This is a genomic window from Pontibacter arcticus, from assembly GCF_003284895.1.
Taxonomy (GTDB): domain Bacteria; phylum Bacteroidota; class Bacteroidia; order Cytophagales; family Hymenobacteraceae; genus Pontibacter; species Pontibacter arcticus.
In genome coordinates, this window is the sequence record NZ_QMDV01000003.1 from 405773 (window position 1) to 463443 (window position 57671).

The 57671-nt window shown below is 46.0% G+C and carries 52 protein-coding genes (2 of these 52 running past the window's edge); 27 read left to right on the forward strand and 25 right to left on the reverse strand.

Annotated features, from left to right (window positions below):
* The 7 genes from DP923_RS11305 to DP923_RS11335 form a co-directional block, all read right to left on the reverse strand.
* Positions 1 to 104, reverse strand: partial view of a glycosyltransferase gene (locus DP923_RS11305; protein WP_112305959.1) — the start only. Its footprint begins 1177 nt before the window's first position; the window shows 104 of its 1281 coding nt (coding positions 1-104); its start codon is at positions 102 to 104; its stop codon lies off the left edge, out of view.
* Positions 97 to 1287 carry a glycosyltransferase family 2 protein gene (locus tag DP923_RS11310; protein ID WP_112305960.1) on the reverse strand — a complete coding sequence of 397 codons (1191 nt, stop codon included), beginning with the start codon at positions 1285 to 1287 and terminating at the stop codon, positions 97 to 99. Before DP923_RS11310 ends, DP923_RS11305 begins: the two co-directional genes overlap by 8 nt.
* A gap of 50 nt (positions 1288 to 1337) precedes the next feature.
* On the reverse strand, positions 1338 to 2624 hold the full coding sequence (locus DP923_RS11315) for an ABC transporter ATP-binding protein (RefSeq protein WP_112305961.1): 1287 nt from the start codon (positions 2622 to 2624) through the stop codon (positions 1338 to 1340).
* Between the two features lie 5 nt (positions 2625 to 2629).
* Positions 2630 to 3487 carry an ABC transporter permease gene (locus tag DP923_RS11320; protein ID WP_112305962.1) on the reverse strand — a complete coding sequence of 286 codons (858 nt, stop codon included), beginning with the start codon at positions 3485 to 3487 and terminating at the stop codon, positions 2630 to 2632.
* A gap of 325 nt (positions 3488 to 3812) precedes the next feature.
* Complete coding sequence (gene dnaK, locus DP923_RS11325) at positions 3813 to 5747, reverse strand: molecular chaperone DnaK (protein WP_112305963.1); 1935 nt, start codon at positions 5745 to 5747, stop codon at positions 3813 to 3815.
* 265 nt (positions 5748 to 6012) lie between these two features.
* On the reverse strand, positions 6013 to 7524 hold the full coding sequence (locus tag DP923_RS11330; protein ID WP_125047707.1) for a DUF6056 family protein: 1512 nt from the start codon (positions 7522 to 7524) through the stop codon (positions 6013 to 6015).
* Between the two features lie 130 nt (positions 7525 to 7654).
* The gene (locus DP923_RS11335) at positions 7655 to 9307 is read right to left on the reverse strand and encodes a M1 family metallopeptidase (RefSeq protein ID WP_112305965.1); all 1653 of its coding nucleotides are present in this window, start codon (positions 9305 to 9307) and stop codon (positions 7655 to 7657) included.
* Positions 9308 to 9599: 292 nt separating this feature from the next.
* Here DP923_RS11335 and DP923_RS11340 point away from each other — a divergent pair, with 292 nt between their 5' ends.
* Positions 9600 to 10079: a hypothetical protein gene (locus DP923_RS11340; RefSeq protein WP_112305966.1), complete on the forward strand. Its 480-nt coding sequence runs from the start codon at positions 9600 to 9602 to the stop codon at positions 10077 to 10079.
* Between the two features lie 86 nt (positions 10080 to 10165).
* A complete protein-coding gene (locus tag DP923_RS11345; RefSeq protein WP_112305967.1) occupies positions 10166 to 10990 on the forward strand; it encodes a carboxypeptidase-like regulatory domain-containing protein in 825 nt (274 codons plus the stop codon).
* A gap of 40 nt (positions 10991 to 11030) precedes the next feature.
* Here the strand turns inward: DP923_RS11345 and DP923_RS11350 are convergent, their stop codons facing one another.
* Positions 11031 to 11855: an NYN domain-containing protein gene (locus DP923_RS11350; protein ID WP_112305968.1), complete on the reverse strand. Its 825-nt coding sequence runs from the start codon at positions 11853 to 11855 to the stop codon at positions 11031 to 11033.
* Between the two features lie 196 nt (positions 11856 to 12051).
* Between DP923_RS11350 and DP923_RS11355 the strand changes: the two genes are divergently transcribed.
* The 12 genes from DP923_RS11355 to DP923_RS11410 all read left to right on the forward strand — a co-directional run bounded on the left by DP923_RS11355 (position 12052) and on the right by DP923_RS11410 (position 26078).
* A complete protein-coding gene (locus DP923_RS11355; RefSeq protein ID WP_207801969.1) occupies positions 12052 to 13056 on the forward strand; it encodes a DUF1028 domain-containing protein in 1005 nt (334 codons plus the stop codon).
* 263 nt (positions 13057 to 13319) lie between these two features.
* Positions 13320 to 14351: a quinone-dependent dihydroorotate dehydrogenase gene (locus DP923_RS11360; protein ID WP_112305970.1), complete on the forward strand. Its 1032-nt coding sequence runs from the start codon at positions 13320 to 13322 to the stop codon at positions 14349 to 14351.
* A gap of 443 nt (positions 14352 to 14794) precedes the next feature.
* On the forward strand, positions 14795 to 17443 hold the full coding sequence (locus DP923_RS11365) for an FtsK/SpoIIIE family DNA translocase (RefSeq protein ID WP_112305971.1): 2649 nt from the start codon (positions 14795 to 14797) through the stop codon (positions 17441 to 17443).
* A gap of 20 nt (positions 17444 to 17463) precedes the next feature.
* Positions 17464 to 18108: a LolA family protein gene (locus DP923_RS11370; protein WP_112305972.1), complete on the forward strand. Its 645-nt coding sequence runs from the start codon at positions 17464 to 17466 to the stop codon at positions 18106 to 18108.
* A gap of 562 nt (positions 18109 to 18670) precedes the next feature.
* Entirely contained in the window at positions 18671 to 19495 is an 825-nt protein-coding gene (gene pyrF, locus DP923_RS11375) for an orotidine-5'-phosphate decarboxylase (protein ID WP_112305973.1), read from the forward strand.
* A gap of 68 nt (positions 19496 to 19563) precedes the next feature.
* Complete coding sequence (locus tag DP923_RS11380; RefSeq protein ID WP_125047709.1) at positions 19564 to 20088, forward strand: hypothetical protein; 525 nt, start codon at positions 19564 to 19566, stop codon at positions 20086 to 20088.
* A 94-nt stretch (positions 20089 to 20182) separates the two neighbouring features.
* Complete coding sequence (locus DP923_RS11385) at positions 20183 to 20653, forward strand: YehS family protein (protein WP_112305975.1); 471 nt, start codon at positions 20183 to 20185, stop codon at positions 20651 to 20653.
* 52 nt (positions 20654 to 20705) lie between these two features.
* Positions 20706 to 21992 carry a DUF2851 family protein gene (locus DP923_RS11390; protein ID WP_112305976.1) on the forward strand — a complete coding sequence of 429 codons (1287 nt, stop codon included), beginning with the start codon at positions 20706 to 20708 and terminating at the stop codon, positions 21990 to 21992.
* Positions 21989 to 23296 carry a hypothetical protein gene (locus DP923_RS11395; RefSeq protein ID WP_125047711.1) on the forward strand — a complete coding sequence of 436 codons (1308 nt, stop codon included), beginning with the start codon at positions 21989 to 21991 and terminating at the stop codon, positions 23294 to 23296. Before DP923_RS11390 ends, DP923_RS11395 begins: the two co-directional genes overlap by 4 nt.
* Positions 23297 to 23341: 45 nt before the next feature.
* Positions 23342 to 23977, forward strand: a complete 636-nt coding sequence (locus tag DP923_RS11400) for a NeuD/PglB/VioB family sugar acetyltransferase (protein WP_112305978.1) — start codon at positions 23342 to 23344, stop codon at positions 23975 to 23977.
* Between the two features lie 166 nt (positions 23978 to 24143).
* Complete coding sequence (trhO, locus tag DP923_RS11405) at positions 24144 to 25112, forward strand: oxygen-dependent tRNA uridine(34) hydroxylase TrhO (RefSeq protein ID WP_112305979.1); 969 nt, start codon at positions 24144 to 24146, stop codon at positions 25110 to 25112.
* A gap of 111 nt (positions 25113 to 25223) precedes the next feature.
* Positions 25224 to 26078: a nucleoside phosphorylase gene (locus tag DP923_RS11410; RefSeq protein WP_112305980.1), complete on the forward strand. Its 855-nt coding sequence runs from the start codon at positions 25224 to 25226 to the stop codon at positions 26076 to 26078.
* Positions 26079 to 26099: 21 nt separating this feature from the next.
* On the opposite strand, the gene DP923_RS11415 is transcribed toward DP923_RS11410, so the two are convergent.
* The 3 genes from DP923_RS11415 to DP923_RS11425 form a co-directional block, all read right to left on the reverse strand.
* Positions 26100 to 26399, reverse strand: coding sequence for a hypothetical protein (locus tag DP923_RS11415; protein ID WP_112306252.1), 300 nt, complete (start codon positions 26397 to 26399; stop codon positions 26100 to 26102).
* A gap of 249 nt (positions 26400 to 26648) precedes the next feature.
* Complete coding sequence (locus DP923_RS11420; protein ID WP_112305981.1) at positions 26649 to 26948, reverse strand: hypothetical protein; 300 nt, start codon at positions 26946 to 26948, stop codon at positions 26649 to 26651.
* A gap of 84 nt (positions 26949 to 27032) precedes the next feature.
* Positions 27033 to 28043 (reverse strand): acyl-CoA reductase, encoded by a 1011-nt coding sequence (locus DP923_RS11425; RefSeq protein WP_112305982.1) that lies wholly within the window; start codon positions 28041 to 28043, stop codon positions 27033 to 27035.
* A gap of 113 nt (positions 28044 to 28156) precedes the next feature.
* On the opposite strand from DP923_RS11425, the gene DP923_RS11430 reads away from it, so the two are divergent.
* The 3 genes from DP923_RS11430 (at position 28157) to DP923_RS11440 (ending at position 31905) form a co-directional block, all read left to right on the forward strand.
* Positions 28157 to 28507: a 4Fe-4S dicluster domain-containing protein gene (locus DP923_RS11430; protein WP_112306253.1), complete on the forward strand. Its 351-nt coding sequence runs from the start codon at positions 28157 to 28159 to the stop codon at positions 28505 to 28507.
* Positions 28508 to 28583: 76 nt separating this feature from the next.
* Positions 28584 to 29156: a pentapeptide repeat-containing protein gene (locus DP923_RS11435; protein WP_112305983.1), complete on the forward strand. Its 573-nt coding sequence runs from the start codon at positions 28584 to 28586 to the stop codon at positions 29154 to 29156.
* Positions 29157 to 29274: 118 nt separating this feature from the next.
* A complete protein-coding gene (locus DP923_RS11440; RefSeq protein WP_112305984.1) occupies positions 29275 to 31905 on the forward strand; it encodes a valine--tRNA ligase in 2631 nt (876 codons plus the stop codon).
* 116 nt (positions 31906 to 32021) lie between these two features.
* On the opposite strand, the gene DP923_RS11445 is transcribed toward DP923_RS11440, so the two are convergent.
* The 5 genes from DP923_RS11445 to DP923_RS11465 form a co-directional block, all read right to left on the reverse strand.
* The gene (locus DP923_RS11445) at positions 32022 to 32609 is read right to left on the reverse strand and encodes a hypothetical protein (protein WP_112305985.1); all 588 of its coding nucleotides are present in this window, start codon (positions 32607 to 32609) and stop codon (positions 32022 to 32024) included.
* Positions 32610 to 32652: 43 nt separating this feature from the next.
* Positions 32653 to 33357 (reverse strand): SIMPL domain-containing protein, encoded by a 705-nt coding sequence (locus tag DP923_RS11450; RefSeq protein WP_112305986.1) that lies wholly within the window; start codon positions 33355 to 33357, stop codon positions 32653 to 32655.
* A 9-nt stretch (positions 33358 to 33366) separates the two neighbouring features.
* Positions 33367 to 33870 (reverse strand): hypothetical protein, encoded by a 504-nt coding sequence (locus DP923_RS11455; RefSeq protein WP_112305987.1) that lies wholly within the window; start codon positions 33868 to 33870, stop codon positions 33367 to 33369.
* A gap of 164 nt (positions 33871 to 34034) precedes the next feature.
* A complete protein-coding gene (locus DP923_RS11460; RefSeq protein WP_112305988.1) occupies positions 34035 to 35396 on the reverse strand; it encodes a dihydrolipoamide acetyltransferase family protein in 1362 nt (453 codons plus the stop codon).
* Positions 35397 to 35563: 167 nt separating this feature from the next.
* Entirely contained in the window at positions 35564 to 36823 is a 1260-nt protein-coding gene (locus tag DP923_RS11465; protein ID WP_112305989.1) for a competence/damage-inducible protein A, read from the reverse strand.
* A gap of 59 nt (positions 36824 to 36882) precedes the next feature.
* Between DP923_RS11465 and DP923_RS11470 the strand changes: the two genes are divergently transcribed.
* Positions 36883 to 37617 (forward strand): DUF4197 domain-containing protein, encoded by a 735-nt coding sequence (locus DP923_RS11470; RefSeq protein ID WP_112305990.1) that lies wholly within the window; start codon positions 36883 to 36885, stop codon positions 37615 to 37617.
* Between the two features lie 140 nt (positions 37618 to 37757).
* Positions 37758 to 39038 carry an erythromycin esterase family protein gene (locus DP923_RS11475; RefSeq protein WP_112305991.1) on the forward strand — a complete coding sequence of 427 codons (1281 nt, stop codon included), beginning with the start codon at positions 37758 to 37760 and terminating at the stop codon, positions 39036 to 39038.
* Between the two features lie 19 nt (positions 39039 to 39057).
* On the opposite strand, the gene DP923_RS11480 is transcribed toward DP923_RS11475, so the two are convergent.
* The 7 genes from DP923_RS11480 to DP923_RS11510 form a co-directional block, all read right to left on the reverse strand.
* Positions 39058 to 40020, reverse strand: a complete 963-nt coding sequence (locus DP923_RS11480; protein WP_112305992.1) for a calcium/sodium antiporter — start codon at positions 40018 to 40020, stop codon at positions 39058 to 39060.
* Between the two features lie 127 nt (positions 40021 to 40147).
* Entirely contained in the window at positions 40148 to 40855 is a 708-nt protein-coding gene (locus DP923_RS11485; RefSeq protein ID WP_112305993.1) for a YebC/PmpR family DNA-binding transcriptional regulator, read from the reverse strand.
* 190 nt (positions 40856 to 41045) lie between these two features.
* Positions 41046 to 41678, reverse strand: a complete 633-nt coding sequence (locus DP923_RS11490) for an ABC transporter ATP-binding protein (protein ID WP_112305994.1) — start codon at positions 41676 to 41678, stop codon at positions 41046 to 41048.
* Positions 41668 to 42459: an acyl-ACP--UDP-N-acetylglucosamine O-acyltransferase gene (gene lpxA, locus DP923_RS11495; RefSeq protein ID WP_112305995.1), complete on the reverse strand. Its 792-nt coding sequence runs from the start codon at positions 42457 to 42459 to the stop codon at positions 41668 to 41670. The genes DP923_RS11490 and lpxA overlap by 11 nt, the downstream gene beginning before the upstream one ends.
* Positions 42456 to 43850, reverse strand: a complete 1395-nt coding sequence (locus tag DP923_RS11500; RefSeq protein WP_112305996.1) for a bifunctional UDP-3-O-[3-hydroxymyristoyl] N-acetylglucosamine deacetylase/3-hydroxyacyl-ACP dehydratase — start codon at positions 43848 to 43850, stop codon at positions 42456 to 42458. Before DP923_RS11500 ends, lpxA begins: the two co-directional genes overlap by 4 nt.
* A gap of 169 nt (positions 43851 to 44019) precedes the next feature.
* Positions 44020 to 45042, reverse strand: a complete 1023-nt coding sequence (gene lpxD, locus DP923_RS11505) for a UDP-3-O-(3-hydroxymyristoyl)glucosamine N-acyltransferase (protein ID WP_112305997.1) — start codon at positions 45040 to 45042, stop codon at positions 44020 to 44022.
* A gap of 191 nt (positions 45043 to 45233) precedes the next feature.
* On the reverse strand, positions 45234 to 46463 hold the full coding sequence (locus tag DP923_RS11510) for an HD domain-containing protein (RefSeq protein WP_112305998.1): 1230 nt from the start codon (positions 46461 to 46463) through the stop codon (positions 45234 to 45236).
* 193 nt (positions 46464 to 46656) lie between these two features.
* Between DP923_RS11510 and porX the strand changes: the two genes are divergently transcribed.
* Genes porX through DP923_RS11525 form a run of 3 tightly spaced genes read left to right on the forward strand, consistent with a single transcriptional unit; the run spans position 46657 to position 49886 of the window.
* Positions 46657 to 48219 carry a T9SS response regulator signal transducer PorX gene (gene porX / locus DP923_RS11515; protein ID WP_112305999.1) on the forward strand — a complete coding sequence of 521 codons (1563 nt, stop codon included), beginning with the start codon at positions 46657 to 46659 and terminating at the stop codon, positions 48217 to 48219.
* The gene (gene tsaE / locus DP923_RS11520) at positions 48212 to 48658 is read left to right on the forward strand and encodes a tRNA (adenosine(37)-N6)-threonylcarbamoyltransferase complex ATPase subunit type 1 TsaE (RefSeq protein ID WP_239021017.1); all 447 of its coding nucleotides are present in this window, start codon (positions 48212 to 48214) and stop codon (positions 48656 to 48658) included. Before porX ends, tsaE begins: the two co-directional genes overlap by 8 nt.
* 1 nt (position 48659) lies before the next feature.
* The gene (locus tag DP923_RS11525) at positions 48660 to 49886 is read left to right on the forward strand and encodes an alanine dehydrogenase (RefSeq protein ID WP_112306000.1); all 1227 of its coding nucleotides are present in this window, start codon (positions 48660 to 48662) and stop codon (positions 49884 to 49886) included.
* Between the two features lie 52 nt (positions 49887 to 49938).
* On the opposite strand, the gene DP923_RS11530 is transcribed toward DP923_RS11525, so the two are convergent.
* Together DP923_RS11530 and DP923_RS11535 are read right to left on the reverse strand one after the other, a co-directional pair.
* Positions 49939 to 50406 (reverse strand): GNAT family N-acetyltransferase, encoded by a 468-nt coding sequence (locus DP923_RS11530; protein ID WP_112306001.1) that lies wholly within the window; start codon positions 50404 to 50406, stop codon positions 49939 to 49941.
* A 24-nt stretch (positions 50407 to 50430) separates the two neighbouring features.
* Entirely contained in the window at positions 50431 to 51330 is a 900-nt protein-coding gene (locus DP923_RS11535; RefSeq protein ID WP_112306002.1) for a flavin reductase family protein, read from the reverse strand.
* Between the two features lie 416 nt (positions 51331 to 51746).
* Between DP923_RS11535 and DP923_RS11540 the strand changes: the two genes are divergently transcribed.
* From DP923_RS11540 to DP923_RS11560, 5 genes are all read left to right on the forward strand, one after another.
* Positions 51747 to 52514, forward strand: a complete 768-nt coding sequence (locus DP923_RS11540; protein WP_112306003.1) for a polysaccharide biosynthesis/export family protein — start codon at positions 51747 to 51749, stop codon at positions 52512 to 52514.
* A 15-nt stretch (positions 52515 to 52529) separates the two neighbouring features.
* Positions 52530 to 54869, forward strand: a complete 2340-nt coding sequence (locus tag DP923_RS11545) for a GumC family protein (RefSeq protein WP_112306004.1) — start codon at positions 52530 to 52532, stop codon at positions 54867 to 54869.
* Positions 54870 to 55004: 135 nt separating this feature from the next.
* Positions 55005 to 56465, forward strand: coding sequence for a lipopolysaccharide biosynthesis protein (locus DP923_RS11550; protein WP_112306005.1), 1461 nt, complete (start codon positions 55005 to 55007; stop codon positions 56463 to 56465).
* A 48-nt stretch (positions 56466 to 56513) separates the two neighbouring features.
* A complete protein-coding gene (locus tag DP923_RS11555; RefSeq protein ID WP_112306006.1) occupies positions 56514 to 57497 on the forward strand; it encodes a glycosyltransferase family 2 protein in 984 nt (327 codons plus the stop codon).
* 67 nt (positions 57498 to 57564) lie between these two features.
* Positions 57565 to 57671: the start of a glycosyltransferase gene (locus DP923_RS11560; protein WP_112306007.1), read on the forward strand. It continues 799 nt past the right edge of the window; the window shows 107 of its 906 coding nt (coding positions 1-107); the start codon lies at positions 57565 to 57567; the stop codon falls past the right edge of the window.

Consider the following 57671-nt stretch of genomic DNA (forward strand, 5'->3'; position numbering starts at 1 on the left):
TGCATAGGATAATCCTGAACAGCAAGTCCGTTAAGTAACCTCCCCAAAGATTCCGGGCGATTATGGGTGGGTATGATAATGCTGACTTCCTGTTCGTTATACATGGGCTGCACGTGCTTTTAGCTTTTTTCTTGATTTAAAGTATAAACCTGGTCCGGCCAGGCAGCCTTTCAGTTCGGCAAGTATAAGGGGAGCAGGGATGGCGCCCGGGCGTTTTAACAATGCTTTTACAAGCGATTTTAGCTGGCTGTACCAAAACCAATTGAACGCAATTTTAAAAACGCCCCATTCTTTGTTTATAAGTAAGTGGCGGGTTAAGAGTGCATAAACACCTACGCCGTAGCCATACAAAGTAGATTCCAGTTCCTGCATGGATCTGCGGTGGCGGTGCCAGCTGAGTGCGGCCGGCTCGTATATGATCGTATAACCTGCTACTAATATTCGTGTAAATATCTCGTGGTCGCCGCCAGAGTGAGTAGGTGTTCCGGCATCCAGTGCTTCATCAAAAAAACCAACCTCGTGGCAGATACTTTTGCGCAGCGCCATGTTCGCGCCTGCCCCTATACGGCCGGTTGCCAGCGGGTTTAACGTATTTTCGGAGTGAAGTATGCGTCGGAAACCACGGCCAAAGGGTGTAAATTTTTCAAATGTTTCCTGGGCTTCTGTTTCTAATTCCAGTGGCATGGTTAAACCGGTTACACACTGCACTAACGGGTAACTGAAATTTAGCAGGATGGCTTTTAACCAGCCTGCATCGGGGGTGGCATCATCATCTGTAAAAGCCACAATTTCGTTTGACGCCTCACGCATGGCTCTGTTGCGGGCTACATTTAAACCTGGCCGGTCTTCGCGTACGTAACGTACGCGTGGGTAAGCGGCAACCAGCTTTTGCGTGGCATCCGTTGAGGGGCAGTTATCAATTATTAGAAATTCCTGGCCAAGATCAGGTAGGCGCATCAGGGCTTCCAGGCACCGTTCCAGATCATCGGGCCTGTCGCGGGTGCAAACAGCTATTGTAGCGCCAGGCAAAGTATAACCTGCCACAGCTTTTTCGTCCCAGTTTAAATAAGCATGCACCTGGCTTTGCCATAACGTATGGCTGACCGTATTTAAGATTTTAGATAGATTCTCCGTGATCTCTACTATGCCGTTTCGTACATCCAGTATAATTTTTCCTTCCGGGCGGCCTTTGTACCTCAGCAAAACAAAAGCCTTAGTATAATGCCCCGAAACAGAAACGTTTGGCGGTAGGTTTTCCAGTTCCAGATCAAGTACAGCTGTTGCCATGAAGTATAAAGTATAAATCGTTGTAAGTAGTTTGTTAAGTACGGAAGGTGTTAAACATCCAATACCATTTCTTTCTGCTCCAGGTGCACCGGGAATTGTGGCCGCACCGCTCCCCACCATTTACCAAACCATTGCAGGTCGCCACGGTAGTCTTCCATATCAAACGATACACACTCATTGAAATCCAGGAGGTGTGTGGCAGAGTCCTTCAGGAAATTCATACTTATATAGTAAGAACCATCGTTCAGGAAATTGCCCGGTATCGTACATTCACCTTCTAAAATGCCCGGTTTAAAGCAATTTACAATTGGCGAAAGCACATTAAAAACGCATTCGCCGGTATAAGAGAACAACAGAATACGAGCGCTGATATTGACATGTTCCTGCAGGTTCCAGAACTGGAACTTAAATGTAAGCGCCGTACGGATGTCGATCATGTCGTTCGGGTTGTTCAGGTGAGGAACAATCTCAACGCTTTTAACCCGGATGTTATCGTTGCCCGGTGCATTTTCGATGGTATCCCATTCCTGCTGCAGCCTGTGTTTCTGCACACTGGCTACATACTTGTTCACGATATCGTTTGCGGTTCCCCATTCCTTTACATTTCCGTTTTGTAACCAGAGCGCTTTGGTACAAAGGGTATTAACGGCCTGCATGCTGTGGCTCACAAAAAGTATGGTTCTGCCATCTGTTTGTGCAATCTCGTTCATCTTACCCAGGCACTTTTTCTGGAAATCATTATCACCCACGGCAAGCACTTCGTCCACAATCAGGATATCAGGCTCTAAGTGTGCCGCTACTGAAAAGGCCAGGCGAACATACATGCCTGATGAATAACGCTTTACAGGTGTGTCAATAAACTTCTCGATCCCGGAGAATGCTACGATCTCATCAAATTTTCTACGGATTTCGTCTCGGCTCATGCCCAGTGTATACCCGCTGATAAAGATGTTTTCTCTGCCTGTCAGTTCGTTATGGAAACCTGTTCCTACTTCGAGTAAACTGCTGACTTTGCCGTTCCCTCTTACAAAGCCTTGCGTGGGCCGCACAATGCGCGAAATAATTTTAAGCAGCGTAGATTTACCGGAGCCGTTGTTTCCGATAATCCCTAATACTTCGCCTTTCTTAACATCAAATGAAACATTGTTGAGTGCCCACAGGTCGTTGCCATCCATACCGTCTGCGTTTACGCCATGCCCCTGAAAAAAAGGCTCCTCTTTTTTCAGAATATTGGTAGATACCCAGCGTTGAAGATCCTGCCTGAACGAACCGGTTCCGATCGTACCCAAACGATACATTTTGGAGAGGTTCTGTACATCAATAATTATTTCAGACATGTTATTTATACGATATCAATTAAACTATCGCCCTTTTTATTGAACAGAAGCAACGATACAACCAGCACTAAAAATGAAAAAGCCAGGCTATAGAAAAGCATGTCGTAACTTACCACTCCTTCGCCCAGCAGGCTTAGCCGGAACAGTTCGAATAGCGGAGTGAGGGGATTCAGGTGTACAATCCAGCGAACATCTTCAGGCAGCGACAAGACAGGATAAATAACAGGTGTAGCAAACATCAACAACCTTGTGCCCAAACTCACGAAACCTGAGATATCCCGGTATTTAGCTGTGATCACTGAAAAAGCAAGCCCCAGGCCCAGGCTCATGGCGCCAACTGCCAGCACCACCACCGGTAAGGCCAACAGCCACGAACTGAAATTGGGCGAAAAGTCTTTGAAGGCCATGTAGTACCCGATCATCAGCAAAAGCAAAAAAAGCGAAATGCCGAACCGAATAAAACGGGTGCACATAATGGCAATGGGAACTACTAGCCTGGGGAAGTATACTTTGTTGAAAACCTGGGTATTATCCCTGAAAACATTGTTGGTGCCTCCGAACGAGTCGTTAAAAAAATTCCAGAGGATGATCCCCGAAAAATAAAAAAGCAGCGGCGGCAAAGAGCCTGTAGATAACCCGACCAGACGGCCGAAAATAAGCGCGTAAGTAACCAATGTTAAAACCGGTTGCAACAGCATCCAGGCCGGCCCAAGTATGGTTTGCTGGTAGTTAACCAGGAAATCGCGGCGTACCAGGCTGGAAAGCAAGTGCCGGTATGCCCAAATCTCAGTAAAGTGTGTACCCCAATAGCTCGACTGGTTTGATATCTCCCATTCCCACTTCTTCTTCTCCTCTGCTACCATACTTTACTTGTTTTGTTAAAAATAAGAAGATAAATTAATATTATAACAAGTTTTAATATTAAAAATATATTGGAATCAGAATATATACTTATTTAGTTGCTAGAAGGTTATGCTATACTTTGATTTAAGTTAAATGCATGCATCTACGATCTTCCTTAATAACCGGATGTAGTTATAAGATATTGCAGTTGATTTGGAAAAATAGAGGGTATCTGGTAGTAAGTAGGATTAGTGAGGTGTTGTAATAAAAAAGCTATCTTAAAACAAAAAGTCCCCTGCCAATTGCTCAGCAGGGGACTTTTTATACTTTATACTTTGCTACTGCTTATTTCGCAGTGCCGTCAACTTCTTCGTAGTCAACATCGGTTACACCGCCGTCGTTAGCTGCTGCACCTTGTGGGCCACCAGCCTGACCATTGCCAGTACCTTGTCCGTCAGCGCCTGGGGCACCTTGCGTGGCTGCGTACATCTCTTGCGATGCTGCGCTCCAGGCATTGTTCAGTGCTTCGGTTGCCGTGTCGATACCAGCGATGTCTTTGCTGCCATGTGCTGTTTTCAGCTGGGCAAGGGCACCTTCGATAGCTGTTTTGTTACCTTCCGATAACTTATCGCCATATTCTTTCAGCTGCTTTTCGGTCTGGAAGATCATCGAGTCGGCTGCGTTCAGCTTATCGATCTCTTCTTTCGCTTTCTTGTCAGCTTCAGCGTTAGCTTCTGCTTCCTGGCGCATTTTCTCGATTTCCTGCTCACTCAGGCCAGATGAAGCTTCGATACGGATTTTCTGCTCTTTACCGGTTGCTTTATCTTTAGCCGTTACGTGCAAAATACCGTTGGCATCTATGTCGAAAATTACTTCTACCTGCGGAACACCACGTGGTGCTGGCGGAAGACCGTCTAAGTGGAATCGGCCAATGGTGCGGTTATCGCGTGCCATCGGGCGCTCTCCCTGCAGTACGTGAATTTCTACAGAAGGCTGGTTATCCGATGCAGTAGAGAAGGTTTCTGACTTTTTGGTCGGGATCGTTGTGTTCGATTCGATCAACTTCGTCATCACGCCACCCATTGTTTCGATGCCCAGTGAAAGAGGTGTTACGTCCAGTAGAAGTACATCTTTTACTTCACCAGTTAATACACCACCTTGGATCGCAGCACCAATCGCAACAACTTCATCCGGGTTTACACCTTTAGAAGGCTTCTTGCCGAAGAACTTCTCCACTTCTTCCTGCACCCTCGGGATACGCGTGGAACCACCTACCAGGATCACTTCATCAATATCAGAAGTAGAAAGGCCGGCATCCTGAAGCGCTTTTTTACAAGGCTCCATCGATCTGCGGATCAAGTCATCAGCCAGCTGCTCAAATTTAGAACGGCTTAATCTGCGTACCAAGTGCTTTGGTATGCCATCAACCGGCATAATGTAGGGCAGGTTGATCTCTGTTTCGTTAGAAGAAGAAAGTTCGATCTTCGCTTTTTCAGCTGCTTCTTTTAAACGCTGCAGCGCCATTGGGTCTTTGCGCAGGTCGATGTTCTCGTCTTTTAAGAACTCTTCAGCTAGCCAGTTAATGATCTTCTGGTCAAAGTCATCACCACCTAAGTGAGTATCACCGTTCGTAGAAAGTACTTCGAACACGCCATCACCCAACTCAAGTATAGAAATATCGAATGTACCGCCACCTAAGTCGAATACCGCGATCTTCTGATCTTTGTGTTTTTTATCCAAACCGTAAGCAAGCGCTGCTGCTGTTGGCTCATTGATGATACGCTTTACTTCAAGGCCTGCAATTTGTCCGGCTTCTTTGGTTGCCTGGCGCTGTGCATCGTTAAAGTAAGCTGGTACGGTAATAACTGCTTCTGTAACTGTAGTGCCTAAGTAATCTTCTGCAGTAGCCTTCATTTTCTGAAGTACCATAGCCGAAATTTCCTGTGGCGTGTACTGGCGGTCGCCAATTTCTACGCGGATGGTGTTGTTACCACCTTGTACTACTTTGTAAGAAACCTGCTTTGATTCTTCGCTTACTTCGTTGTAGCTGTGGCCCATGAAGCGCTTGATAGAAGCAATTGTGTTTTGAGGATTTGTGATTGCCTGGCGTTTGGCAGGATCACCTACTTTACGCTCGCCGTTACCACCATCCAGGAATGCAACGATAGACGGAGTAGTTCTGCGGCCTTCGCTGTTAGGAATTACAACCGGCTCGTTACCTTCCATTACGGAAACACATGAGTTTGTTGTTCCTAAGTCAATACCAATTATTTTGCCCATTCTATAGCTTTATTTATAGTTTCTGATTTAAAATTTCAATCTGTTGTTTCCTCTATAACAAGCTATGTGCCAACGCCCGTATGGCCTTTATTTTATGTCATTCTGTCACGAGGTACAGGTATGCGTAAGTTTGTGTCTGACTTTTACCTGCAAAGCCAACCCGCCTGCGACATATTTACCTGAAGTATGAAAACGGAAAAACTATACCCTTGGGCTGAGGAGGTGGCGGATTTATACTTTGGCAACCGTATAGCAGCGCATTTTGCTATTCAGAAATTGTTTTGTTGGTAAGGGCGCTTTTGCCTGCATTCCTTAATGATGTCAGGTTATCTTGTACAGGTGGGTTTGGGGCAGTAAGGTATACCTCTTTTTTCCTGAAGTATGCTGCAAAGCCTCTGTTTACCCAGATCATATCTACTCCGTTTAAAGGCTGCTCGCCGCGTGCAATTATATCAGAGAAGTAAATGCTTTTAGGGATGGCAGGTAGAGGCGAAACATTACAAGTAGCACAGGCAGAGGAAGCCAGCGTTTTATAACGATGTTTTAAAGCCCTATCGTACGCATGCGCTTTGCCCGTCAGCAGGTCTGTGTAAGCAGTACTGATGTTATTATCGATATGGAAAAGGCTGAGCGCAAAAATAAGAAGCGTAAAAGCAGGGATCATCTTGGCTACACTCCGCTCTTGTGTAAAAGCGGCCTCATACTTACCAATAGCGACCTGCAAGGTATAAAACCACCCGATCAGGAAAAAGAAGTAGATCACGTTCTCCAGCCGCGGAGTTGCCCGCTCTCCCGTGGCCCATGAAAAAGCGAAGTTCATCAGAAAAACTGTTAGCAGGAAGTATAAAATCACCCAACTCAGTTTCACATCAAACAAGCTTTTATACTTTAAAGTACGCGCTAGCGGTAAGGCAAAGTATAATATGTAAATTACAGATGCGGCTAGTATTGGCAGCAGCCAGCGGTAAAACGATAACGCAGTCATGAAAGCAGCATAAACCGCCGACCAGACAAACCTGCCGCTATTCGGGTGATCGGTTTTACGCACAAAGTTACCGGGGGCAAGCACGGCAACGGAGCAGCACACCACACAAAGTATAAGCAGGAAAAGTAGGTGAGCGCGGTATTCTTTATTTTTAAAGTTAAAGGCAGTGATAAATGAAATGGTGGTAAATGTACTGATCAAAGCCATTTCGTTTGAGCCGATCATGGCTATGCAAAGTATGGCTGCCAACCCAATGTACATTTGTCTGGCTAGTCTGCTCTCTGACCTGAAAAAATGATAGAGAAATACCAGCAGCAGCAGTGCCATGATATTAGGCAGCTGGTAGGTTGCGTATGTCGAGAAAAAGTAAAAGCCTTCGGAAATGCTTGGTACCTGCAGCAAGTATAATGTAAAAATCATACTTCCAATTGCCAGCGTCTGTGTTCTTGTAAAGGCTTGTTTTGTAAAAGTCCGAAGTATAAAATACAGCGTACCACAAAATAAGAACAGAAGCAGAGCCGAGTAAATTTTATACGTTACCAGCCAGCCATCAATAATGGGGTTTATGCGGAAAATAGTGATGGTACTGAAGTATCTGCCAGTCCAGTTTAAATAATACTGTTGTAATACAGTCAGGTAATCCAGTTGCCGGTCGCGCACGGCAAAACTATAATCGTCGGCTGCAGGGTGGTTATAAAATGAGAGCAGAAAGAAGGGTACCAATGTGTAAATACCCAGTATTATTAATGCCAGGTAAGTATAATTCTGGATTTGGTTGTTCTGCTCAGGCAAAGGCAATGTTGGTTTTTTTTAACAGGAGAGAAGTATCAGGTAGAATTCTGAACGCTTCATTGTTCTATAAACTAAGTCGGTAAATAATCTTTTCGGAAAAGCTACTTACCGACTTAGGAATTACATCAATTTATTTAGCTGCCACTTTACCGGAAGTGATGTAAAAGTTATCGTCTACTTTAACGGTTGTGTTTTTCTTGATACCGTTCAGCTCTTTCCAGGTGGTGGTAGGTTCGAGCCAGGTTTCTTTTCCGTTTAAGAATACGCGTACCGGCATATCAAAACCAGTAACTACATTGCTCCATTTATATTTCAGTTTGCTGCCGTCCTGCTGGTACTCCAGTTTCGGAATGCGAACATCGCGCAGGTATTGGTCAAAAACAGGTTTTAAATTGTGTCCGATGTGCTGGCTCAGGTAGTCTTCTATCTGCTGGGTGGTAACGGTTTGGTGATAAAACTCTTTGCTGAGGCCCCGAAGTATAGAGCGCCACTTTTCATCGTCTTTGGTTAGCTGGCGCAGGTTGTGCAGCATGTTGGCGCCTTTCGGGTACATGTCGCCGGAGCCGGGCTGGTTTACATTATACGTCCCGATGATCGGGGCATCATTGCGGATGTTTCTGCGGATACCGATCACATACTCGCTGGCTGCTTTCTTACCGAAATGATAATCGACATACAGGTTTTCGGAATAGGTTGTGAAGCTCTCGTGTATCCACATATCGGCTGCATCTTTGTAGGTAATGTTGTTGGCAAACCATTCGTGTCCTGCTTCATGGATGATGATGTAATCGAACTTCATGCCCCAGCCCGAGCCACTCAGGTCGCGGCCCAGGTAGCCGTTTTTATACTTGTTGCCATACGTTACGGCGCTCTGGTGTTCCATGCCTAAATAAGGCACTTCTACCAATTTAAAGCCATCTTCATAAAACGGGTATGGCCCAAACCAATGCTCAAACGCCTTCAGCATAAGCGGCACTTGCTCAAATTGCTCTTTTGCCTTGCCTAGGTTATCGCGCAGCACATAATAACTGCAATCTAACTCGCCTTTTTCGCCTTTATACTTCTCCGAGAACGTTACATAATCACCGATGCTGATGTTAACGCCATAGTTATTGATCGGATTGACAACTGCCCAGTGGTAGGTTTTGGTGCCGTCGCTGTTCTGCACTACTTTACGCAACCTGCCATTCGAGACGTCCATCAGCTTTTCCGGAACAGTTACGCTGATCTTCATGCTGTCAGGTTCGTCGTACATGTGGTCTTTGCAGGGCCACCACAAACTGGCGCCATCGCCCTGGTTCGAGTTGGCTACAAAAGGGTTACCGTTCTGGTCGCGTTTCCAGGTGATGCCGCCGCTCCAGGGTGGGTTTTCGCTTACCTGCGGTTTGCCGCCGTAGTGTACTTCAACGGAATTTATACTTCCTTTCTGCTGCGTTTCTGATAACTGCACAAACCAGGCATTGCCATCCTGGCGTACTTGCTGCGGCTTGCCGTTCTGGGTTATTTTCTCGATGCGCATGGGTGGTTGCAAGTCGATCTGCAGCACCTGTTTGGGCTCGAGCACTTTATAATGGATTGTATTGGTGCCACGGATGGTGCTGTCGGCGGGGTTTACGCTTACCTGCAGGTTATAATGCGTCAGGTCCCACCAGGCGCGCTCGGGCGTGATGGAGCCGCGCAAGGTATCCTGCTTGGTAAACGTGCTGTTTTTTTGTGCCAGTGCGGGTGTGCAACAGAGCCACCCAAGTATAACAGCACCGGCAAGCGAGAAAGAAAGTTTCATAGTTTAAAGTTGATGTCTTGCTTCAAGTATAAATAATTACCTTCATAAATAATAATCCTGGGAAAGACATTAGACGAATGCCTGAAGAAGAATGATGAATCAGTAGTTTGGTTATACTTTATATCCGAGCTACAATACATCAACTAAAGGCTTTAACGCTTCGCGAAAGTATAATGTATGCAGAAAGTATACTTTCACGTTAAGTAACTTATAAAGTATACTTTTATAATGAGTCTGCAACCAAGCTATGGTTTCCGGACTCTTTTAAGCAAACGCCCCTTAAACTCTGACTATGATGCTGAAAACTGTTTTTACGATACTAACTGTTGTGCTGATGGCGCAATGTGGCGATGAAACTGCTACTTCTCAGGCGCAAAACGCGGATACACCTATGCAAACAAACGGACAGAATTTCGGGCAGGAAGTCCGGGTAGATCATCAGAATAAAGCCACCATCGGAAGCGGAGATGCTGCCCTCACCGTTACGTTTCAGGATTTGATCGATTCGCGCTGCCCTGAAAACGTGAACTGTATACAATATGGCAAAGCGGAGGTGACACTTTCGGCCACCAACCAGCAGGGCACCAACGAGCGCATAAAACTTTGCCTCGGCGATTGCCAGCAAGGCCAGGCCATCCGCGAAACCGACAGCGTAACCACATTTGTGGGCCAGACCAAGTATACTTTCACGCTAAAAAAAGTAGAGCCATACCCAGGTACCGAGCAGCAGGACGATACAAAAAAAGTACGTTTGGTTGTAGAAAAGCTGTAGCAACTTTAATCGCAGGCCCAGCGGTAGCTTGCAAGTATAAATCCTTAAAATTACTCCATTCTGCTTTCCGTTTTCACCTTTTACTTATGAAATTCTACTTCACGCTGTTGCTGGCGCTTGCTGCTTCTATGGTATTTGCGCAGGAAAAAACGATATCAGGTACGGTTGCTTCCGCTAAAAACGGAGAGGCCATACCGTATGTAAACATCGGTATCCGAAACAAAAATACAGGCACCATCTCAGCGGAAAACGGCAGCTATACTTTAAAACTTCAGCAGGAATTTTCAGAAGATACGCTCACATTTTCTGCCATAGGCTTTGAAGTACAAAAGGTGCCGGTAAAGCAACTGGCAACCCAACAATCCATAGCGCTAAAAGAAAAAACTACTAACCTGAAAGAGGTTGTTGTTACCAGTCGCAAAACGAGGCTAAAAAAGCTGGGCATTACCGGTCGCCTTCCGGGTGTTTGGGGAGCTCCAATGCAGAATGTTGATAAAGAAAGGGATGTTTACGAATATGCCAATTTAATACCTGTAAAAAAGTATCCTGTTGAGGTGCTATCAGCGCATTTTTACCTCGCCAGTTCTAAGTTAGATTCAGCTGTGTTCCGGGTAAACTTTTATAAGAACGCACAAGGCCAACCCGGAGAGCTGCTGGTAGAAAAAAGCATTGTACAGAAGCTCACTACCAAAGATGGTTGGGTAAAAGTAGATTTGGAGCCGCATCAGATTTATGCTTCTGAAGACTTTTTTCTGGGTATAGAATATTTGCCTGAAGAAGTACCAAACAGATTTGCCATTTTAATGGGTGGTAAGTTAGGAGGAACTACTTTTACCAGAAGCTCTAGTTTAGGTGTCTGGAAAGAAACAGTAATAGGAAGCCTTTCTGCTTACGTTACGGTAAGGCAATAAATAAACCAGCTGCCATACTTTGGCAGCTGGTTTAGCAGGTTTATACTTTGTCAGGCGCCGGGCGCACGGCTACTTTTACGCGCGGCTCTCTTGGTGCTTTCTTCTCGCGTGGGCGGCGCTCTTCGGTTCGTTTTATGTAAACTGCGGACGGACCTTTGTCGTCGCCTTTCCGGATCGTGAACAGTTCTTTATGTGCTTTTATTAATTGCAGCAACTGCCCGTAACCAAAGGTACGCGGGTCGAAACCAGGGTCAAGCTGGCGCAGGTTAATGCCCATGGTCCCTAAATGTGCCCAGCCATCCTCATCCGCCGACATGGCAAAGGCTTCTTTCAGTAACGGAATTGGATTTGGGCGCTGCTGTGCATTTTCGGTTGGTTTGTTGGCTGCCGCAATTTTCTCGTCGTCAATTTCATCTACCAGGTTTTCAGTGTAAATAAATACGTTGCAGGCATTTACGAAAGGCTTTGGCGTTTTGCGCTGCCCAATGCCCATTACAAAATTACCGGACTCGCGGATGCGGGTGGCCAGGCGGGTATAATCGCTATCCGAAGATACAATGCAGAAACCATCAACCAAACCACTGTGCAGCAGATCCATGGCATCAATTATAAGGGCACTGTCTGTTGCGTTTTTACCAACAGTATACCTGAATTGCTGGATAGGCTGGATGGCGTGGTTGTTCAGGCAATCTTTCCAGCCGTTCATTTGCGGGGTGGTCCAGTCGCCGTAAATGCGCCGGATGGTGAGGGTGCCATACTTGCCGGCCTCGGCCATAAGCTTAACAATCAGGCTGGGTTGGGCATTGTCGCCGTCTATGAGGAGGGCCATGCGCGAAGGTTTGTGCTCGCGGTGTGTGTGTTTCATTTGTTGGGTTTTAATGCCTACTTATACTTTGCTTTTTCGTTCTGGTTGTAATACATGATTTATACTTGGCCGTACAGCCCTTACCTTTTATATTTGAAATCCTGCGGAGCAAAGTATAAACACGTTAGCAGCAGCAGAATAACGGTAGCGGAAATTATATTTAAAATAACAGCAAAATAGGTCGGGAACTCAAACTATGAAAACATTAACCACACAACTATTTATACTTGCAATGATATGTATGGCAACAATCTCTACTACCAAAGCACAGGTTTATAAAAGCGAAGAGCCGCTGGCGCATACCTATTCCATTGTAGCCCGCGATGCCAAAACCGGCGAAATGGCGGTAGGCGTGCAGAGTCACTGGTTTTCGGTGGGTACGTCGGTGCCCTGGGCTGAGGCTGGTGTGGGCGTTGTTGCCACGCAATCGTTCACCAACAAATCATTTGGTCCGCGCGGGCTTGCTTTGCTGAAAGAAGGAAAATCGCCGGAACAAGCGCTCGCCATACTTTTGGCTGATGATCCGGGCAAAGAAGTGCGTCAGGTTGCCATACTGGATGCGCAGGGCAGGGTAGCGGTGCATACGGGCAAGCAATGCGTGCGGTATGCCGGGCACACCACTGGCCAGAATTTCTCGGTACAAGCCAACATGATGCTCACAGACAAAGTATGGCCCGCGATGGCCAAATCGTTTGAGCGGAGCGAAGGCCAACCCCTGGCAGAGCGTGTTTTGCTGGCCATGCAGGCAGCTGAGCGCGAAGGCGGCGATATCCGGGGCAAGCAATCGGCAGCCATGGTAGTGGTACCTGCCAAAGCTACCGGCCAGATCTGGAACGACAAAACCATTGACCTGCGCGTAGACGACCACGCTAAACCTTTGGACGAACTGGCCCGCCTCCTGAAAGTATACCGCGCCTACGAACACATGAACAAAGGCGACCTGGCTGTAGAAAAAGGGCAGATGCAGCAAGCCATGCAGGAATATGGAAAAGCCGAAGCCATGTTCCCCGAAAACCTCGAAATGAAATACTGGCACGCCATTACGTTGGCTAATAACAAGCAGGTAGAAGAAGCCACCAAACTGCTGCGCGAAGTATACAAGAAAGACGATAACTGGCGCGAACTCACCAGCCGCCTCCCGGAAGTTGGCCTGTTAACGGTTAACAAAAAAGACCTGGAAAAACTGCTGCAAGTTAAGTAGAGGTTGTCTGATTTCTTATTTTAGATAGAGAGATGTTAACTTTGGTAGGGACAGGTCGCGACCTGTCCAATCGTTCCCAATCACACGTTGTAAGTTCAGCCAGAATATTAATCAGGAATGATTTGATCGTGCACGATTCGGACAGGTCGCGACCTGTCCCTACGAAGAAATGATTTCTTACTTCAACTTTCTAACTTTCCCGAGCAGTTTATACTTTGGGTTTCTATCTTTGTGGGTAACCTGGTACAACTAAAACTACTGCTGTGTATAAAAGCCTTATTCGTCCGCTACTCTTCAAACTCGATCCTGAAAAAGTACATTATCTGACCGTGGATGCGGTTAAAACGGCTTATAGGCTCCCGTTCACAAAAGGCATTAGCCAAAGCATGTTCCAGGTGGTGGATAAGCGGCTGGAGCGAAAATTGTTTGGGCTCACCTTTCCCAACCCTGTTGGTTTGGCAGCAGGTTTTGACAAAGATGCGCGTCTGGTAGATGAGTTTGCGAACCTGGGCTTTGGCTTTATCGAGATCGGGACGCTAACCCCCAAACCACAGGCTGGGAACGATAAACCACGCCTGTTCCGGTTACCGCAGGACCAGGCCATTATCAACCGCATGGGCTTTAACAACGAGGGGGTAGATGCAGCAGTGGCCCGCCTGAAAGCCCGGAAAAGCACGATATTGGTTGGCGGCAACATCGGCAAAAATAAAGTAACGCCTAACGAAGAAGCTACCTTAGATTACCTGTATTGCTTTAAAGCGCTGTATGACGTAGTGGATTATTTTGTGGTGAATGTGAGTTCTCCGAATACCCCGGATTTGCGCGCGTTGCAGGAAAAAGAGCCATTGAAACAACTGTTGCTGGCGCTTCAGGAAGTGAACAGCAAAATGCCGCAACCCAAGCCTTTGCTGCTCAAAATTGCCCCGGACCTGAACGAAGCCCAGCTGGACGATATCATCGAAATAGCCATTGAAGCCAAACTGAGCGGTATCATAGCAACTAATACCACCATCAGCCGCGACGGACTTTACACGCCATCCAACGAAATAAAAGAGATAGGAGCGGGCGGCCTCAGCGGAAAACCACTGACCAAACATGCCACCGAAATTATCCGGTACCTACGCAAAGGCTTGCCGCAAAGTATAAAAATAATAGGCGTGGGCGGTATCATGACCGCAGAAGACGCCTTGGAAAAACTGGAAGCCGGCGCCGACCTGCTGCAACTTTATACCGGCTTCATCTACGAAGGACCAGCTCTTATTAGCCAGATCAACAAGAAACTACTCCAGCAATAAGTTGCTTTTATACTTGCTAGGCCACCAATCAAACTGATAAAAGCTCTTTCGGATTTCTTAATCCGAAAGTAAGGAGTTGGGGATTTCCAAATCCCCGCAAGCCGAATCAGCTTATAAGACCAACTTTAAAGTATGGAGTTTGGCTATACTTACTGAAGGTCAGAGTAGTACAGGAAAACTCCCCTCCTTGGATAAGGAGGGGCTGGGGGAGGTTCGACCCGGCATCGGTCAAGTATGGCAGGAAGTATAAACGCTATTCACAATAAAATCCAAAGCCCATTTATACTTGCAAACAAGCCCTATTCATACTACTGAAAGCAGGTTTATCGTTGGGTAAGCAGGCATAACACCACCCTGTATTTAGCGCGTAACAATTTGCCCCGAACCTACCACTGTTCTGTCTTAAATTTGTAAATTTGAAATCTTAATTTTTAGCAGAGGGTATGGCCAAGAACACTTACAGAGAAGATGCGCAGCAGGTAGGGCGGAAAAATGAAGTGCGTGGGCGTAATGAGCCGCGTAAAAGCAATACAGTAGCCGGAGAAAAACCAAAACCACAAAAAGATAAGAAAAAGTGGAATTTTAAACTTCCTAGTTTTTCGTTGCCTTCTTTTGAGCTGAAATTCATGAAGGACAGGCGCTTTAAGCTGTTTATCGGCTTCACGTTTCTGTTACTTTCCTTCTTTTTAACCATCGCTTTTGTATCCTATCTTTTTACAGGCCAGGCCGACCAGAGTGTAGTAGAATCAGTAAGCGGCACCGGCATTAAAGAATCCGGTCTCGAAGCCGAGAACTGGCTTGGACTGGTAGGTGCCTGGGTGTCGCATCTGTTTATATATGATTGGGTGGGCATAGGCGCTTTCTTTATCATTCCGGTCTTGTTTCTGGCTGGTTGCCGTATCGTGTTCAAGCGGGTTACTATTTCGATGTCGTATGTGCTGGGGCTTTGCAGCTTTAGTATGCTCTGGATAAGCCTGATCATGGGCTACAGCGTTTTCACGGCAGGTACTATCGACCGCCTTGGTTACTTAGGCGGCGGCATTGGTGTAGAAACAGCCATCTGGCTGAACAGCCTGATCGGGTGGGGCTCCTGGCTACTCCTGGGCTTTTTGCTGCTGATCTTTTTAGTCGGATTTTTCAATATCACCAACATCAACTGGGGCTCTAAAACAGAAGAGGAAGTTGAACCGGAGCCAGTTAGAGGCCGCAATTATGCCAGTGCCTCGTTAGGCGAAGTAGTGGGCGGCAGAAACGGCATCAACCACAACGCTGACCCAACAGCCTCGCTGGTGCAGGAAGAAGTACAGGAAGAATATTACGAAGAAGAAGAGGAAGTTTACCTGGAAGAAGCGGATAACGAAGAAGATTTTGAGCAGGCGCTTCAGATGGAACTCAGTACCATCACACCGGCGGATCCTGTTGCACCTGCCAGACCAGCCGCGCCAGCCCTGGAACTGGATATCGAACTGGAAGAAGAATTTCTGGAAGCGGAAGCAGAATTTGATACTGCCGAGGAGGAAGAAATTGTAGACCTACAGATTGCCAGAACGCCTGAGGAAGCCGCAGCCGCCGTTTTATCCACTGAAAACTACGACCCAACCTTAGACCTGTCGCGCTACCAGTACCCAACCATCGAGTTGCTGAACGATTATGGTGCCAGCAAAGTATCAGTGAGCAAAGAAGAGCTCGAAGCCAACAAAGACAAGATCGTTGAAACGCTGGGTAACTACAACATCGGCATCGCAAGTATAAAAGCCACCATCGGGCCAACTGTAACGCTCTATGAAATTGTGCCGGATGCCGGCGTACGTATCTCCAAAATTAAAAATCTGGAAGACGATATCGCGCTTAGCTTGGCAGCTTTGGGAATTCGTATCATTGCGCCCATTCCGGGGAAAGGTACGATTGGTATTGAAGTACCGAATGCTAAAAAGGAAATGGTGTCGATCCGGTCTATTCTGGCTACCGACAAGTTCCTGAAAAGCGACATGGACCTTCCGATTGCTTTTGGTAAAACCATCACCAACGAAGTATTTATAACCGACCTTGCCAAAATGCCCCACTTGCTGATGGCAGGTGCTACAGGCCAGGGTAAATCCGTTGGTCTGAACATCATACTTACATCCTTATTATACAAGCGCCATCCGTCGCAGCTGAAATTTGTACTAGTCGATCCTAAGAAAGTAGAATTATCGCTGTTTAATAAGATTGAGCGCCACTTTTTAGCCAAACTGCCCGACAGCGAAGAAGCCATCATCACCGATACCAAAAAGGTAGTGAACACACTGAACTCGCTTTGTATGGAAATGGATATGCGCTACGACCTGCTGAAAGACGCCGGTTGCCGCAACCTGAAAGAGTATAACCGCAAGTTTGTAGAGCGCCAGCTTAACCCGAAGAAAGGCCACAAGTTTATGCCTTTTATTGTGTTGGTAATTGATGAGCTCGCCGACCTGATGATGACCGCCGGCAAGGAAGTGGAAACACCAATTGCCCGTCTGGCGCAGCTGGCCCGTGCCATTGGTATACACTTGGTTGTGGCCACGCAGCGCCCTTCGGTGAACGTTATTACTGGTATCATAAAGGCCAACTTCCCGGCGCGTATCTCTTTTAAAGTAACGTCTAAGATCGACTCCAGAACGATTCTGGATGCCGGTGGTGCCGACCAGTTAATTGGGCAGGGCGATATGCTGTTCTCGATTGGCTCTGATATTGTGCGCATCCAGTGCGCGTTTGTGGATACTCCGGAAGTAGACCGCATCTGTGATTTTATCGGCGAGCAGCAAGGCTACAACGATGCGTATTTGCTGCCTGAGTTTGTAGGGGATGAAAGCGGAAGCGAAAAAGCAGATTTCGACCCAAGCTCTAGAGACCCCTTGTTTGAAGAAGCCGCCCGTATTATTGTGCAGCACCAGCAGGGTAGTACCTCCCTGTTGCAGCGCCGCCTGAAGCTGGGCTATAACCGCGCAGGCCGTTTAATTGATCAATTGGAGTCGGCTGGCGTAGTGGGCCAGTTTGAGGGCAGCAAAGCACGCGAAGTTTTAATTCGGGACGAATACAGTTTGGAACAGTTATTGAATGCCATCAGCTAAAGACTAAACTGTAACTAGAAATGAAAAAGTTATTCTCACTTATACTTTCCCTGCTGCTGGTTGTAACAGTGGCGCATGCGCAGAAAGACCCGGAGGCTACCAAAATACTGAACACCATGAGCCAGAAGTACAAGGCCATGAAAGCGTTTAAGGCCAACTTCTCGCAGACAATGGAAAACACCTCATCTAAGAGCAAAGAGACCATGGAAGGTACCATTACCGTGAGCGGACCAAAGTATAAATTAGCAGTAAGCGGTCAGGAAATTATCAGCGATGGCAAACTGCTCTGGACTTACTTGAAAGACGTGAACGAAGTAACCATTACCGAAAACGATGCCGAAGCCGAAGCCATGGCCCCCAGCAAAATTTTCGAGATGTATAAAAAAGGCTATAAATATGCCTATGCCGGCACCGAAACCCGCGCCGGCGAAAAAGTAGACGTCATTGAAATGGCACCGGAAGACCGCAGCAACCCAATCTTTAAAGTGCGTTTATACATCGGCCAGAAAGATAAAGCGCTTAAAAGCTGGCAGATGTTCCGTAACAACGGCAGCCGCTATACTTACGCCATCAAAGATTTCCAGGCAAACCCTGCCCTTGCCTCAGATGCGTTTACTTTCAACAAAGCAAAGTATAAAGGCGTGAGCGTAGTGGACCTAAGATAATACCTGTTTCCTATTCACAAGTGAAGGCTGTCCCCTGGGGCAGCCTTTTTTTATGTCTGCATCTTTATATAAAGTCCCCAGAAGGATTTTCAGGATGAATAGATTGATAGGCCTTTAATTGATGCTGCCGCAAGTTTTAGCGCAGCGGTAACTTGTGGTTGTGTATTGCAGAAGTTTTCAACTTCTTTGCTTTGTAAAAGCAAATATGGTAATGGCCTATACTTTGGTAGCGGTTTTTGAAGAATGAAAATGGCCTTTCCCGTTCTGTCATCCTGAAAGGATCTTGTGTGTTACTTGCAACTCATTACTAAGATCCTTTCAGGATGACAAAATCGAATAACCGTTTCTGCACGAGTATTTTTCTGCTGGCGCAGAAAGTAAGTTATAAACTTACATCATACACAACCACACGTTACCGCTACGCTCAAACTTGCGGCAGCATTGGTGTAGAACCCAGATGGGCTTATTCAGCCTGTAAACACGTGGGTAGAGGCCTATATAAAGATGCAGACAATTGCGCTTAAAACCATACTTTTGTAAAATCAACCTCCTACAACTTTCCATGACAAGAGCACAACTTTTCGAGCAGATCCTGAAAAAGAAGTCTTACCTCTGCATTGGCCTCGACACCGATCCGAAAAAACTGCCGCAACACCTGCTGGATTTCGAAGACCCCGTTTTTGAGTTTAACCGCCAGATAATAGAAGCGACCGCCGATTTGTGTGTGGCCTATAAGCCTAATATTGCCTTTTATGAAGCGCAGGGCCCGAAAGGTTGGGTAAGCCTCGAAAAAACACTGGAAGTAATTCCGCAGGATATTTTTACGATAGCCGATGCCAAACGCGGCGACATTGGGAACACCTCCGAACTCTACGCGCGCGCCTTTTTTGAAAGTATGGATTTTGATTCTGTAACGGTGGCGCCTTACATGGGAGCAGATTCTGTGAAGCCTTTTCTGGTAAAGGATGGCAAGTGGGTTATACTTTTGGCGCTTACCTCTAACCCGGGCAGCCAGGATTTCCAGATGCTGAAACTGGCCGACGGCAGCGAGGAATATCTGTTTGAACAGGTACTGAGAACCAGCGCCACCTGGGCAAATTCTGACCAGATGATGTATGTAGTAGGCGCTACGCAAGGCGAATTTATAGAACGTGTGCGTGCCATCGTACCCGACCATTTCCTGTTGGTACCGGGTGTAGGCGCACAGGGCGGCAGCCTGGAAGAAATCTCACGTCTCGGCCTGAACCAGCAATGCGGCCTGCTCATCAACTCTTCCAGAGCCATTATCTACGCCTCCTCCGGAGAAGACTTCGCTGAGAAAGCAAGAGAAGCCGCGCTGGAAGTGCAACGTGAGATGGAAGGGTATTTGGAGAAGTATGTGGGGTAAAAGACTCAGTATATAGTGCAGATAAGCGTATGTTCACGTTTATCCAGAAGTTGGGGCAAATTCAAATTATGAGAGTAATTTTTAGCTTTATGTTTCTGGTGTTGTTAGGTTGTTCATTTCCAATGAGTGAATATGAAGCCAATGAGCGATTAGAAAAGTTTTCCCTGAAACTTATCGAGAAACCAAACTTTGTAGAGAACAGAAGAGACTTGACGCACTTAGATTACTATGAGAACATAGAACTTCTATTGACTGATACTGAGTATGCTAATCTTCAGGGTCAGATAAAAAAGTCTCACGGCTTTACCAACCTTGATAACTATTACGAAGGACTTGAAGAGTTTAAGGCTAAGTCATGGACCTATGGGGAAATATTTGGTCAAAGCCACCTTTCCAGCAAAGAAGTTATTGTTGAGCCAGATGTAATAGAATTAGCATATTACCATAAGTTTCATTCAGGCAGTTGGGTAGAGAAAATAAATGACTACACAAAGCAGCTTGAATATTATAAGGAAGGGAGTGGCACGGATGGAGGAAACATCAACATATTGCAGAAAGAAAAAAAGCTCTTCTATTACCTGCAAAATGATTAGAACTATCCCCAACACCACCTTTACGGTAGCTTCGCCACCGCAAAGCCCAATCCGTTAGCCTACACATGCATCAAAATTGACTTAAAGTATAAATATGAACAACAACGATATATTACGCCGGCTCCGCTATACATTTGATTTCAACGACCCGAAGTTGCTGGAGCTGTTTAAGTCTGGTGGGGAGCAGGTAACGCGTGCCGAGCTTATTGAGTGGATGAAAAAGGAAGACGAGCCGGAATTTAAGGAAATGAGCGACCTACACCTGGCGGCTTTCCTGAACGGGTTGATAAACGAAAAACGCGGTAAAAAAGAAGGCGAGCAGCCCAAGCCTGAAAGTAAACTGAACAACAACATTATACTTCGGAAGCTCAAAATAGCCCTCAACCTGATAGACGAGGATATACTTAATATTCTGGAACTGGTAAGATTTCGGTTGAGCAAGCACGAACTGAGCGCTTTTTTCCGTAAACCCGACCACCAACATTACCGCCCCTTGCAAGACCAGATCCTGCGCAATTTTCTGCATGGCCTGCAACTAAAGTACCAGCCGGAGCCGCGTAAGTAAAGCTTTTTAAATCCGGCAAAATGCACGTAACTTCCTACAACGTGTCTGTACCATGAAAGAAGATTTCCTCCATTACATCTGGCAACATCAGTATTTTGATAAAACGGCACTGTGCACCACAGATGGAGAGGCAATTCAGGTACTGAAAACAGGTTTTTACCACACCAACGCCGGGCCCGATTTTAAGGAAGCCTTAATTCGGATTGGCGATGTGGAGTGGTCGGGGAGCGTGGAGGTGCACATTAATGCCTCAGACTGGCTGCAGCACCGGCACCAGACAGACAGAAAGTATGATCAGGTCATTCTGCATGTAGTTTGGCAAGCTGATGAAAGTATACGTCGCACCAACGGTTCGGCAGTTCCTACACTGGAACTGAAAGATAGGATTCAGCCCGGCATGCTGGCAAAGTATGAGCAACTGCAACAGGCTGTTACCACTATTCCGTGTGCCGCTTTCTGGCCTGCTGTTCCGGAGTTAACCAAAACAAGTATGCTGGCCCGCGCCCTCACCGAACGGCTCGAATTGAAAGCAAATGACGTATTGGCGGTGCATCAGCAACTGAACAACGACTGGGAACAAACCGCCTATTTTATACTTTGCCGGAGCTTCGGATTTAAGATAAACCAGGCGGCAATGGAGCAACTGGCCAAAGCTTTGCCATGGCAGGTTATCCGGAAGCACCAGCAAAGCCAGTTTCAGCTGGAAGCGCTTTTGTTCGGACAGGCCGGTTACTTAGAAAATCCTGTGGATGATTACGCCGGGCAATTGGCAAAAGAATATACGTTCCTGAGCCACAAGTATAAACTACGCGAAACAGCTTTGCAGCGGCACCATTGGAACTTCCTCAGGATGCGCCCTGCCAATTTCCCGACGGTACGGTTGGCGCAACTGGCTGCAACCTTGTATCAGCAACAAACTTTTTTTACCAAACTGCTGGAAACACAAAGTATAAAAACCTACGAATCATACTTTACAACGCCTGTTTCAGCCTACTGGCAGCAGCATTATGATTTCGGCAAACCTTTAAAAACACCACAGTTACAGATCGGCAAAAGCAGCGTCCAAAACTTAATTGTAAATGTAACGGTGCCGTTGCTAGCCGCATACGCTACTTATAACAAAGATTATACTTACCTCGAAAAAGCGATTTCCCTGCTCGAGCATGTAAAAGAAGCCTCCAATAACATAACCCGTTTGTATGAGGCACTTGGCTGGCGTGCAACCTCCGCTGCTGATAACCAGGCTGCACTCGGTTTATACAAGCTTTACTGCGAACCAGTAAACTGCCTGCAATGCGCAGTAGGCAACAAAATCCTGAAAAATAATACCGCCCTGTGAGTTTACTGGTAACACTTTTTAACATAGCCATACTTTCCGGGCTGGTGTGGTGGATGCAACGGCAGCGCTGGGCAGAACAACTGCGGCCATACTTTTATCCGGCGCTGGGGCTTAAACTTTTGTGCGGTTTGTTGCTGGGCCTTTTATACTTTGAATACTATGGCGGCGGAGATACGGTGGCATATCATCAGGGTTCTCTGAAATTAACGGCCTTGGCCTACCAGGATTTTAAAGCATACGCGGAGCTGATTTTCCTGAACCAGTTTCCGGATGAGCCGTTTCGCGCTGAAATTCCTTTTTCACGTTTCCCGGATTTTAGTAATTCTTTTTTCCTGATAAAGCTGCTGAGTGTACTTAATTTACTGACAGATAGCTCTTATTACCTCGGCGGTTTATACTTTTCATTATTTAGTTTTTGGGGAAGCGGTAGGCTGGCTGCAACATTAATCATACTTCAGCGAAAGTATAAAACGGCTGCTACAGTTGCTTTTTTGCTATTCCCGTCGGTTATGTTCTGGAGTTCAGGTTTATCCAAAGATGCCTTGCTGTTCGGGAGTGTTTGTTGGATTGTTGCAGTCGTTTTGAAAACGGCAAATGGTTATCGCGCATCAAAAACAGATTTTATACTTTTGCTGCCGATGCTGTATTTGCTCTACAAAGTGAAGTTTTTTGTGGCGATGCTGCTTTTGCCGTTGCTTTTCGTGTACCTCAGCCTAAAAGTGATTGCAAAAAACTACCCGTTGCTTAAGCCCGAAAGAAGACAGGTTTATATATTTATACTTTTATTACTGCTCTTTATTCCGGCTGCAGCGTTGTTCTTTGATATGTACATGGATGGCTTTTTTTACAGCAACCTGGTTACAACACATGATGCATTGTTAGCCAGATCGCAGCACACCATTTTTATTCAGTATAACTTGTTGGAGCCTACCTTGCAAAGTTTTATACTGAACGCCCCAGAAGCAGTTCTAAGTGCTGTTTACCGGCCGTTTATCTGGGAATCTGACAATGCATTGCAAATCCTTTCAGGAATAGAGAATCTTGTTTTACTTATGCTAACATTGGTAAGTATAAGAGCAGGTCTTACAACAAAGCGATGCAGGATAAGCCCTGAGTATGTCCTTTTTGGCTTTATTGTAATTCTGTTTGCTGCTATTTTTGGGCTGAGTACGCCTAATTTCGGTTCGCTGAGCCGTTACAGGATTCTGTTCTTACCCTTCCTTATTTACCTGTTCATGCAGAACACCTTTATACTTTCAATACTGTATAAACTGAAGGCTATGTTGCCAAAGCGTTATTTTTAAACTCTGCAGCTTCTTCGTACCTTTGCCCCTTAATTCAGATACGTCATGCAAAATCCAGTGATCATACTTGGTGCCCAGAACCTGGGTACGGCAGCTTTAGATATATTTAACAGTAACAGCGTAGTGGTGTATTGTTTTCTTGATGATAATACAACCCTGCAGCAGGAAGAAATCAACAACGTGGCGGTGATGAGCAAGACCGAAGACGGCGAATTCCTGAAGCTGATCGGGAAGAAGTGCGATGTGTTTGTAGCCGTAGAAGATTCTGCTGCCCGCAAAGGACTCATCAACATGCTGAAAGAAGAGTATAAAGTGGTGCCGGTAAATGCTATCCATAAATTCAGTGCAGTATCAGAACACGCCTGGCTGGGCCACGGCATCATGATTGGCGCAGGCGCGATCATCAACAACAATGCAAAGATCGGTGATAATTGTATTATTGGCGCACGTGCACTGGTAGATACCAAAGCCGAGATCGCTGATTTTGTGCAGATCGGAGCCGGTGCGGTTATAAACCCTGAAGTAATAGTAGAGGAGGGTGCCTTTATCGGAACAGGCGCCGTGATTGTTTCCGGCGTGAAGATCGGTAAAAATGCACGCGTAGGCGCGGGCGCTGTTGTTGTAGCCAATGTACCTGCCAAGGCAACTGTTTTCGGAAACCCGGCAGCTCCTATCAAGTAAACTTTTATACTTGCCTTTGCTGTTTTAAAACTGACAAAAGTCATTGTAAGTTATAAATTCAGAAAGTTATTTTGAATTAGAAAGGAGAGATAATCTTTATCTTTTTAATACTTAGCAACTAGCAATCAACAATCAATCTAAAACACTAAGCTGAAACTTAGCAGTTATGAACCAACCCTACAGCATACTTTTATACTACTGCTACACCCCGATAGCAGATCCGGAAGCGTTCCGGGAAGAACATCATCTACTTTGCCTGGAGCTTAATCTGCTCGGCCGCATCATCGTTTCCAAAGAGGGCCTAAACGGTACCGTTTCCGGCCTGAAAGAAGATTGCGAAAAGTATATGCAGCTGATGCACGCCGACCCGCGTTTCGCTAAGATCGATTTTAAAGTGGATGCCTCGGATAAGCACGCTTTTGCCAAACTGCATGTGCGCACCAAAGCCGAAATTGTACACTCCGGCTTGCTGCACATCGACCCGAACGTACGTACCGGTGTACATCTTTCGCCTACCGAGTTTAAGGAAATGAAAGACCGCGAAGACGTGGTAGTACTGGATGTGCGCTCAGAGTATGAATACAGCGTAGGCCGGTTTAAAAATGCGGTTACACTCGATATCGAGAATTTCAGGGAGTTTCCGGAGCAGATAGATGCGCTGAAAGAAAAGTATAAAGACAAGAAAATACTAACCTACTGCACCGGCGGCATTAAGTGCGAAAAAGCAAGCGCGTTTTTACTGGATCAGGGCTTTGAGAACGTATACCAGCTACACGGCGGTATTATAAAGTATGGCAAAGAGGCCCAGGGCGAAGATTTTGAAGGCAAATGCTATGTCTTTGATAACCGCGTGGCCGTAGATGTAAATCAGGTAAATCCGAAAGTGATCTCGGAATGCTACGTTTGCAAAACCAAATCCGACAGAATGGTAAACTGCGCCAACCCGGTTTGCAACCTGCATGTGCCTATCTGCGAAAGCTGCGGCCACGAAATGGAAGGTGCCTGCTCTGCCGAATGTAAAGATCACCCGGAAAAACGCCCTTACGACGGCACGGGTTATTACCAGAAAGAACTGAACGGCTACAACCCGCTGAAAGGATTTAACCGACGCAAAACTACCGGCGTTTCGGCTTAAAATAATTAACACAAGTATAAGAAGCGTGTGCTCCTAAGGCCACGCTTTTATTTTTTATACGTATGTTGCTTTCTTGTATCACGCAACATCAGCACAACTAAACAGAAAGATATGGCGATTCCAGCATCAGAATTAATACTGAACGAAGACGGTACCATTTACCACCTTAACCTGTTGCCAGAACAGATTTCCGATACCATTATTACTGTGGGAGATCCGGATAGGGTAGCAAAAGTAAGTAAGTACTTTGATGAAATTGAAGTAGAAGTTGCCAAGCGCGAGTTTGTCACGCACACCGGTTATTATAAAGGCAAACGCCTGACTGTTATTTCGACGGGAATGGGTACCGATAATATCGATATCCTGATGAACGAACTGGATGCACTGGTTAACATTGATTTTGTATCCAGGGAAGTAAATGAAGAAAAGATATCGCTTAAAATAGTGCGCATTGGTACGTCGGGTGCGCTCCAGACTTCTGTGCCATTGGGTAGCCACCTAGCATCGCATACTTCTATTGGCCTGGATACCCTGATGGAATTCTACCCACTGCCGCAAACAGAGCAGGAACAAAGTATAACCAAAGCCTTACAACAAGATTTGGGCATTGGTTTTCAGCCGTATTGCGTGAGTGGTTCCGAAAGCCTGATCAAAAAAATAGGGTATGATATGATTCCGGGAAACACCCTGACCTGCCCTGGTTTTTATGCACCGCAGGGCCGCTTGTTGCGTGCCGGCGTTCGGATAGAGGAGTTGTTGCAGAAATACCATAACTTCCGCCACAACGATTATAAACTGACAAATTTCGAAATGGAAACGGCTGGCTACTACAGCATGGGCCGCTTGCTGGGCCACGAAATGTTATCGCTGAATGCAATGGTAGTAAACCGGATTACGCAGGAATTTGCGACCGATGCCGATGATATTATTGATGACCTGATCGTGAAAGTGCTCGACAGGATTTAGTAAAAGCAAGTATAGAGTTCTTTAAAAGAACTCTATACTTATAATTGAAATGATCGGAACAGAGCAGCCCGCCTTTAAAGTTATATGCGATTGGTCTACAGTCCAGACGGTCGTATCTACACGTTTCTGTTCTCCGTCGGCCGTCTGAAACGTAATTTCTACTTTGCCCCTGTACGCGTTGCCCAACGATGCCGCCCTGTTCAGGTCCCAGACACGCTTCTTGCGGGCCTCCGCATCTTCCAGTACATCTTCGTTACTAAAATTGAAAAAAGGGATTTCTTCTTTCTCTACCAGGGGTATTCTGTTGGTTGTAGTATCCATAATGCTAAGTTTGATATGAAACCCATTTGCCACAAAGTATACTTTTACTTTAACCGGAAATGGTACTTGTTTTACGTTATAACAACTATTTCAGTATAAAATGGTTTGCAGGTTCGTGTCAGAAAGCTGCTAGTGTTCAGTAAATCAGGAAGGTACCTGAAAAGAAAAGAGCAAGTATAAACTACCTGCTCTTCTATGTGGTGCGGAGTCGGGTTAGAAATCCGGCAAGTGGCATACGTTGTCTTTTAGTTAAAGAAACTCAATTCCCAGAATAGCAGCAATCGGAAGTGCGCACCCTGCTTTAAGTGTAATAAACAGGTCATCAACTGTCCAGATAGTGGTAGCAACTTTCTTATCCTGGCCATCAGAGGTCTGAAACGTAATTTCTACTTTACCATGATAAGCATTTCCAAGTAGAGTGGCCCGGTTCAGATCCCAGCGGCGTTTGCTCCTCGACTGAGCATCCGTTAAAACATCTTCTGATCGGAAGCGAAGTCCCGGAATCTGCTCTTTAGCTACTAATAGGGTGGTATTGGCTAGCGTTTCCATAAACAGTTATTGGTTATATTGTGCTACGGAATATAGAAACTCTGAAATACAAATACAATAAGCCACCTGATAATAGACAATAATTTATAATTTTTGGAGGAATTCTAACGTATCCACGCCATCGGCATAGTCCCAGACCATTGGGCATTGGGCGTTGCCGAAGGGAATGCTGCCTTCGAACCAGCCATGCGCCGATACCACGCATTGTGTTTTGTCTTTTACTGAATTTAATTTCTGACGCAGATCCTGATGCGACGAAAACGTTTCGTAAAACAGCACCGAAATAGGTGAAACAAGATTCTCGCTTGGTGTTACCAGCATAAAGCCGTTATCATAATGCGGCACAGCATTTACCAGAAGTATGGATTTGTTGTAATCGTAGTTATTCTGGTATTTGTGATGATCCAGCAAACTCTGGCGGTGCTGGTTTGCTTCAAAAAAAGCATCAAACTTGTAACCTTCCGGCACAAACACTTTAGACACATTGCGGCAACCCAGGCCATAATACCTGAAAATATCTTCGCCCAACTTCGTGAGCTCTTCTTTTTCTTCGTGTCCGGTTAAGATGCCGATGCTGCTGCGGTTCTTGCGGATAATGTGCGGCCGGCTGGCAAAGTAATACTCAAAGTAACGGGCGGTGTTGTCGGAGCCGGTGGCAATAATGGCATCGGCATCTTTCAGCAGCTCGGCAAATTCTATACTTGGCGCAAAAGCAGGCTCAATCGCGATCAGCATATTAGCCAGCTTTTTAATCAGGGGCTCGTCTGATGTGCTCAGTTTTGCCAGTAGGTTATGGCCACTTATCAGTACCGCTAAAAAATCGTGGAAACCGACCATGGGTATATTGCCGGCCATCACTACGCCAACCTTTTTCGGCGAAATTTGTTTAAGGTGATAAGGATAGAGCCATTCGCGCAGGTACTGTTCATCCAGCATCAGCGCGATGCCTTTCAGCGCAAAGGTTACATTGGCTTCATCAAACCAGGGGTTACGCCCAGCTGCCAGTCGTGCCCAGTCCTGAAGTTCCTCTTCGGAGAGGTTTTGGAGTTGTTTGCCAAGTTCTATAAAAGCTTCTATTCTGTTTTCTAATGTCATGGCGCTGTGTGGCTTTAAAATTTATTTGATGCGGATGCTTAATGTTTCTAATTTTGCAGCAAATTCAGAAACAAGAAGTACAAAAGTATAAAAAATATACAGGAGATACGATTATGGCTATCATGATAACGGATGAGTGCATTAACTGCGGAGCCTGCGAACCAGAGTGCCCGAACACTGCCATTTACGAAGGCGGCGCGGAATGGACCTGGGGCGGCGGTACGGAGTTAAAAGAAGTAGAAATTGACGGTGGTGAGATTATCCCCGGCGATGCACCACAGACACCGGTTTCAGACGAATTTTATTATATAGTTTCAGATAAGTGCACCGAGTGCATGGGCTTCCATGAAGAGCCGCAGTGCGCTGCCGTTTGCCCTGTGGATTGCTGCGTGGACGATCCGGATTACCGCGAAACCGAAGAAGAATTATTATCCAAAAAAAGCTGGCTTCACCAGGAAGCATAAGTTTAATACACCAAAGTATAAAAGCCTGCCCAATTCACGTGGCAGGCTTTTTAATTTAACCTCAGCCCAAAAAAAGATGGAAGGCTTACTGCACCAAGGCAAAACATTCGAGAAGATCAGTTACCCTAACAAAGATGTAAAGAGCAGGGGGTTCGAGAACTGCACTTTTAAGCTCTGCGATTTTTCGGGGAGCAACTTTGCCGGCACGCGTTTCACAGACTGCACATTTATGGGCTGTAACCTGGCGCTGCTGAAGCTGAATAACGTAACCCTGAATAACTGTGTGTTTAAAGAATGTAAACTAACCGGTATAAATTTCAGCGAGTGCGAAGATGTGTTCTTTACCGTGCAGTTCGAAAATTGTATCCTGGATTATGCCGTTTTCATGAACCGGAAAATGGCTAAAACCAAGTTCATTTATACTTCCCTCAAGAGTGTAGACTTCACAAATGCCAACCTGACCAGCGCCCTGTTTGATAACACCGATCTGGAGCGTGCCGTTTTTAATTATACCAACCTCTCCGGCGCAGACTTTTCTACTGCCTATAATTTTATCATCGACCCGGAAATAAATACTATCAAAAATGCAAAGTTTTCGGGTTACGGCCTGCAGGGGCTGCTGGCAAAGTATGAATTGGTGATTGTGTAAAACTGCCTTGGTTCCGCATACTTTGATAACCCTATCCTAAAATCTGCTAATCCTATCAATCTTAGTCTTTTTTCGCTATTTTTGCTCTTTGCACAAACACCGGAAATTATAGTCTACGATGTCGATTTCAACAAAATATAACCCCAAAGAGGTAGAACAGAAGTGGTACGATAGCTGGATGCAGCGCGGCTTCTTCCGCTCTACACCTAACCCGAACAAAGAGCCTTATACAGTTGTAATTCCGCCGCCAAACGTAACAGGCGTGCTGCACATGGGCCATATGCTCAACAATACCATCCAGGATATCCTGATCCGGAGGGCGCGTATGCAGGGCAAAGAAGCTTGTTGGGTACCGGGTACCGACCACGCTTCGATTGCAACCGAAGCAAAAGTGGTGGCGATGCTGAAAGAGCGCGGCATCGAGAAAAAAGATATTTCCAGAGAAGAATTCCTGAAATACGCCTGGGAGTGGAAAGAGAAGTATGGCGGTATTATACTGGACCAGCTGAAAAAACTGGGTGCTTCCTGCGACTGGGACCGTACCCGTTTCACGATGGAAGAGGACCTGAGCGCAGCCGTGATCGAGGTATTTGTGGATCTGTACCGCAAAGGCCAGATTTACCGTGGCGTACGTATGGTAAACTGGGACCCGCTGGGTGGCACCGCGCTTTCGGATGAAGAAGTGATCCCGAAGGATACCATGGCCAAAATGTACCACCTGAAGTATGAACTGGTTGGTGATGATGCAGAAGGTGGTTTCTTAACCGTTGCTACCTCGCGCCCAGAAACCATTATGGCTGACGTGGCTGTAGCCGTTAACCCGAACGACGAACGCTACAAGCATTTGCACGGCAAACAGGTGCGTATTCCGTTGTTGGGCAAGGTAATTCCGATTATAGTAGACGAGTATGTAAGTATAGAATTTGGTACCGGTGCGCTAAAAGTAACGCCAGCCCACGACCTGAACGACTACGAACTCGGGCAGAAGCATAACCTACCTATTATTGATATCCTGAATGACAACGGTACATTAAACGAACTGGCGCAACTGTATGTAGGCCAGGATCGTTTTGCAGCCCGCCGTAACATTGTAAAAGACCTGCAGGAAGCCGGCTACCTGGTTAAAATAGATGAGTACCCAAGTATCGTGCAGACCTCTGAGCGAACCGGTGCTGTAATCGAGCCGCGTTTGTCGATGCAGTGGTTCTGTAAGATGGATAAAATGGCCTTGCCTGCGCTGGAAGCCGTAATGAACGACGACATCCGCCTGTATCCGCCGAAGTTCAAGAACATGTACCGCTCCTGGATGGATAATATCCGCGACTGGTGTATTTCGCGCCAGCTGTGGTGGGGACAACGCATACCTGCTTATTATTTGCCGGATGGCTCGTTTGTGGTAGCAACTACCGATGCTGAAGCACTGGAAATTGCCCGTAAGAAAACCGAAAATCCTGATCTGCAATTAACTGATCTGCGCCAGGACGAAGACGTACTGGATACCTGGTTCTCGTCGTGGTTGTGGCCTATTTCGGTTTTTGACGGCTTTAAAGACCCTGATAACAAAGACATACTTTACTATTACCCAACCAATGACCTGGTAACCGCTCCTGAAATTCTGTTCTTCTGGGTAGCACGTATGATCATGGCTGGTTTTGAATTCCGGAACGAGATGCCATTCCGTAATGTGTACCTGACCGGTATTGTACGTGATGCACAGGGCCGTAAAATGTCTAAATCGCTGGGCAACTCACCGGACCCGCTGGACCTAATCGAGCAATACGGTGCTGATGGCGTGCGTGCCGGTATGTTGTTCAGTTCGCCGGCTGGTAACGATTTGCTTTTTGATGAGAAACTGGTAGAGCAGGGCCGTAATTTCAGCAACAAGATCTGGAACGCTTTCAGATTGATTAAAGGATGGGAAGTAGACGAAAACCTGCCTTGCCCGAACGAAACGGCTATCCAGTGGTTTGATGCGCGCTTTAACGAAGCCTTCATTCAGCTGGAAGACCATTTTGAGAAGTTCCGTATTTCGGATGCTTTGCTGGCGGTGTACAAACTGGTGTGGGACGATTTCTGCTCGAACTACCTGGAGATGATCAAACCGGCGTACCAGCAACCAATCGATGCGCGCACAATAGAAGCTACTGTTGGCTTCCTGGAGAACGTGCTGAAGGTGTTGCATCCGTTTATGCCGTTTATCACAGAAGAGATCTGGCACGAACTGAAAACCCGCAAAGACAAGGAATTCCTGATCGTGGCAGCCTGGCCTAAAAAAGATAAGCTGGATAAAGCGATTACGGAGCAAATGGAAGCCGTCCTGAATATTGTAGGCGCGATCCGTAACATCCGGAACTCTAAAAATATTCCGCAGACCAAGCAACTCGATCTTTCGATCAAAATTGTAAGCGATAATAAGTATGACGCGTTCCTGAGCATCATCACCAAACTGGCCAACGTAAAGGAAATCAGCTTTGTGCAGGATAGCCTGGATGGTGCGATCAGTTTTGTAGAAGCCGGCGATGAGTTCTTTATACCAATGGAAGGTAATATTGACGTGGCAGCCGAGCGCGAGCGTTTAACCAAGGAGCTGGAGTATACCAAAGGTTTCCTAATCTCGGTAGCGAAAAAGCTAAGCAACGAGCGTTTTGTAAGCGGCGCACCCGAAGCAGTTATTACGAACGAGCGCAAAAAGCAAGCCGACGCTGAAGCCAAGATCAAAGCAATAGAGCAAAGTCTGGCTACTTTATAATCAGATTTATACTTTCAAAAAAGGCCGCTCTCTTTCGGGAGCGGCCTTTTTTTATACTTTATACTTTCGGGTTCAGAGAATACAATTTATACTTTTTAATTGTTATACTTGGCTGGCTACTTTATACTTTGCAACAGCTGTTCAACTTCTTTTTCGTAGCGTGGAAGCACATCATCCAGCCCTTCTTTTTTACCTGAATACCCAATCTGTACTTGCCTGTTCTCGATTTTATACTTTAATAAACCTTGTTCGGCCTCGGTCAGGTAATATAGTTTAATTGGGTTTGATTTTGTGGCTATCACGTAGGTCCGGAAAGTGAAGTTGTTTTTTATGTGCAGCTGTGTTGGCGGGCGGTTCTCGAGGTAGCGTTGCGTCACGACTGTATCCAGGTTTATGGTGCTTTCGATCTGGTGCAGCGCTTTTATGTCTCCATCCGGAAAAATCCAGCTTGTAATCTCATGGTTACCAGCTTTTTTAGAAGTATGATTTGCTTTTGCAAGATCTAGGGAGGCAGCTAGCTGCAGCAGTTGCAGATCTGCTGTAACGGTTTCAAAAGAAGGATTGGTCGTAGCATTATCATCTATAATATACCTGCTGTTTTTCTGAAGGATAGCATAATCTTTTTCAATATCCTGCTGCAGGAGAAGCGTATCCGTACCCATCAGATAAAACGGGAAGAGTAGTAAGAGTAAAGTATAGAGCATCAGCTTAAAGTATAGTGTGTACTATCAGAACTCAAATTTCGTGCTACTTTAACTCAAAAACTACTTTCACGGAAGTTGTAACAGGTATAGTTTGCGGAAATTCGAATAAACTCATACTTGATTGCCCTCTTATAACAACTTCATTCAGCGTTTCACTTTGCCGATAGTTTATAAAGATCGGATCTGTATCTTCGGTATCTGCTACTTTTACCACACGCTTTATTTGTCTGTTGGCAGCTTTTGCCATTATATCAGCTTTTGCCCACGCTACTTTAATTGCTTTTTCCAGCACTTCTGAAGTATGTTTATCGATAGCCGAGGACATAAAACTGCTCCTGAAACCAGTAAATCCTTCTTTAATTAAGCGTGCCTGTACTTCTGTAAACTGACTCAGGTTTTTTAGCATGAAGGTTATGTTCTGATTTCCATAAAAATACTCTTCCTTATTTCGATTCATATAATCCTGTCTTTTACTTACAGAAAACAATGAGTATTTAACATCAGAAGTAGGAATCTGAAGATCTTTTAACAGCTTTACCATTTTATCTTCAAGCCTTTTGTGCTGCTGGTATACTTTATCTACACTTGATGAATCTGTGGAGTTAATGTCTACAAAGAACTTAACCTGGTCGGCAGGAACATCTATACTTGCTTGCCCAAGTACAACAATACGGTTTTCGGGTGATGGGTTTTGAGCTTTTACAGCAAAGCATAGCAGGAATAAGAAAAGGGTAAGGTTTACTTTCATAAAGTTGGTTTACAATTTAGAATGATCGATTACAGTCCAGGTTATACTTCCGTTACTCACGTTATACTTTAAAAGCAAGTTGCCGCCGTTGTGGCCGTCTTCGTAATAAGCCAGCGCGTAGTTGCCGTTCAGGATGTGGCTTTTACGGATAGCCATCGTGCCACCCATTGTTCCTTTCACCGGAATAAGTGTGCTTTGGTTTCGGGTAAGGTCTTTTTTAAGATCAGTTTCCGGGTTTTGCAGGCCTTTGCGTTGCAGTTTTTTGATCTCACTTTGGGTAAGGCTGCCCATCTTATTTACAGAAATTTCTTCTGTCGGCGGAACTAAAGTCATCGTGTCCGGAGGTAAAATCATACTTTCCAGTGAGTCTTCAGCTTCCTTTCTTGCAGTTAATTCTTCAACTTTTGTGTCGGCCATGGCTAAACGACTTTCCGCTTCAGTTTTCTGAAAGTATAAATAAACAGCAGCCAGCAACGAAACAGCCGCTATGATCCAGGGAAGTATGGTTTTCATGGTATCAGGTTAGTTTATACTTGCACGTATACTTTAGCTAAGGTAAAAAAGATAAACATGGCATCATCAGGTTAAAAAATAAAGCCTGCTCCGTTTACTGAAGCAGGCTTTAAAAGTATAAAAGCAAAGTCTTTCGTTTTTTATCCGAAGTCCTTTTTCAAAAATTAAATGGTTGTGTTTACATCGAAGTTTTCGAGGTAATCGGCTACGCGGCGTACAAACATGCCACCCAAAGAGCCATCCACTACACGGTGGTCGTAAGAGTGCGACAGGTACATGAAATGACGAATACCGATCAGATCGCCGTCCGGTGTTTCAATAACAGCTGGCTTCTTTTTGATCGCGCCAACGGCCATAATTGCCACTTGTGGCTGCATGATAATTGGTGTGCCCATCACGTTTCCGAAAGAGCCTACGTTCGAAACCGTATAGGTACCGCCAGCCAGATCGTCCGGTGTCAGTTTGTTGATACGGCCACGGTTAGCCAAATCGTTCACTTTTTTGGTCAGGCCGTTCAGGTTCAGTTGGTCTGCGTTTTTGATGTTCGGCACGATCAGGTTACCGCTTGGCAACGCTACGGCCATACCAATGTTGATATCTTTGTGACGGATAATGGTACCACCATCCACTGACACGTTGATCATCGGGAAATCTTTGATCGCTTTGGCAATCGCATCAATAAAGAGCGGCGTAAAGGTCAGGTTCTCGCCTTCGCGCTTCTTGTATACATCTTTCCACTTGTTTCTCCAGTTCACCAGGTTGGTTACATCGGCTTCTACAAAAGAAGTAACGTGCGGAGAAATGCGTTTGCTGTCCACCATACGGTCAGCGATCATTTTACGCATGCGGTCCATTTCGATCAGCTCCACATTACCGCCATATGAGGCAGCTGGTTTAACAGCTGGCGCAGAGGCCTGTGGTTGCGCAGCAGGAGCAGGTGTAACAGCTGGTTTAGCTTGCGGGGCAGGTGTTGCACCTGCTCCTGCTGCCGGAGCGGCAGCTTGCTGAGGTGCATTTTTACGGCCATCCACGTACGCCATAATATCTTTTTTAGACACACGGCCTTCGCTGCCGGTACCTGGCACAAACTCCAGTTCCTGCATCGATATACCTTCTTCGCGGGCAATGTTCAGTACCAGCGGAGAATAGAAACGACCTGTAGCTGGCTGGTCAAGTTTGGCAACCGAAGAAGAAGCATTAGAAGCAGTTGTTTCCTGCTGAGGTGCAGCTTCCGGAGCCGGCGCAGCAGCCTGTGCCGTAGCGGCAGGAGCAGCAGTATCTTCGCCGTTGGTAGAGATAATGGCAATCGTAGCGCCAACAGCAACTACATCACCTTCCTGCACCAGAATTTCCTTTAGCACACCACCCTGAATAGCAGGTACTTCTGTGTCTACTTTATCCGTAGCTACTTCCAGTACCGACTCGTCCTGCTCGATGGTATCACCCACATTCTTGAGCCATTTCAGAACGGTACCTTCCATGATACTCTCGCCCATTTTGGGCATAACCATTTCTACAAGTGCCATATTTTTTATTGCTTTCTGAGATATTAGATTTTAGACGTTAGATTTCAGACAAAACCAGCTTGTGGCAGGAGGTAGTTATACTTCTCTTTTCATTATAAAAAGACAAAGTTTACAAGCTAAAATCTATATACTATAAGTCTATTTTAGACAAAGTTAATGATTTTAGCCTATTCCTCAACGCTTGCCAGTAAAGTTTGCCTGATCAGGTTAAGGGCCACCATGGCCGTATATTCGATATTTAATTTGCGGTCTTTATTATAATGTATAAGCTTCGCGACTGTTTTGCCTTTAAAAGCACAGGCCACCCAAATCGTACCGACCGGTTTTTCGGGCGTTCCGCCGCCAGGTCCGGCAATGCCGCTGGTTGCTACGCCAACGTCGGTGTTAAATTTAAGGCATACATTTTCGGCCATTTCGCGCACGGTAGCTTCGCTTACGGCACCATGCTGTAGTAAGGTTTCTTTTTTTACGTTGAGCTCCCGTATTTTTACTTCGTTGTGGTAGGCAATTATACTTCCCTGAAAGTAGGCAGAGCTGCCGGCTATACTTGTAAGCTTATGTGCCAGGTAACCGCCCGTACAACTTTCGGCGGTGGCGATAGTCAGGTTACGGTCTTTTAAAAGTATACCGATCGCTTCTTCCAACGGAATCTCACCAATGGCAAAAATGTAGCCTGGGATGATGTGCTGAAGCTTTTTAACTTCGTTGTCGAGTTCCTGCTCCAGTATAGTGGCTTCATCACCCTGGCCGGTTAAGCGCAGGCGCACCCCGCTCAGGCTGGGCAAATAAGCGAGTTTAATATGAGGCGGCAGGTTGGTTTCCCAGTCTTCGATGCGCTCGGCAAGTATGGATTCGGCAATGCCGGTGGTCTGGATAACTTTATGAATAATCTCGGGCGTTTTAAAATAGGCTTTCAGCTTCGGAAGTATAAGTTCTGTCATCATCAGCTTCATCTCAAACGGCACGCCGGGCATCGACACAAAAACTTTTCCGTCTTCCTCGAACCACATACCTGGTGCCGTGCCAATGGCATTGCGGATGGGGGTGCAGCTCTCCGGTAAAAAGGCTTGTTGCCGGTTCAGTTCGGTTATATCGATGTTACGTTTCCTGAAAATAGCGCTGATATCAGCCAGCGAAGGCTCGTGCAACTTAAGAGAAGTATGGAAATAGGAGGTAAGTACCGTTTTTGTCAGGTCGTCTTTGGTGGGGCCAAGTCCGCCGGTAATCAAGATAATGTCAGCGCGGGTGCGGGCATCGTTCAGGGTACTTATAATGTGGGCCTCATTATCAGAAACAGATGTAATCTGCTGTACTCTTATGCCTAGTTTTGTTAGTTCAGCGCCCATCCAGGCCGAGTTGGTATCTACTACCTGCCCGTACAGGAGCTCGTCTCCGATGGTGATTATTTCAGCAAGAACTGTTTTCATATATTTGGTCTGATTTATGCGTAAGGGAAACTACTTAAAAGTAAAGATGTTCTGTTGATATGAAAAAAATACTTTATACTTCTTTAATTGCTTTAGCTGTTAGCACATCAGCGTGTACGGTTGCCGAGGTGCAACGCACCATGGATGGCGTACTGGCAGGAACCGGTACAGGCGTGCCCGTTACCAAAACAGAAGTAGCTAACGGCCTGAAGCAAGCGCTGGAGATCGGCATAAAGAACGGAGCAGCGCAGGCCTCTCAGGTAGATGGGTATCATAAAAATTCGCTTATCCGTATTCCGTTTCCGGAAGATGTAAAGAAAGTAGAAAATACCCTGCGCCAGATCGGTTTGGGCAGCGAGGTTGATAAGTTTGTACTTACCCTGAACCGCGGTGCCGAAGATGCTGCCAAAAGTGCCGTTCCTATTTTTGTGAGTGCCATCAAGCAACTGACCATAGCTGATGCCTGGGCCATCCTGAAAGGCGACCGCGATGCGGCTACCCAATACCTGAAACGCACTACTTCGCAGCAATTATACACAGCTTTTAACCCCGTAATGGTGAAATCTTTAGAGAAAACGAATGCCACCCGTTACTATGCTGACCTGGTAAACCGCTACAACAAAATTCCGTTGGTGCAGAAAGTGAACCCTGACCTGGATGATTACGCCACGCAACGCGCCATTGACGGTTTATTTACGTTGGTAGCGCAGGAAGAAGCCCAGATCCGTGAAAATCCGGTGGCCCGCACCACAGAGTTACTCCGTCGGGTTTTTGGAAACAATAATCAATCGTAAAAAAGTATAATTATACCCTGCATAAGCGCCCGCTTTACTTTTGTGTAGAGCGGGCGCTTTTTTTATAACATAAAGCCTTAATTAGAAGTACAATAAACCAATTTTAAGCATCTGTGCACCGCTATCTATACTTTGTAACTATGGAAAACACACCATTCGCTTATACCACCATCACAAAAGAAAGTGACCTGAATAGCCTGATTGAAGAAGTGGGCGATGCCCGGATTGTTATGTTAGGTGAAGCCTCACATGGTACTTCGGAGTATTATACCTGGCGCACGGCCATCACCAAAAAACTAATGCAGGAAAAGGGTTTCAACTTTGTAGCTGTGGAAGGCGACTGGCCGGAGTGTTATACAATAAACCGCTTTATTAAAGGATATGCCGATTCGGGGACTAAGATTGCCGATGTGCTGCAGGTATATAAACGCTGGCCTACCTGGATGTGGGCAAACTGGGAAACAGCCGCTTTAGTTGAATGGCTCCGCGATTTTAACCATATCCGTAACGGTGCCGAAAAGGTAGGTTTTTATGGCCTGGATGTGTATAGTTTATGGGAGTCGCTGGAACAGATCGTGAACTACCTGGACCGAACAGATGGCAAAGCAGCCGATGCTGCCCGGATAGCAATCAATTGTTTCGAACCGTTTAACCGCGACCCTCAAACGTATGCGCATGCCACCGCTTTTGTGCCTACTGATTGTGAAAAAGAAGTAATTGACATGTTGCAACGCGTGCAGCGCCACCCGCCTGTTACCGGCGACCATGAATTTGATTTTAACACGGAGCAGAATGCGCTGGTAGCCGTGAATGCCGAAAAATATTACCGGGCCATGGTTAAGGGCGGGTCAGACTCGTGGAACGTGCGCGACAGCCACATGATGGAAACCCTGGACCGCTTACTTGATTTACATGGACCGGACTCGAAAGCTATTGTATGGGAGCATAATACGCACATCGGCGATGCCCGCGCTACCGATATGGCGGACGATGGCATGTATAATATCGGACAGCTTGCCCGCGAAAAGTATGGCCACGACCAAGTGAAGCTGATTGGCTTCGGGAGCTACCAGGGCACCGTAATAGCCGGAAAATCGTGGGGTGCTACGATGCAGAAAATGGACGTGCCGCCTGCCCGCAAAGGAAGCTGGGAAGAATTGCTGCATCGTATCAACTCAGAAGATAAACTGGTATTCTCTAAAGATTTGAAAGACGTACCTGAACTGCAGACACACATCGGCCACCGTGCCATCGGTGTGGTATACGATCCTAAATTTGAGCAGTACGGTAACTATGTGCCAACCCTGATACCGGAACGCTACGATGCCTTTTTATACTTTGATGAGACCGAAGCCGTGCATCCACTGCATTTTAAAACAAAATCCGGGCAGCAACCGGACTTGTATCCCTGGGCATACTGATAAGTTAAATCTTAATAGCCTAGCCTCGTTGCACCAGGTAAAATATGTAGGCTGCATAGATCAGCAGAAAAAGTACGCCGTTCCAGCGGTCGATGGCATTCTTTTTTCCGATAGGCATGGCGATAATGAGCAATGTGCTTGCAAAAATCATCATCAGGATGTCGGTATTGCTAATGGTGCTGAAGGGGAGCGGATTGATAACAGCACTTATACCTAATATCCAGAGCAAATTAAAAATATTAGAGCCGATTACATTGCCTACCGCTATATCGATATTGCGTTTATAAGCAGCTATGGCAGAAGTTACCAGTTCAGGTAATGATGTGCCGATAGCCACAATGGTTAAGCCGATAAATGACTCGCTCAAGCCAAATGATTGTGCTATTTCTACGGCACCATCTACTACCCACTTGCCTCCTAAAAACAGCGCAGTAACACCAAGTACAATATAGATTACAGCCTTCATCACTGGCATTACCGGAGAGCTATCATCTACAATTTCATCATCATGGTTGGTTTTAGCTACGTTGTAGATATAAGCCATGAACATGATAAAGAAGGCCAACAGGATAAAGCCATCTGCGCGGCTGATAAAGAGCTGATCTGTGTCGGTGAAGATAGTGGCATTTGCCAGAAAGCCTACCAGTAAGGTAGCGATAAGCGAAAAAGGTATTTCTGTCAGGATGGTGTTGCGCTTGATGGGCAGCGGGCAGATAATGGCCGCCACACCAAGTATAAGCAACAGGTTGGCTACATTACTGCCAAACACGTTACCGATTGCTATAGCTGACTGCCCCTGCATACTTGCCAGAATGTTCACGATCAGTTCCGGCATAGATGTTCCAAAGGAAACAATCGTGAGCGCAACGACCATATCCGATATGTTGTACCGCTTCGCAATAGACGATGCGCCGGATACCAGGATATCAGCACCTTTTATGAGCAATACAAAACCGATAACGAATAAGATATATGTCAGCATAGTATGATAGCAGTTTTAATTCTGGTACTGTAGAGAAAGCAATTTAACGCTATTGCATCCTTATAAAGGAAGAAGCCACTCCAGGGTCGGAGAGTGGCTTCTTCTTTTACGTATAGTTTAGATTAAATTATGCCATTGTGTGGTAAACAGCCTGTACGTCGTCGTCTTCTTCGATACGCTCGATCAGGTTCTCGATTTCTTCTTCCTGTTCTTCGGTTAATTCGGTTCTGGTGTTCGGGATGCGTTGCAGCTCGGCACTGATTACGTTCAAACCTTTTTCTTCCAGGGCTTTCTGCATCATTCCGAAATCGGTGAAAGCAGTTTCCACAATAATTTCGCCTTCGTGCTCGTAAATATCTTCGGCACCGAAGTCGATCAGTTCGAGCTCCAGTTCTTCAATGTTTGCGCCTTCCGGAGCGATCTTAAAGATACCTTTGCGCGTGAAAATAAAATCCAGAGAGCCGGTTTTGCCAACTGCACCGCCTGCCCGCGAAAAGTATACACGCATGTTAGCCACGGTACGGTTAATATTATCGGTAGCCGTTTCTACAAGTATGGCGATGCCGTATGGGCCGTAGCCTTCGTATACAACTTCTTCGTAATCTTTTTCATCTTTAGACGAGGCACGCTTGATAGCCGCTTCCACTCTGTCTTTGGGCATGTTAACGCCTTTGGCGTTCTGCATGGCCGTGCGCAGGCGGGCATTCGAATCCGGGTTAGGGCCGCCTTCTTTAACAGCAATTACGATCTCTTTGCCAAGGCGCGTAAAGGCCTTCGACATCTTATCCCAACGTTTAAATTTACGGGCTTTTCTAAATTCAAATGCGCGTCCCATGGATTGTCTGGTTTAATGAATGTGCTGCAAAGTTAAGCAGCCTGTACGTAAATTGGTAGTATAGCCGCTAAAAACGTTCTTAAAACCGGGTATCATTTTTTGATCCGGGCAACGTACTGCTCATACTTTTTAAAGTATAAAGTATAAATTCCTGGCTTTATTCTGATTAAGCTCTTCAGTTACAGGGTACTTACTTTCTGACTGAAGTATGGAAATCGGTTATGCGGAGCTGATGATCGCAGAAGCTGTACTCGTGGGCAATGTTGGAGCCTACTATAACTAACCTGTCTTGCTTATTCTGGTTGATATGCTCCTGGTACCAACTGATTCCTTCCTGATCCAGGTTAGTAGTGGGCTCATCTAAAAGCAGGAGGGAGGAATCGGAATAAATGGCAAGGCCCAGTTTCAGGCGCTGCTTCATCCCCGACGAAAAATCTTTAACGAATTTGTTTTTCGCTTTCTGCAAACCCATCCGGTCAATGAGCTGCTCATGCGACAGGTTTTGGCGCAAGGGTTTAAACCGGCTATGGAAACCGATCATTTCCAATAGTGTAAATTCTTCTACCAGCTCCAGGTACGGGGCTGTTAAAGAAAGTTGCCGGTAAGCAGTTTCGGGGGTGATGGTGGTGCCGGCTGAAGTATAAATCAGTTCGCCTTCGCTTAAAAGGTTATAACCTGCCAGCACTGTAAGAAGTGTTGATTTTCCGGAACCGTTATGGCCAAGTATAGCATAAGATGCACCCTGCTCAAAAGTATAAGTCAGGTTCCGGAAAATCCACTCGTAATTATAGCGTTTACCTAAGTTTTTTAGGTTAATCTGCATCTCTGGATAAGTAGCTCTTAATAATGCCCCGGCCCGAGTTACGGATAAAGTTGGTTACTTCGTCGCGTTCGCGGCTTGGCGGCAACTCCAGTTCTATAGTATCAAGCGCCTGCGTATTGTTCAGGCTGCTCATAAACAGGATGCGGTATATCTGCTGGATTTCGTTTATCTGATCGCTTACAAACCCACGTCGGCGCAAACCAACCGAATTAATGCCTGCATAAGAAAGCGGCTCGCGTGCTGATTTGATGAACGGAGGAACGTCTTTCAATACTTTTGATCCGCCAGAAATAAAGGCATGTGCGCCAATTTTTACGAACTGGTGTACGGCACTGGTCGCGCTGATGATGGCATAATCACCAACTTCTACGTGGCCGGCCATCTGTACTGCGTTGCCGATAATACAGCTATTGCCAACCATACAGTCGTGGGCTACGTGCGCATACGCCATTACCAGGCAGTTGGCACCTACCACAGTTTTCATTTTATCAATAGTACCTCGGCTTACGGTTACAAACTCCCGGATTACGGTGTTATCGCCGATGTAAGCCGTTGTTACTTCGCCGGCAAATTTCAGATCCTGTGGTACCGAAGAGATAACGGCTCCCGGAAAAATCTTAACGTTCTTTCCGATACGGGCGCCTTCCATGATCACGGCATTAGAGCCAATCCAGGTGCCTTCCCCGATTTCTACATTTTTATGGATAGTTACAAATGGCTCTACCACTACATTCTGGGCAATTTTAGCCTCCGGATGAATATATGCTAAGGGCTGGTTCATACGTTTTTCTTTACTATACTTGCTGACATTTCTGCTTCCATTACCAACTGCCCGGCTACAAAAGCCTGACCAGACATCTTGGCAATACCACGTTTTACGGGTGCCAGCAATTCACATTTAAATATTATAGTATCTCCTGGAATAACTTTGCGTCTGAACCGGCATCTGTCTATTCCTAAAAAGTAAGTCCAGTAATCGTCCGGGTTATCTACTGTGCTCAGTACAAGTATACCGCCGGTCTGGGCCATCGCTTCAATCTGGATCACGCCTGGCAGCACGGGGTTGCCCGGAAAATGGCCCTGAAAAAATGGCTCGTTCATGGTAATGTTTTTAATGCCCGTTACCGAAGTTTCGTCTAAATGGATGATCTTATCGATCAGCAGGAACGGGTAACGGTGCGGAAGCATTGCTGAGATCTGGTTAATATCCAGTACAGCTTTCTTTTTTGGGTCGTAGGTAGGCACGTTTTTAATGGCGGCCTCCGTGATCAGCTTCTTTACCTTTTTAGCGAACGCAATGTTGGCGGCATGGCCCGGGCGGGCGGCTAAAATCTGTCCTTTAATCGGCATGCCGATCAGGGCCAGATCACCGATCAGGTCAAGTAATTTATGGCGTGCCGGCTCGTTTTTGTAGCGCAGCTCGGTGTTGTTAAGTATACCTTCGGCCTGTACTTCTATTTTTGGCTTCTTCAGAAGGTCGGATAAGTAGTTTAGTTCTTCATCCTGCACAACGCGGTCTACAATTACAATCGCATTGTCCACGTCGCCGCCTTTTATCAGATTTTGCTTATACAATGCTTCCAGCTCATGCAGGAAAACAAAGGTACGGCAAGGGGCAATCTCTTCTATAAACTGATCAAAGTGAGTGAGGGATGCATGCTGGCTGCCTAAAACAGGCGAGTTGTAATCCACCATGACCGTCAGGCGGTAGTTATCAAGTGGAAGAGCGGCAATCTCCACACCGCGTTTTTCATCTTTAAAGCTGATACCGTTCGGGATCTCGAAGTAATTGCGCATGGCTTTCTGCTCTTCCAGGCCTACGCTAAGTAGCGCCTGTACAAAGTCGATAGCAGAGCCATCCATGATAGGAGGTTCCGGGCCGTCCAGTTCGATCAAAACGTTATCGATCTGTAAGCCAACCAGCGCGGCAAGCGTGTGCTCCACCGTATGTACGCGGGCTCCGTTCTGCTCCAGGGTAGTGCCCCTCGAAAGGTCTACTACGTTATCTACATCCGCGTTTACAACAGGCTGCCCGGGCAGGTCGATGCGCTGAAATTTATAACCATGATGCGTTGGCGCAGGCTTAAATGTCATGTTAGACACAACGCCAGTATGCAAGCCTATTCCCGAAACGGTAACCGGGGCCTTTATGGTATGCTGTTTATCGTTCATTCACCTATCAATAGTCGTGGTCTTGCCTGTTTACAACAAGCGCATAAGCGCTGCCGGGTGCCTGGCAAATGGGCCGGTTGTTAGCGTATTACAGCCGTAAACTTAATATTTTAAATAAGCAGCTGCTATTTTTATTTTAACTAAGTTTAACTAACAGGCTTATAAAGTCTTAGGATTTGTCTTTCAGGTTTTCGAGCTCGCGTTGCAATTCCGGTAGTTTACGGAATACGGTCATGGCGCGCAGGTTCTGTTTGTAGTCGAAAGCAGGAGAGCCCTGGATAATGGTACCGGATTCTTTTACAGATTTCGAAACGCCGGACTGGGCGCCAACGGTGGTTTTATCAGCAATAGAGATATGGCCTACTATGCCTACCTGGCCTGCTATTACACATTGGTTGCCAATTTTGGTAGACCCTGAAATGCCCGCTTGCGCAGCAATTACAGTATCCGTTCCAATCTCAACATTATGCGCGATCTGTACCAGGTTATCTATTTTAGAACCTCTCCTGATGATAGTAGAGCCCATGGTGGCGCAATCGATCGTGGTGTTGGCACCGATGGATACATGATCTTCCAGGAGTACATTGCCTATCTGCGGAATGGCTTTGTAGCTGCCGTCCGGTTGCGGTGCAAAGCCGAAGCCATCGCTGCCCAGCACGGCGCCGGCATGTATGGTGCAATGGCTGCCTACAACGGTATTGGTATATAGTTTAGCGCCCGCAAAAATGGTGGTATTAGCACCTATCTGCACGTTATCGCCGATGTATACCTGCGGAAAAATGCGTACGTTTTCGCCTATTTTGCAATTATTACCGATGTAAGAAAAAGCGCCACGGTAATGGCCACTGCCAATCTGGCTGCCTGTACCTATAAAGCAAGGCTCTTCCACACCTGTTTTAGAGGCCAGCAAAGCTGTCTGGTAATACTGCAGCAATACAGAAAAGCTGGTGTAAGGGTCTGCCACACGGATAAGCGTAGGTGCAACCGGTTTTTTCAGCTCCAGTTTATCAGAAACAATGATCGCACTTGCCTGCGTGGTATATAAAAAAGGTTCGTATTTAGCATTAGATAAAAAAGCCAATGCTCCTTGTCTGGCCTCTTCTATTTTGGCTAAAGTGCTGACCTTAGCATTGCTATCTCCTTCAATCGTGCCCTGCAGCAAGTCAGCTATCTGTTGAACAGTAAATTCCATAATGTAAAATTAGAGCAAAAACTTAAAAACGCTACTCCGTTGGGGGCGCAAACTTACTAAAAACTTACCATTCCCGAAACCACATACGCTTGCCATACTTTTAAAGCGCTAGGTATTGGCAAGTATAAGATGCGTTTAAAAGGTAATTTTCAGGTTTTTCCGAAGTACCATAAACTAAAGTATAAATCAGATCAATGTGCTACTTCTTTCGGATAGCACACATAATATTTTTCTACTTTATGGCCCAGCGCCCGGATATTAGGCAGATCAGAAGCTTCGGCCACATCTATTACATAGCCGGATTTTGTCAGCATATCAATAGTCTGGCCTTCGGCATCATAGGCGTTGTTGCTTATTTTCCCATCGATCATCAGGTATTTTACTTCTGCTTCCGGGATGTTGAACTGCTCCTGCACCAGCTCGCTGATGCCCAATAGCATTTCTTGGTCGATGGGTCTGGTGGAGATAATCACTTTAAAAAGGCGGCGGTTCAGGATGCTGTTGGCCAGCAAAGAAAGTATAACGTCCGGATGCGAGGCCCACTCTTTTATAGCGCTCCAGATATCATGGTCGTCGAGGTTTACAAAGCGCTGCAGAATAGTATGGTCATTCTCAAAATCTTTTATACTGACATCAGCCGCCAGAAAGAACTGCAGGCAAGGGCTGGCTGGTACCGTTATACCTTGCTGCAATAACTGGCGGGCGCGTTGTACCACACGTAATACCATGTTTTCGGCGCTGATAACGGTTTTGTGTAAGTATACCTGCCAGTACATCAAGCGGCGGCTAACCAGGAAGTTCTCGATGCTGTAGACACCTTTTTCTTCTACTACCAGCTTGTCGTTGGCCACATCCAGCATTTTAATGATGCGGTCTGCACCAATCTTGCCTTCGTACACGCCGGTATAAAAGCTGTCGCGGTTCAGGTAATCGAGGCGGTCCACATCCAGTTGGCTCGATACCAGCTGGTGAAAGAAATTACGTTCGTAGGTGCCTTTAAAGATCTGAATGGCCAGGCTTAACCTGCCGTTAAATTCCTTGTTCAGCATGTGCATCAGGTGCAGCGAAAGTTCTTCGTGGTGCACTTCCTTAAAAATAGCGGTTTCCAGCGCATGCGAGAACGGGCCGTGGCCCACGTCGTGCAAAAGTATGGCGATCAGCGAAGCTTCATATTCAGCGTCAGAAATTACATTATCCTTACTTCGGAGTGTTTGCAAAGCCGTGTTCATGAGGTGCATAGCCCCAAGCGCATGATGGAAACGCGTATGCAAGGCACCCGGATATACCATTTCGGTAAGGCCCAATTGCTTGATGCGGCGCAGACGCTGAAAGTATGGATGATCGATTACATCGAAAATAAGATCGGACGGAACGGTAATAAAACCGTAAACAGGGTCGTTGAAGATTTTTTTCTTATTCACTAAACCAGAGGTTTAACAGTTAAATTGGTTTCCGGGTAAAGACTGGTGCTGTATTTGCGGGCTGCCAGCTTAATCAGTTACATAATCTATCGTATGATAGCAGATGGCTGGCCTTTTTCGTAAGTTTCAAGTATAAAATTAAAAACAAACCCGTTTCGCACGCTTTAGCCTCTTAACAACCAACGATAAAACTATGCAAAGATACAGTATTTTATGGGCCGATGATGAAATCGACCTGCTCAAGCCACACATCCTTTTCCTGACTGATAAAGGCTACGACATCACCCCGGTAAACAGTGGTGCCGATGCTATCGAAAAATTTCAGGAACAAAGCTATGATGTGGTTTTTTTAGATGAGAACATGCCCGGCATCAGTGGCCTGGAAACGCTGGCCGAACTCAAAACCATTCGCCCGGCAGTGCCCGTAATTATGATCACCAAAAGCGAGGAAGAGCATATTATGGAGGAGGCCATCGGCTCCAAAATAACAGATTACCTCATCAAGCCCCTCAACCCGAACCAGATCCTGCTTTCCGTTAAAAAAGTATTGGATAACAAACGCCTTGTTTCCGAGAAAACGAATATGAGCTACCAGCGCGATTTCCGTACGCTGGGCATGGCTTTTGGCGAGCGCCTGAGCCCCGCCGAGTGGACCGATATTTACAAAAAACTGGTGTACTGGGAGCTGGAGATCGACGAGACCGAAAACAAAAGTATGGCCGACGTCATCAACATGCAGAAAGATGAGGCAAACTCGAATTTTGCAAAGTTTGTGATGGAGAACTACGAGGAATGGGTAAACAACGAAAGCGATGAAGCGCCGCTTATGTCGCACCAGTTGTTTAAGGAGCGTGTTTTCCCGATGATGAAGGAATCGGATAAGCCGGTATACTTTATTTTAATTGATAACCTGCGCTACGACCAGTGGAAAGTGCTGGAGCCGATCATCTCAGACTACTTTAATGTAGATAACGAGGAAATGTTCTATTCCATACTTCCGACCACAACGGCGTACGCCCGTAATGCCATTTTTTCGGGTATGCTGCCCAGTGATATCGCGAAGAAGTTTCCGAACCTGTGGGTATCTGACGATGACGACGAAGGCAAGAACCTGAACGAATCGGAGTTCCTGGATAGAATGATGCAGCAGAACCGCATCAGCGAAAAGTATAGCTATCACAAAATTACAAACCCGGCTGCCGGCAAAGACCTGTTAGGCAAATTCAGTAACCTGGATAACAACAAACTGAACGTGATTGTCTATAACTTTGTGGATATGCTCTCGCATGCCCGCACCGATAGCAACATGGTGCGCGAGCTAGCCCCCGACGAATCGGCTTACCGTTCTATTACGCGTTCGTGGTTCATGCACTCGCCTTTATTTGAAACCCTTAAGCTCATCGCTGAGAAAAAAGGACGTGTTATCATCACCACAGACCACGGTACGATCCGGGTAAAGAAACCATTTAAAATTATTGGCGACCGCAACACTAACACCAACCTGCGCTATAAGCATGGTAAAAACCTGGGTTACACCGATAAGGATGTGTTCACGGTTAAAAAGCCCGAACGATTTTTCTTGCCAAAAGCCAATGTTTCTACTACGTTTGTGTTTGCGATAGAAGATTATTTTTTCGCCTATCCGAATAATTACAATTACTATGTGAACTACTACAAGGATACCTTCCAGCACGGGGGCATATCGTTGGAGGAAGTGATCATTCCGTTTGTAACACTTTCACCTAAAAATGTATAAAACAGGAGTAGAAAAAGCACGTTTACAGATGTCGTCGTTGGAAGATTTGCCAGCGGCGGCTTCTGTGCTTTTAGGCATGGCCAAAGAGCAGCCGGTTATACTTTTCGAGGGGCCGATGGGAGCCGGAAAAACGACGCTCATCAAGGAATTCTGCCGCCAGATGGGCGTAAAAGAGAATGTCAGCAGCCCCACGTTTGCGCTTGTAAACGAATACGAAACAACGGAAAGGAAACTAATTTATCATTTTGATTTTTATAGAATAAGAAATGAGCGGGAAGCACTCGATATCGGCACACTGGAGTATTTTGATTCCGGGCGTATGTGTCTGATCGAGTGGCCCTCGCTGGTGCCTGGTTTGTTGCCGGAGCATTACTTGCTTGTAACTTTACAGCCCGCACCCGAAAGTGAGGTGCGCACCATGACCATTAATCAGGTTTAGTATGACGAAGAGCTTAACTGCAGAGTTGGGGAGATTAGCAGCCAGCCAGGCGCTATATCCAAAAGAGTCGATGCTGGCCATTGATGAACGTAAGCACAGCCTGTTTATCGGTATTCCAAAAGAATCATCTTTTCAGGAAAACAGGATCGGGCTCACACCTGATGCAGTAAAACAACTCATCGACCACGGCCATACCATCTGGATCGAGACAGGTGCCGGAGAGCCATCCAAATACTCGGACCACGAATACTCGGAGGCAGGGGCTAAAGTGGTTTATGCTACCCCGGAAGTATACGAGGCCGATATCATACTTAAAATTGCCCCGCCTACTTACGACGAGATTGCCTACCTCAAGCCTGGCCAGACTTTAATTTCTGCGTTGCACTTCGGCAACCTGACGTCCGATTACATCAATGCGCTGCTTAAGAAAAAGATAAACGCTATTTCGTTTGAGCTGATACGTGATAAATCGGATTCGAAACCGGTTGTACGTGCCATGAGCGAAATTGCAGGCAGCACCGTTATGCTGATCGCAGCGCATTACATGAGCAGCAGCGAAGATGGCAAAGGTATGATACTAGGCGGCATAACCGGCGTACCACCATCCAAAGTAGTTATACTTGGGGCCGGCACCGTAGCCGAATATGCGGCGCGCGCTGCACTGGGTTTAGGGGCAGAAGTAAAAGTATTTGACAATCATATCTATAAATTACGCCGGCTGAAGCATAACATCGGCGCACAGCTTTTTACCTCCACATTAGATAAAGCCGTACTCTACAACGAAATAAAGCAGGCTGATGTGGTAATTGGCGCACTGGTGGCCGAAGACAGTGTGATGCCTTGTATGGTTGAAGAAGCTGTGGTAAGCCAGATGGCAGCTGGTTCGGTTATTATTGATGTATGCATCGACCAGGGGGGCTGTTTTGAAACGTCAGAGCTTACCTCGCATAGCCGCCCGATCTACCGCAAGTATGATATCATTCATTATTGCGTACCTAACATTGCATCGCGGGTGCCGCGTACAGCATCCAACGCATTAAGTAATATCTTCACGCCCATCTTCACCGAAATTTCAAAGTATGGCGGCATCAACGAAGTGCTGTTCACAAATGAGCATTATCGCAACGGTGTATATATTTACCGCGGCAGCCTCACCAACAGTACCATCGCTAAAAAATTCGGGATGCGTTACAAAGAGTTAGGGTTGATGATCGCCGTCAGAAATTAAAAAAACAATCAAAATAAAGTTTAAAACCCGCTACTAAGGCGGGTTTTAAACTTTACGGGGCTTCGGGAACGCTTAGCTGCTTTTGCATACAAACGCTGTTTTCTACATTTTCATACTGTCCGTAATTGGGCATGCGTATGTAGCCGCTTTTAGTATAAAGCGCGATGGCTTCAGGTTGCGCCATGCCGGTTTCCAGTATCAACTTACTAAATTGTAGTTCAGTTGCCCAGCTTTCCAGTTCGGTTAGTATTTTGCCTGCTATGCCCTGGCCACGATAGCCCGGGCGAACAAACATTCTTTTAACTTCGCCAACGCCGGATTCGTGCATTTTTACAGCACCACAGCCCACTGCCACATCATCTAAATAAGCAACTACCGTATTTTTTATCGTATCCAGTTTATTATACTGTGCATAAAAAGAGTAGTCCTCGCCATCCCTTACCTTCAGGTCTTGGTCAAGCGAAACAACTAACTCCTTAAAGTCAGGATCAGAAGCGTCGGTTCTTTTAATTTTCAGCATGGGTAAGGTTGATATAAGTATGATTTATACTTCGGCAGCGAGCAATAACACCTTCCAGGCAGCGAGTACCTGATTTTCTTCCAGCAACTTCTTCCCTAACTCTTCAAGCTCTTTTCTTAAAGCTTCAGGGTCATTATTATACTTGGCTAGGAGCTGGGCTACCTGTGGGTCTGTTTTGTAAGCATTAACTTCATCCGGGGCAGGTATAACTTCAGTGTTGCCTAAGCGGCCCAGGTTGTTACCCGTCAGAATGGAGCTGTTCCGGATAAAAGCCGGCAGCTGGTCTACGCCGATGCCTTTGTTGCGTACGGGCTTCGGAAGTTCGAAAATAGCGTCTCCGTTGGCTCTCAGGTAATAATCGCCGCCCATTCTGGCCACGGCATCCAGCTTAAAAGGATCAATTTTACCGGCGGCATCCAGTATACTTTCCTGCACATGTATAAGTAAAACTTCACATATTATAAGATTTCCGGCGCCACCTTCGTTACCTAAACTGATAACCTCGTTTACCTTGCATTCGAACGCCACAGGAGCTTCCAGTACGCGCGGAGCTTTTACCAGTTCTGATTTTTGTGGGGTAAGGCCGGATTTTACGAACTCATTTACGCCAAAATCGTATTCGGTGCTGGCCAAAGACATTTGTTCTACTATAACATGGTTGGCAATGTTGATAACCACTTCGTTCGTCTGGAGCACGTTTTCCAGGGTATGCTTGGTGGTGTTATCGCGCACGCGTCGGGCAGGCGAGAAAACAAGTATAGGCGGGTTGGCACTGAATACATTAAAAAAGCTGAACGGGCTGAGGTTAACGTTGCCGTCAGTATCTGTAGTGCTGGCAAATGCAATAGGCCTGGGCGCAATGGCACCAAGCAGGAGCGCATGTACATCGGCTGTGCTGGCTTCTTTCGGGTTAATTGTTTTCATGGTGATCAGGATACAGCGCCTTTAAAGTACAGGCATCAGGTAAATTAAAAAAATAGTTAAACGAATCGTAAACAAAAAGCGCACAAGTATAGTAAAGGTCAAATATTGTGACTGGCTGTTACTTCTTAAAATCCGGATGTAACAGCAGCCATATGTGCACCGGCTGCAAAACTACAAAACCGGCAGGCAATTACACATAACTTACCAGGTAAACAAACAGGCTATCTTAAATCAACTTTCTTATGATCTGCGATTACTGCTGATAAGTATAACATATAGTATAAAGCTGTGAATACGGCATATTTTGGTAAACAATTAAAGTATAAAATACAGGATCCATTCAGCAAATTCCTGTATAGCAAGCACCTCTTCAAAATTCAAGATTAATTTAACCCTTAGGCCCCACGGTGGTAAAAATGAGACAATCCTTCTTATTCCTTCTTATTCTACTTGTATCTGCTTCGTGCAGCAACAGAAACCTTGCTTATTTCAGTGATCTTCGCCAGCAAGGCGAGTACAAAGAGCAAATCACAAACGAGAATGAACCCAAAATACAACCCGACGACCTGCTGAGCATCTCTATCAGCAGCCTTAGCCCTGAAGCAACTGCTGTATTTAACAGAGGCGTACAAACCCAGATAAGCAGTTCGAATGCAAGCAGCCATCGTAACATTGATGACGGTTATCTGGTAGACAAAGAAGGTTTTATAGATTTTCCGGTAATCGGGAAAATGAAGATGGCCGGACTTACAAAGGCGCAGGCCAGAGATAAGATCGTAAAAGAACTGCAGCAGTACCTGAAACGCCCAACAGCTAACATCCGCTTCCTGAATTTCAGGGTAACGGTAGTAGGAGAAGTAGGACGCCCGTCTACGTTCACTATTCCTTCTGAGAAAATTAACGTATTAGAAGCGTTGGGCATGGCCGGCGACATGACTGCTTATGGTAAGCGCGATAACGTACTTATAATACGGGAAGAAGGTGGTGTTCGTAAAATGGCCCGCCTGAACCTGAACTCGAAAGAGACCTTTAACTCACCCTACTTTTACCTGCAGCAAAACGATGTGATCTATGTGCAGCCAAACTCAACAAAAGCAACGCAGGCAACAACAGATTTGCGCTTTGCCACGCTTTTTATCGGACTTACATCAACTGTAGCACTCATTATTTCAAGATTATATTAATAAGTAACCCTTTATATGGTTGATAAAACAATGCTTCTGGTAGAATCAGAAGAAACAAATTTTAAAACGACGCTCCTTAAATACCTCCGGAACTGGTATTGGTTTGTGATAACCACCGTTCTGTGCTTGATAGGCGCATACCTATACCTGCAGTATACCACGCCGGAATATATGGTTAGCAGCACTATCCTGATCAAGGACAACAACAGCGAAAGAAGCAGCTCGAAAGATGTTGACCTGAGCGCTACCGAACTCATCAAGTACGACAAGAACATCGAAAATGAGCTGGCCGTACTAAAATCAAGAGGGCTGATGCAGCTTGTGCTGGATGACTTAGCCTTGAATACCAGTTATTATGTGGAAGGACAGTACATCAACGAAGAGATCTACGGAGACCAGTTACCTGTTCGCGTAATTGTAAACAAGCTGTTGCCTTCCGCTTACGGGCAGGAGATATCGCTGTACATCAACAATAGCAACAGCTTTAGCCTCGAAGACGAGTTTGGTGTAAAGACCTACAACTTCGGTAAAAGCATTACCACACCGTACGGTACCTTTACAGTAGTAGCGGCTCCGAAAGGCTATGCCAACAACTTCGAGAAAATAATCGTGAAGTTCGTGGACACCGAAAAAATGGCGAGCTGGTATGCCAGCAAACTGCAGGTAGCTGTGATGAACAAAAACTCAAGCGTTATCATGCTGTCTATTACGGACCCGGTGCAGCAAAAAGGGATCGATGTAATCAACAAACTGATCGAGTTTTATAACAAAGAAGCTATTGCCGATAAAAAAGCAACGGCAGCCAACAGCCTTCAGTTTCTGGATGGCCGCTTAAAATACCTGATCAGGGAACTGACGGATGTGGAAGGCAATGTGGAGCGTTATAAAATGCAGTACGATGTAACCGATGTAAACTCAGAAGCGCAGTTATACTTAGAGAAATCAACGGATTACAACAGGCAGTTGTCTGAGTGGAACGCCCAGTTATCGGTGTTGCAGACCATTGAAACCTACCTGACCAAAGACCGCAATAACACCAAACTGGTGCCCAGCTCACTCAATATCCAGGATGCAACGCTTCAGGATCTGATCAAGAAGTACAACGAGCTGCACATGGAGCGCGAAACACTTCTGCGAACGATGCAGGCCAATCACCCGCTTGTTCAGAACATAAACGACCAGTTAGGTAACCTGCACAGCAACATCCTGGAAAACCTTCGCAACATTAAAAAAGGCTTACAGATTAACCGCGATAACCTCCAGAACAACTATGCACAGGTACAGTCTAAAAAGCAACTGGTGCCATCCATAGAGCGCGAGTTACTTGAGATTAACCGACAGCAGGGCACTAAAGAAGGCCTGTATTTATACTTGCTTCAGAAACGCGAAGAATCGGCTTTATCGCTGGCGGCAAACGTAAACAGTACCCGCTTACTGGATAAGGCTATGGCCTCGCCGAACCCGGTTACGCCACGCAAACCGCTTATTTACCTGCTTGCTTTTCTGGCAGGTATGATTCTGCCAGCCGCAGTGGTTAACATAAAAGGCATGCTGAATGATAAAGTACAGCACAAGGCCGATATTAATGCACTTACTAAAACGCCTATACTTGGGGAGCTATCGCATAACCATACCGGCGAAGCTTTTGTGGTAACCAGCAATAACCGAAGCCCGGTGGCAGAGTTGTTCAGGCTGGTGCGTGCCAACCTGCAGTTTGCAGCCGTAGGCAACGAGAACAAAGTAATGCTGGTAACATCCAGTATGAGCGGCGAGGGTAAAACCTTTTTCAGCTTGAACATTGCTGCCAGCTTGGTGCTTACCGGTAAAAAAGTAGTGGTGCTCGAGTTTGACCTTAGGCGGCCAGGCCTGTTGAAGAGCGTTGGCTTAACCAGCAATTATGGTATCAGCAACTACCTGATCTCGGAAAATCCTTCGATTGATGATGCACTTATCGCGTTGGATAACATGCCGGGACTTTACCTGGTGGGAGCAGGCCCGATTCCGCCAAACCCGTCGGAGATGATGATCCACCACCGCGTGGAAACGCTGATAAACGAACTGAAGACCATGTTTGATTATGTAGTGATCGATACGGCCCCGATCGGGCAGGTAGCCGATGCACTGGCGCTAGCTCCTTACATCGATTCCAGTATCTATATCGTCAGGTATAATTATACTTCGAAAGACCAGATTCAGATCATCGACGATATCTACAGAAACAAAAAACTGAAACACCCGATGCTTGTGCTCAACGATGCTAAAAAGCAGAATGGCTACGGATACGGCTATGGCTACGGCTACAGCGAAGAACCGGAAACCTGGAGCACAAAACTAAGAAAGAAAGCGAAAGTATAAGCTCGCTTTCTATAACTTATACTTTGCAGGATCATGTACCGACAGTTGCCCTGCTGCGTGCATGATTCTGTTCAGGTATCTCTGGTTGGAGATACTGCCCAAGCTTAACTTTTACGCCCTTTTTCTAATTCCCTGATGGAAGTCCCTCATCTCAAAACAAAAATTATCAGTGGTATTTTCTGGAATATAACCCAGCTTGCGGTAAACAAAATGTTTGCCTTTATCATAAAGCTTGTACTGGCCAGATTGCTTTTTCCTGAAGAATTTGGTCTGGTGGGAATGGCAGTTGTATTTACCACTTTTATTCAGGTTTTCAATGATCTGGGTCTGGGTGGAGCACTGGTACAACGCAAAGACGAAGACCTGAGAGAAGCGCATTACCATACTGCTTTCTGGACCGGCATTGCCTGGTCGGTCGTTATTTATCTGATTATTACTTTTATTGTAGCACCGCTTGCTGCCATGTTCTACGGAGAGCCGTTGCTGCGCAGCGTGATACCTGTATTAAGTATAGGCGTACTGGCCAGTCCTATTAACCTGGTGCACAGAGCGCAGCTAACAAAGCAGATGAATTTCAAGAAGCTTGCTTTTATTAACAATGCCCCTGTTATTTTTTCCGGAGTGGTTTCCATTACGCTGGCTTTTATGGGCTTTGGTGTATGGTCTCTGGTATTTAACTCAGTGGCTGCCTTTGTGGTAGCTATGCCGCTTTATTTTATGGCTACCCACTGGATGCCTAAATTTATCTGGGAGAAAGAAGCCTTTAATGACATCTTTGGTTTTGGTATGTTTACTACCGGTAGCAGTGTAGTGAATGTGGTAGTAGCTAATATTGATTATTTGTTGATCGGTAAGTTATTGAGCGCTGCCGCACTAGGTAAGTATACGCTCGCTTTTGTGCTGACAGATACCTTCCGGAATAAAATGACTACCATGATAAACCGCGTGATGTACCCGGTTTACGGCAAAAAGCAAGGCAACCCAAAAGCGCTGCGGAACTTCTATTTTAAAGTTGTAAAGTATAATAGTATCTGTATTTACCCGGTCATGCTGTTCCTTATCATACTTGGGGAGCCTTTTGTCATTAATGTTTTCGGGGAGAAGTGGATAGAAGCAGTTGGCCCGTTAAAGATTCTGGCCTTTTCTGTGATGATCCATATACTTGTTAACAGCCACGCCATCCTTATCAGAGGGCTCGGTAAAGCCCGCCTCGAAATGCGGATCCAGTTTCTGAAAGCAGCTTTATACGTGCCTACCATTGCAGCTGGTATTTATTTCTACGGAACAGAAGGAGCCGCCTGGGCTTACGTTTTCAACAAGGTGCTGGAAGTTATAATTGCCCAGTATTACCTTAAAAAGCTGGTCGATATTACACCGCTAGACCTTTTCATGACCATGCGCCCGCCTTTACTGGCAAGCATTGTTACGTTTGCGATCACGTATATGCTCTATGTCCTGGGGCTGCATTATATCTTATGCACCCTTGTACTCGGTATCACTTTCGGGGCTATCATCTGGCTATCCATGAAAGCGGAGTTGCTGGAGAATATTACCAGTATTAAGAACATGCGCAAAAAAGTAAGCCCGGTGGCCTAAATAAACTCATTAGCTGCAAAGTATAGCTTCGCTTAAAATTTTAAAAACATGACTTTAGTAACGGTTGTAATTCCCTGCCATAACTGCGAAAAATGGATTGCAAGAGCAGTTAACAGCGTCCTGGCCCAAACACATCAACAGTTTAATATTATACTTGTTGAAAACAACTCCACGGATAGCACGCTGCAGGTTTTAAAGCAACTGGAGGAGGAACACCCCGGCGTTATCCGTGTGTACATCGAAACTAAAAAAGGCGCCTGTGCCGCCCGTAACTTAGGCATATCCAAAGCAACAGGCGAGTGGGTACAGTTACTGGATGCCGATGATGAGCTTTTGCCTCAGAAAATAGAAAAGCAACTGGCGCTTGCCCAAAGCCAGCAGGCCGATGTTGTGATCGGGAATTATGTCAGGTATAACCAGACTATAACCGGCGAAACCTACAAAGTAAAGATACTGGCTGATAAAGACCCCTGGGCTGGCCTCATCAAATCTAAATTAGGTATTACCAGCGCCAACCTCTGGCGTCGGGAAAGCTTGTTAAAAGTAAATGGTTTGGATGAAGCCAAGCCATCTTCGCAGGAGTATGATCTGATGTTCAGGTTGTTGCAGGCGGGTGCGGTGTTTACGGTAAGCGATGCGTTCGATACCATTATTTACAAACAGCCGGAATCGGTTTCGAAGACAAGCGATGCTGCCAAAACCACGCGTATACTTTTGGGCAGGTATAACCTCCGGATAGAAATACTAAAAGCGCTGCAGGAAAAAGGCCTTCTAAAGCATGCTTATAAACAAGAGCTGTACAAAGCATTATACGCCATTCTGATGTCGGTTAGCGAGGTTGATATGCCCTTGTTCAAAGAAAAAATGCGTGAGTTTAACTTTAAAGAGCTTGGCCTTAAAAACAGATTACGTATTTACCAGCACTTTATCCAGTATAACCCGAAGCGGAAATATTCGCGTTCCAACTTGCTGCTTAACCTCACAGAATTCAACTTTTTTGCGCTCAAACACATCCATTTACTAAAATATTAAACGTAAGGTCGGCTTTTCTCTCCTGAGTTTCGTATGCTGACTGTTACCTATATATTTTAAACTCTATATGAGTCTTGATACACCATTCGTTTCTGTTATAATTCCAACTTACCGCGACTGGGGCAGGTTGGCAGTTTGCCTGAAGGCGCTGGCCGACCAAACCTACCCGGCAGA

Coding starts and splice junctions, on each gene's coding strand:
- tsaE (WP_239021017.1), top strand. CDS start 48,212: ATGTATAAAACAGGAGTAGAAAAAGCACGTTTACAGATGTCGTCGTTG.
- DP923_RS11470 (WP_112305990.1), top strand. CDS start 36,883: ATGAAAAAAATACTTTATACTTCTTTAATTGCTTTAGCTGTTAGCACA.
- DP923_RS11380 (WP_125047709.1), top strand. CDS start 19,564: ATGAGAGTAATTTTTAGCTTTATGTTTCTGGTGTTGTTAGGTTGTTCA.
- DP923_RS11460 (WP_112305988.1), bottom strand. CDS start 35,396: ATGGCACTTGTAGAAATGGTTATGCCCAAAATGGGCGAGAGTATCATG.
- DP923_RS11465 (WP_112305989.1), bottom strand. CDS start 36,823: ATGAAAACAGTTCTTGCTGAAATAATCACCATCGGAGACGAGCTCCTG.
- DP923_RS11420 (WP_112305981.1), bottom strand. CDS start 26,948: ATGGAAACGCTAGCCAATACCACCCTATTAGTAGCTAAAGAGCAGATT.
- DP923_RS11500 (WP_112305996.1), bottom strand. CDS start 43,850: ATGAACGATAAACAGCATACCATAAAGGCCCCGGTTACCGTTTCGGGA.
- DP923_RS11535 (WP_112306002.1), bottom strand. CDS start 51,330: ATGAAAACAATTAACCCGAAAGAAGCCAGCACAGCCGATGTACATGCG.
- lpxD (WP_112305997.1), bottom strand. CDS start 45,042: ATGGAATTTACTGTTCAACAGATAGCTGACTTGCTGCAGGGCACGATT.
- DP923_RS11475 (WP_112305991.1), top strand. CDS start 37,758: ATGGAAAACACACCATTCGCTTATACCACCATCACAAAAGAAAGTGAC.
- DP923_RS11400 (WP_112305978.1), top strand. CDS start 23,342: ATGCAAAATCCAGTGATCATACTTGGTGCCCAGAACCTGGGTACGGCA.
- DP923_RS11410 (WP_112305980.1), top strand. CDS start 25,224: ATGGCGATTCCAGCATCAGAATTAATACTGAACGAAGACGGTACCATT.
- DP923_RS11355 (WP_207801969.1), top strand. CDS start 12,052: ATGAAAACATTAACCACACAACTATTTATACTTGCAATGATATGTATG.
- DP923_RS11485 (WP_112305993.1), bottom strand. CDS start 40,855: ATGGGACGCGCATTTGAATTTAGAAAAGCCCGTAAATTTAAACGTTGG.
- DP923_RS11385 (WP_112305975.1), top strand. CDS start 20,183: ATGAACAACAACGATATATTACGCCGGCTCCGCTATACATTTGATTTC.
- dnaK (WP_112305963.1), bottom strand. CDS start 5,747: ATGGGCAAAATAATTGGTATTGACTTAGGAACAACAAACTCATGTGTT.
- DP923_RS11320 (WP_112305962.1), bottom strand. CDS start 3,487: ATGGTAGCAGAGGAGAAGAAGAAGTGGGAATGGGAGATATCAAACCAG.
- DP923_RS11545 (WP_112306004.1), top strand. CDS start 52,530: ATGGTTGATAAAACAATGCTTCTGGTAGAATCAGAAGAAACAAATTTT.
- DP923_RS11540 (WP_112306003.1), top strand. CDS start 51,747: ATGAGACAATCCTTCTTATTCCTTCTTATTCTACTTGTATCTGCTTCG.
- lpxA (WP_112305995.1), bottom strand. CDS start 42,459: ATGAACCAGCCCTTAGCATATATTCATCCGGAGGCTAAAATTGCCCAG.
- DP923_RS11315 (WP_112305961.1), bottom strand. CDS start 2,624: ATGTCTGAAATAATTATTGATGTACAGAACCTCTCCAAAATGTATCGT.
- DP923_RS11445 (WP_112305985.1), bottom strand. CDS start 32,609: ATGCTCTATACTTTACTCTTACTACTCTTCCCGTTTTATCTGATGGGT.
- DP923_RS11550 (WP_112306005.1), top strand. CDS start 55,005: ATGGAAGTCCCTCATCTCAAAACAAAAATTATCAGTGGTATTTTCTGG.
- porX (WP_112305999.1), top strand. CDS start 46,657: ATGCAAAGATACAGTATTTTATGGGCCGATGATGAAATCGACCTGCTC.
- DP923_RS11415 (WP_112306252.1), bottom strand. CDS start 26,399: ATGGATACTACAACCAACAGAATACCCCTGGTAGAGAAAGAAGAAATC.
- DP923_RS11365 (WP_112305971.1), top strand. CDS start 14,795: ATGGCCAAGAACACTTACAGAGAAGATGCGCAGCAGGTAGGGCGGAAA.
- DP923_RS11430 (WP_112306253.1), top strand. CDS start 28,157: ATGGCTATCATGATAACGGATGAGTGCATTAACTGCGGAGCCTGCGAA.
- DP923_RS11450 (WP_112305986.1), bottom strand. CDS start 33,357: ATGAAAGTAAACCTTACCCTTTTCTTATTCCTGCTATGCTTTGCTGTA.
- DP923_RS11480 (WP_112305992.1), bottom strand. CDS start 40,020: ATGCTGACATATATCTTATTCGTTATCGGTTTTGTATTGCTCATAAAA.
- DP923_RS11440 (WP_112305984.1), top strand. CDS start 29,275: ATGTCGATTTCAACAAAATATAACCCCAAAGAGGTAGAACAGAAGTGG.
- DP923_RS11345 (WP_112305967.1), top strand. CDS start 10,166: ATGAAATTCTACTTCACGCTGTTGCTGGCGCTTGCTGCTTCTATGGTA.
- DP923_RS11490 (WP_112305994.1), bottom strand. CDS start 41,678: ATGCAGATTAACCTAAAAAACTTAGGTAAACGCTATAATTACGAGTGG.
- DP923_RS11390 (WP_112305976.1), top strand. CDS start 20,706: ATGAAAGAAGATTTCCTCCATTACATCTGGCAACATCAGTATTTTGAT.
- DP923_RS11350 (WP_112305968.1), bottom strand. CDS start 11,855: ATGAAACACACACACCGCGAGCACAAACCTTCGCGCATGGCCCTCCTC.
- DP923_RS11340 (WP_112305966.1), top strand. CDS start 9,600: ATGATGCTGAAAACTGTTTTTACGATACTAACTGTTGTGCTGATGGCG.
- DP923_RS11425 (WP_112305982.1), bottom strand. CDS start 28,043: ATGACATTAGAAAACAGAATAGAAGCTTTTATAGAACTTGGCAAACAA.
- DP923_RS11310 (WP_112305960.1), bottom strand. CDS start 1,287: ATGGCAACAGCTGTACTTGATCTGGAACTGGAAAACCTACCGCCAAAC.
- DP923_RS11530 (WP_112306001.1), bottom strand. CDS start 50,406: ATGCTGAAAATTAAAAGAACCGACGCTTCTGATCCTGACTTTAAGGAG.
- pyrF (WP_112305973.1), top strand. CDS start 18,671: ATGACAAGAGCACAACTTTTCGAGCAGATCCTGAAAAAGAAGTCTTAC.
- trhO (WP_112305979.1), top strand. CDS start 24,144: ATGAACCAACCCTACAGCATACTTTTATACTACTGCTACACCCCGATA.
- DP923_RS11525 (WP_112306000.1), top strand. CDS start 48,660: ATGACGAAGAGCTTAACTGCAGAGTTGGGGAGATTAGCAGCCAGCCAG.
- DP923_RS11455 (WP_112305987.1), bottom strand. CDS start 33,870: ATGAAAACCATACTTCCCTGGATCATAGCGGCTGTTTCGTTGCTGGCT.
- DP923_RS11435 (WP_112305983.1), top strand. CDS start 28,584: ATGGAAGGCTTACTGCACCAAGGCAAAACATTCGAGAAGATCAGTTAC.
- DP923_RS11555 (WP_112306006.1), top strand. CDS start 56,514: ATGACTTTAGTAACGGTTGTAATTCCCTGCCATAACTGCGAAAAATGG.
- DP923_RS11335 (WP_112305965.1), bottom strand. CDS start 9,307: ATGAAACTTTCTTTCTCGCTTGCCGGTGCTGTTATACTTGGGTGGCTC.
- DP923_RS11370 (WP_112305972.1), top strand. CDS start 17,464: ATGAAAAAGTTATTCTCACTTATACTTTCCCTGCTGCTGGTTGTAACA.